Genomic DNA, 57,671 nt, shown 5'->3' with positions numbered 1-57,671 from the left:
CAACGACCATGCTGCCCGTCGGCTCCCATACCGGAAGATTCGCGCCGATTGCTGCCGCAAACGGTTCTTCAATCGGATAAGCGTCACGTGCGCCCGCTTGTCTTGTCGCGTCGATGACCGCCCGTTCTTCAACGGCCGTAATACCTGACGGCACACACACCATAACGTAAGGCTTTCTCGCAAACAATCCTTTATTTTTCACAGCCTGATTAATGTAGTATTTCATCATTGTCGCAGTTGTTTCATAGTCAGCGATAACGCCGTCTTTCATCGGACGGAGCGCAACCACGTTGCCCGGAGTTCTTCCGATCATGTTTTTCGCATCGTTACCGACCGCAACGATGGACTTCGTATCCGTTTGCAGAGCAACGACAGACGGCTCTCTCACTACGATTCCTTTACCTTTAACAAACACAAGCGTATTCGCGGTTCCCAAATCTATACCAAGGTCTCTTGTACCAATTCCGAACATATGTATGTATCTTCCTTTCTTAAAGCAAAAATACCCTAAAGGGAAAAACTCATAAAATCTATTATATCTTAAATCAACGAAAAAAAAAGTGTTACAAATATCCTTTTTCCTTTAAACTCACAAATTTTTTGTCACCAATGACCAAATGATCCAGCAGCTCGATGCCGATTAAATTTCCGCACTCAAAAAGCCGCCTGGTTACCTCTATATCTTCCCTGCTCGGTGTAGGATCTCCTGAAGGATGATTGTGAACGCAAATGAAGGACGCGGCGGATCGTTTGAAAGCTTCTTTAAACACCTCCCGCGGGTGGACAATAGATGAATTCAGACTTCCGATAAAAACGGTGCGTTTATGAATGACTTGATTTTTGGTATTTAAATATAAACAGACAAAATGCTCCTGGGATAAAAAGCGCATATCCTCCATCACATACTTCGCCCCGTCTTCCGGAGAGCGGATGACGCAATGCTCCCCGGCGGATGTCTTATGAATGCGGCTCCCCAGCTCAATTGCGGCAAGAATCTGAACGGCTTTCACCGTGCCGATTCCCGGAATGCTGGAAAGCTCCTGGGCAGAGGCGCCTTTTAACAGTCGCAGCCCGTCAAACGTCCGCAGCAGCCGGTGAGCGAGGTTCATGACGGACTCATGTTTCGTTCCCGTCCGCAGCAGGATGGCGAGCAATTCATTGTTAGAGAGATGTTCGGCTCCGAAGTGCAGAAGCCGCTCTCTCGGTTTTTCTTTTTCGGGGAAATCTCTTAATTTTAACGGCAGATCACGGATGATCAACCCCTCCTTGTTCCCCTTCCCGGTTTGAACATCAAGCTTTTATATTAAATTCTTTCAAGGCTCTCATTGTTTTAGCGACAGGAAGCCCGACGACAGAATAAAAATCACCGTCTATTTTTTTCACTAAAAGCGCGCCTTTTCCTTGGATGCCGTATGCACCTGCTTTATCCATCGGTTCTTTTGTTTCAATGTAGAGCTGTATGTCGTCTTCACTGAGCGGCCAAAACGTCACTTCCGTCGTGTCACAGAACGTTTCTTTCCGGTCATGCGTCTGAATGCTGACCGCCGTAATGACTTGATGGCTTCGGCCGGAAAGCCTCCGCAGCATGTGTGCCGCTTCTTCTCTGTCATGCGGTTTGCCGAGGCATTCGCCGTCTATGCACACCATCGTGTCAGCCCCGATAACGACTGCATCGGGATTTTCGGCCAATACAGCACCGGCTTTTTGCTCGGCCAAACATTGGACGTTTTCTTCCGGCGAAAGGTTTCGATTTAATTTTTCTTCTGTGCGGCTTGCAATAATGCTGTAAGGAATCTGAAGAAGATTAAGGAGTTCTTTTCTTCGCGGAGATTGTGATGCGAGTATTAAGCGTTTTGTCATGATTGTCATCCTTTCAGGGTTTGCTTAAGAAAAAAAGATACTTGTCTATCCTACCAAATCAAACGGGCAACCACAATTTCAGAAAAATAACTTTTTGATGACAAAATAAAAAATCCCGCCGGATGACGGGAAATGAGATACTATTTTACAACACTTAAAAGCTCTTTTTGGGCTTTCCAGCCGGATTCCGAACCCGACGTTTCCAGTTCTTTCAGCGCTTGAAGCACGGCCTCTTTCTGCTTTTTGTCAGCGGCGTCTGCACCGTCTGCCGCTTTTGCCGCTTCAGCCACTTCCGTTTTTGAAAGATCTTTGCCGGTAATCGCTTTGGCGGAGAGCTCAGATGCTTGTTTAAAAGAGTCTTCCAGTCCTGAATCGACCGCAAAGCTGAGCTCTTTACCGCCCCAAGCCTCAAAATCATGGTCTATCAGTGTCTGACCCAATTGCTGTGATAAGCTTTTTTCCGCTGCAAGCCCGGCGATCACGTATGTGTATCCGTCTTCTTTAGCCAATGAGACGGCCGAGTATCCTTTTTCAGTCAGCTGGTCAACAAGCGTTTGCGCTCCTTTTTCTGATGAAAATTTTCCGGCCTGCACCGCATATGTTTTATAGTTTCCCTCTGAAGATTCCGCATCTCCTGTGCCGGCTGTTTCAGATTTGTCTTTAGAAACATCTCCCGCTTTCGCCGTCTGCCCTTGTGAACCTTTGTCAGCTGATGCCGGAGCGGAGGCTTCTTTACTTCCCGACATATTTAAGGCGACAAGGCCGAGCCCGGTGCCTAAAACAGCCGCAACGGCAATTGTCGTGACCGCTTTTTTAACTGGAGAAGACGGCTGCTTTTTTTTCGGAAAATGAGGGCCTGTTTTTTTCTTCTGGTATGGCGGAACGACTTTCGGGTCATCTTCAAATACCTCAGAATTCTTCTCATGATCCCAATTGAAATCTTCTTCTTTCGGATCTTCATGGGATGCGGCGGTCTCCTGCTCCGCCTTTTTTGTTTCCTCCCAATTTGAAAATGTGACGGTTTTCTCCCCGCCTTCTTTCACATCTTCTTGTCCATACATCGTTTCTTCTTGTCCGTTAATGGTTACTTTAAGGGCATTGTTTTTTGCTTTGCTGTGCTTTTTGCTCTTCCTTTTTTTCAACGTCTCTTCCCCCTTGCATTCATCTTGGCCGTACCTTGAACTGATCATGGTTCACACTTTAGCATAGGCGAAAAAAAAAAGAACAAGACTTTTGTCGTCTTGTCCAAAAAACGTTCGCCAAATTTTTTAAGCTCCGCCTGAAGCGAGCTTGATGTAAAACGAAAACAGCTCTTCTCCGTATAAATAACTCAAAGCGCTCCCGGCTGAGATGGCCGGCGCAAACGGAAATGGCTGCTTTTTACCAAGCCTGCCCCGGGCTGCGGCGCACATACCGTATACGGTTCCGATCATAACGGAAAGAAAGAATGCAATGAGCACGAGCTTCACGCCGAGCGGCAGGCCGATCACCCCAAACAGTTTCACATCACCTGCGCCGATGCCTCCTTTACTGACAAACATGATAAAAACAAGCAGAAAAAATCCGCAAACGGCTCCGGCAAACCCTGCATACCATGTATCCAGCGGAGAAAACATACGGCCGGCAATGAAAAGCGGAAGAAAAAACAGCAGAACCTTGTCAGGAATCAGCATATATTGCAGATCCGTCACGGTAACAATCATGAGCAGAGACAGAAATAACAGCGCGACTAACAGTTCTTTTGAGAAACCGAAATGAATGCCTGCAGCCGTGAATAAACACGCCGTCCAGCATTCCGCCGCCGGATACATAACCGACAGCTTCGCACGGCAGTTTCTGCATCTGCCTCTTTGCAGAATATAGGAAACGACGGGCACAAGTTCCCCCCAGGAGAGCGGCAAGCGGCAAAACGAACAGGCTGAACGCGGCGAAATAACCGAGATTCGAAGCGGGATACGGCACGCTGCTGTATAAAAAAAAGAACCGAAAATCAAGCCGAGAAAAAACAGAATCAAAAGCACTCAGACCACACCTTTACTATCAATCTGGCTCAGATTATAGCAAAGAAAAACACCATGACTGAAATGGCTGAAAATATATTTTCAGCATAAAAACACCCGGCAAAACCGGAAAAGGGTCTGCCGGGCATCCGAGGGGCTGTCAGATAAGCCGCTTTCTCATTTCTGAAATAAAATATAAGGAGCCGGTAATGATGATGACATCATCCGCCCCGTCTTTTTGTTCTATCCATTCTTTCACACTGTCTGGGTTCTCATCGAAGCTCTTAGCCGCAAGACTGCTTGCATTGTAAAGGGCTTCGGCGCTTGAAGCACGCGGAAAGTCAAATGATACAAAGTGAATGGAGTCCGCTTCGGTTTCAAGCTTTTTAATCATTTCCTGATACGGTTTGTCTTTTAATGCGCTGAATACGACATGAACGTTTTTATCGGCAAAGCGCTGCCTGATCGTTTCTGTCAGTGTGTCAACGCCTTCTTCGTTATGTGCGCCGTCCGCAAACACTAAAGGGCGGCTTTGAAGACGTTCAAACCGGCCCGGCCATGAAGCTTTTTCCAGACCGTTTCGCATTGCTTCTTCAGAAATGACTGCGGCTCCCAGACGATTCATCCATTCAGCGGCCAATATCGCCAATGCCGCATTCTGCCTTTGGTGAATGCCGATCAGCGACGTTTGAATGTTTTCATAGCATTTCGTTTCCGTTTCCAGCGAAAAGCTTTCACCGGACGGAAGCGCCGCTTCATTAAACAGTCTGCACGTTTTATATAGTGACTGATACGGAGCCTGCTTTTTTTCGGCTTCCGCTTCAATAACGCCGAGTGCTTCCGGCTGATTGACGCCCGTAATGACCGGAATGGAATTTTTAATGATACCGGCTTTCTGCCCGGCGATCTCCTCGATGGTATTGCCTAAAATGGCCATATGGTCATGTCCGATACTTGTAATGACCGACAGGAGCGGTTTCACAATATTGGTTGAATCAAATGTGCCGCCGAGCCCCGCTTCAAAAATGACAAAATCGATATCAGCCCGCTTCGCAAAATATAAAAATGCACACGCTGTAATGATTTCAAATTCTGTCACCGTTCCGGCATCGGTCTTATCAAGCTCATCGACTATCGGTTTTATGTCATTAACGAGCGTTCTCCATTCCTCATCAGAAATCGGCGTGCCGTTGACGCTGATACGCTCATTAAACGTAATAATGTAAGGCGATGTGAACGTGCCGACCGTATAACCGGCTTCTTGAAGCACGGAACGGATAAAAGCGACGGTCGATCCTTTGCCGTTTGTGCCCGCCACATGAATGGCGCGAATGTTCTTTTCCGGGTGTTCCAGTTTTTCCATCAGCTTTTCCATACGGAGCAGGCCCGGCTTAACGCCGAACTTGAGTCTGCCGTGAATCCAGCTGATCGCTTCTTTGTACGTATTAAACAATGAAATCCCCTCTTTTATACGACAAGGCGGTTTCTTAGGAAACCGCCCCGCTGTTTTATCAGCCTTTCAGCTCTGCAATCCGCTGCCGGACAGCTTCGCGTTTTGCCGTGTAGTCTTTCTCTTTTCCGCGTTCTTCTTCAATGACATGTTCAGGAGCTTTTTTAATGAATCCTTCGTTGCCGAGTTTTTTCTGAACGCGTTCGACCTCTTTTGTCAGCTTGTCGAATTCTTTTTGCAGACGGGCGATCTCCTCATCAATGTTAATCAGCCCTTCAAGCGGCAGAATGACTTCCGCTCCGGTGACGACCGCTGTCATCGCTTTGTCTGCCGCAGTGATATCCGTCCCGATTTTCAGCGTGCTCGGATTCGTAAAGCGTTCAACGTAAGAACGGTTCTTCTCAAGGCGGCCGGCAATGTCTTCGGTAGATGTTTTAATGTAAAGCTCAACCTGCTTGCTCATCGGCGTGTTGACTTCGCTCCGGATATTGCGGACAGAACGGATTAATTCGACGAGCAGTTTCATATCCGCCGCTGCCTCTTTATCCGTATGTTCCGGCACCGGAACCGGCCAAGAGCTGATCGTGATTGACTCGCCTTCATGAGGAAGGTGCTGCCAGATTTCTTCCGTTAAGAATGGCATAAACGGGTGAAGAAGACGCATCGTCTGGTCAAGCACGTATGCCAGAACAGAACGGGTTGTTTTCTTCGCCGCTTCATCTTCCCCGTACAGCGGAAGCTTCGCCATTTCGATATACCAGTCGCACACATCGTCCCAGATAAAGTTGTACAGGTGGCGTCCGACTTCACCGAATTCATAACGATCCGCAAGCTGGGTTACATCTTCAATCGTTTCATTCAGTCTTGTGAGAATCCACTTATCAGCAACTGATTTTTCACCGGACAGATCAAGCTCGTCATACGTCATGCCGTCCATGTTCATTAATGCAAAACGGGAGGCGTTCCAAATTTTATTTGCGAAATTCCATGTGGATTCCACTTTTTCATAGCTGAAACGGAGATCCTGTCCCGGTGAACTTCCGGTTGCCAGGAAATAGCGCAGGGAATCCGCTCCGTACTTGTCGATGACATCCATCGGGTCCACGCCGTTCCCAAGGGATTTACTCATTTTTCTGCCTTGCTCGTCACGGATTAAGCCGTGAATCAGCACGTCTTTGAACGGACGCTCGCCGGTAAACTCAAGGCCTTGGAAAATCATCCGGGATACCCAGAAGAAAATGATGTCATATCCCGTTACAAGAACATCGGTTGAGTAATACCGCTTAAAGTCTTCAGCGTTTTCATCAGGCCAGCCCATTGTAGAAAACGGCCAAAGCGCGGAGCTGAACCATGTATCAAGCACGTCTGAATCCTGTTCCCAATTTTCACTGTCCTCAGGCGCCTCAAGGCCGACGTACACTTCTTTTGTTTCTTTATGATACCAAGCCGGGATGCGGTGGCCCCACCACAGCTGACGGGAAATACACCAATCACGGATATTTTCCATCCAGTGCAGGTACGTTTTCTCGAACCGGTCAGGAACGAAGTGAACTTTCTCTTCTTTTGACTGAAGGTCAACCGCAGCATCGGCCAGCGGCTGCATTTTGACAAACCATTGTGTGGACAGGTACGGCTCAACAACGGCGCCGCTTCTTTCACTGTGGCCGACAGAATGCATATGGTCTTCGATTTTAAAGAGAACACCGGATTCCTGAAGATCTTTGACGAGTTTTTTGCGGCATTCAAACCGGTCCATGCCGTTATATTGCAGCGCTTTTTCATTCATTGTTCCGTCTTCATTCATGACGAGAATCCGCTCTAAATTGTGGCGGTTTCCGAGTTCAAAGTCATTCGGGTCATGGGCAGGCGTGATTTTAACAGCGCCTGATCCGAATTCCATATCAACATAATCATCGCCGACGATCGGAATTTCGCGGTTTGTAATCGGCAGAATCACTGTTTTGCCGATTAAGTGCTTGTAGCGCTCATCTTCAGGATGAACCGCGACAGCCGTGTCGCCAAGCATCGTTTCCGGACGGGTGGTCGCGATTTCAATTGAGCCTGAACCGTCTGCTAACGGGTAGCGCAAATGATAAAACGCGCCCTGTACGTCTTTGTAAATCACTTCAATATCGGATAAAGCCGTTTTTGTGGCAGGGTCCCAGTTGATGATATATTCGCCTCTGTAAATCAAGCCTTTCTCGTACAACTTGACGAATACTTCACGCACGGCTTTGTTCAGCCCTTCATCAAGAGTAAAACGTTCGCGTGAATAATCGAGTCCGAGTCCCATCTTGGCCCATTGGCTGCGGATGAAATCAGCATACTCTTCTTTCCACTTCCACGTTTCTTCTAAAAACTTTTCACGGCCGAGGTCATAACGGCTTGTGCCCTGTTCGCGGAGTTTCGCTTCGACTTTTGCCTGAGTGGCGATGCCGGCGTGATCCATGCCCGGAAGCCAGAGCACGTCATAGCCCTGCATGCGTTTCATACGCGTAACGATATCTTGCAGCGTCGTATCCCACGCATGTCCGAGGTGCAGCCTGCCCGTCACGTTCGGCGGCGGAATGACGACAGAATACGGCTGTTTCGTTTGATCGCCGCCCGCTTCAAAATATTTTCCTTTCAGCCAAAAATCATAGCGGCCTTTTTCAATCGCAGACGGATCATATTTTGTCGGCATTGTTTGTTCATTTGTATCCATGATAACCCTCCAGCATGTTTAGAAATGGCTGAGCAACTAAAAAAGAGCCTTCATCCTGATAAAGGACGAAAAGCTCTTTCGCGGTACCACCTTTTTTCATGAACAGATTTGTTCATGCACTTAAACGGATAACGGGTGCGGCCCGAATTTCTCTACTGTATGTTCAAGAAATTATGCTCCCGGGCGACCTTCCAATGAGACGGCATAAGAAGCCTTTCAGCACAGTAGCTTCTCTCTCTTCATGCGTCTTTCTTGTACTCTTCCCGTTCAAAGCAGGTGTATTTATATCAGCTCATGATCTTATTTATTATGTTCTTTATTATAGTAAAAGTGTTTTTGATTCGTCAATCATCTTTTCCAAAAACCGCTGCCGTCATACATAAATGGGCATGCACCCCGCCCTTTCCCTTACATACGATACATAGAAAGGCGAATGTGAGGAGGAATTGCCCGTGAGAAAAAAATTCAATTCTTATTCGCTCCCCCAGTGGGCCAGACAGGTCCGCCTTGTATCCGTGCAAGTCATTATCCCGATTACGATCTTTCAGGGGATCAGGACGATTTTCTTTCCGACGACTTTTGATGTCCTGCTGCTTGCCATCCTGCTGTTTTTAGCGTGCGCCCTGCATTTGGAATGGATATAAAAAAACGAGTCCCGTTATGAAGAGGACTCGTTTTCCGCTTTTATTTTTTTCTCCCGCTCAATCTGATGAACCTTCATGAGAAAAGGCTCAACATTTTTCATCTGCCAAAACGCTCTTAATAATTGCGTGCACTCTTCTTTTTCAGAGCCCCTTTGGCCGGTCTGATACCGTTTCAGCACTTTGTACATGGCGGACGGATAAGCCATATAGCTGAGAAACAGGCTGATTTCCGCTTCACGGAGCGGGAATGATTTGTGATACGTATAAAACCAGTCCAGACACTCCGGGCATGCTTTCGGATAGCTTCTGAACATTCTGGAGTAAAAGCCGAGCAGGTCGTTTTGCGGAGGGGCCAGCGCAGCTTTCTCGAAATTCGTGAAAAAGCCCGATCCCGCATCATTATACAGAAAGTGGCGGCTCGATAAGCTGCCGTGGTTGATCACCGCTCTCGTCTTGTCATGGTCCTTTGCCGCCTCAAACCATTCTTCCAGACGTTCCAGAGCAAAATTGACGGCGGAAACCGTTTCTGTAAGATACGTAACTGCCTGCAGTTCAAAAGGTGAAAGGTACCACTCTTTTTCCGCCCGGTCGGCGAATTGTTCATAGACAAGCTTATCATTTTCCCAATCTCTTTTCGTTGCTTCATAAAAGCCGCTGATATCCTCAGTCCGGATTTGGATGTCCCGCACAGTCGCGGAGTGGAGCTTCGCGACCTCTTTAAAAAGGTAAACATGTTTTTGATCCCGTTCTTCTTCCTGATCGTACTGAAGCCAAGGCATTAAATAATAAGAATTCTCCGTCTGTCTTCCCGCAAAAAAATCGCCGGCATACGTGCGGCAGATCGGCACAAACGAACGGTAGCCTTTCTCCTCAATCTCAATCATAAGATCCGTAAATTCACTGCTGCGGGCCGGCTTGAGCTGTTTCAAAGCAAAAATGCCGTAGTTTGAGTAGACCTTCCAAACATGCGGGCTGACAGGCTCAATATACTCTGCCGCCAGCCCGTATTCCTGAAGCACTGATTGGACTGCTTCCATTCCATTCACCACATTTTTACGGCCTCTTTGTGCTTACGCATGGCTGTTATTATATTCAGGTATATACAGAAGCTGACCTTCTTCAAGCTCGTCATCAAACGATAAAGCATTCGTTCTGATGAGCTGCTGGGATGTTATGTCATATCGTTCACACACCCGGTCGATAGTATCTTGCTGCTGTACGATACAAATTTTCATTCTTGAAAACTTTTCTTCTTCCCTTGTAAATAATTTTGTCAAGTAATGAGAGTTGTCATTTTCCTTCTGCTCGGTTCCCGGTGCCGCTTCTTCATTCTTTCTTTCAGACTTAAGCGGCTCAGGCGGTTCAGCTTGCGCCGGCTCCTCAGGCTGCAGTTTGGAAAACTGAAATGACAAATCGAGAGGCTTCCCGGTTTCCTCCTCCGGCTGCGCCATCTTCCTTACCTCAATTTCAAACCCTTCTTCATCATGAGCCTCTTCTTCAAGCAGCTTAGGAGCGCTGTAAAACTCCTCTTCCTGCCGTTCCGGAACGAACTCGCGATAAACGGGCGCCTGCTCTTCTTGAAAAACCGCAGGCTCATCTTCGTCTTCTGCCGCCTCATGATCACTCTGACGGAGAAGCGGCTCGGCTTCTGGCTGTTCTTCTTTTTGAAGGAAGGGCTGTTCCGCAATTTTTGGTTTTTCCGCATGCGGAGTCAGAGTGAACGCAGGGAAAACCGGCTCGTTATCATCTTTTGGCTCTTCCTGCACTTCTGCTGAATCATCCTCAAATACAGGTTCATTCCTCACAGCCGACATGATTGCAGGCTCCTCAGCTTCTTCCGGCTCTTCTTCGTGTTGAAAGGAAACGGGAGGAGGAGGCTCAGTAAAGGAAACAGGTTTCGGCACCTCTTCCTGCTCCCTCAGAATCGGGGCAGTCTCATGCTCTTCTTCTTCCTGCTCCCTCAAAATCGGGGCAGTCTCCGGCTCTTCTTCTTCCCGCTCCCTCAAAATCGGGGCTGCTTCCTGCTCTTCTTCCCGCTCCCTCAGAATCGGGGCAGTCTCCGGCTCTTCTTCTTCCCGCTCCCTCAAAATCGGGGCTGCTTCCTGCTCTTCTTCCCGCTCCCTCAGAATCGGGGCAGTCTCCGGCTCTTCTTCTTCCCGCTCCCTCAGAATCGGGGCTGCTTCCTGCGCTTCTTCTTCCCGCTCCCTCAGAATCGGGGCAGTTTCTTGCTCTTCTTCTTCCTGCTCCCTCAGAATCGGGGCAGTCTCCGGCTCTTCTTCTTCCTGCTCCCTCAGAATAGGGGCAGTCTCCGGCTCTTCTTCCTCCTGCCTGAGTAAAGGCGGAGTTTCTTCCTCGTTCTTCTCGGTTTCTTGTGCTGCTTCTTCTGATACAGTCAAAGGTATTTCAGGCTCATGGCGTATCATTAATTCTGGTTCGTTTTCGTCCTCAGAATAATGTCCGGCAAGATTGATCATTTCTTCTCTGGCAAATTCAGGCGCCACGTACAAAGGGATCTCCGGCTCTTTTGGCTCGGATTCCTCAAGCAGCCCTTCAATTGCCAAATCAGCTTGAATGGTTAAGATCCTTGAATCCGTCAGCTGATAATCAAAGGCATCAATAAATACGAAAACATCATTGAGGTGGCTCACTTTATTTTTCGGAATCGTGATGTCCACCGGGAAACAATGAATGAGCTCGGCCGTGCCATCCTCCCTCGCCCTCACTTCCTCTACATGCCTCAGCTCCCTATCAAGCTCTTCAAAATGACTGCTGTGATCTATGTTGTACTCGCCAGTAAGTTCTAATGATCCTTTAATTGAGACATAATCATTTACTTCCTGCACCCTGATGTCAGGGTCTAATGAAATCGAAAGTAATTCAGAAACTTCCTGTCCTTTTTGGAAACAGATTGATTCTTCAACAGAAAATTGCAATCGGTGATTATGCGGCAAGTTCATATCCTCCTTTCATCTAATCCATACAATTAGATGTCACTAAAGGTGTATGCCGCAATCCGGGAAAATATGATAATGGAGGCATTGAAAAAAGCCGATACAAGTCTTGCTTGCATCGGCTTTTCGTTATCAGCGGCTGATCGCCTGGAACACTTTCTCAGCGGCTTGAATGGTTTTTTCAATATCCTCCATTGTATGCGCAGTGGAGAGAAACAATCCTTCAAATTGAGACGGCGGCAGAAATACGCCTGCGTCGGCCATCCCTTTATAATATTTGGCGAACAGCTTTAAATCAGAAGATTTGGCTGCTTCATAGTTAATGACAGGCTCATTTGTGAAAAAGAAGCCGATCATGGAACCCGCCCGGTTAAACGTGTGCGGAATGCCATGTGCTGCAGCTGCTTTTGAAATGCCTTCTTCAAGCATATCGCCTTTTTTCACAAATTCTTGGTAAGATTCAGGTGTGAGCTGCTGTAGCGTCTCAAGTCCCGCTGTCATGGCAAGCGGATTTCCTGACAATGTTCCCGCCTGGTAGATCGGACCGCTCGGCGCGATTCGTTCCATAATGTCAGCTTTTCCGCCATACGCACCGACAGGAAGACCGCCGCCGATGACTTTGCCGAGACACGTTAAGTCAGGCGTCACGCCGAAATACCCTTGCGCACAGTTATAATCCACGCGAAAACCGGTCATGACCTCATCAAAAATGAGCAGCGCGCCATACTGTTCCGTAATGTCGCGAAGTCCTTGTAAAAAGCCTTCCTGCGGCGGAACAACGCCCATATTGCCTGCTACCGGTTCAACAATGACCCCGGCAATATCTTCACCGTACTCCCGGAATGCGAGTGCAACGCTTTCCAAGTCGTTGTATGGAACGGTAATCGTATTCATTGCTATTCCTTCCGGCACGCCCGGGCTGTCCGGAAGGCCGAGTGTCGCCACTCCGGATCCCGCTTTGATCAGCAGCGAATCGCCATGGCCGTGGTAACAGCCTTCGAATTTCAAAATTTTGTTGCGGCCGGTATATCCTCTTGCCAGACGCAGGGCGCTCATTGTCGCCTCTGTGCCGGAGCTGACCATCCGCACGATTTCAACAGACGGCACACGGTCAATGACCAATTTGGCCAGTTCGTTTTCCACCTCAGTAGATGCCCCGAAACTTGTCCCGTTCTCGGCTACTTTTTTCAGGCTTTCAACGACCCGGTCATTTGTGTGGCCCAAAATGAGCGGCCCCCAGCTCAGGACGTAGTCGATATATTCATTGCCGTCAATATCAAAAATTTTCGATCCTTTTCCGCGCTGCATAAAGATCGGGTCCATATCAACTGATTTAAACGCGCGCACCGGGCTGTTCACTCCGCCCGGCATCAGTTTCTGCGCTTCTTTAAAAGCGGCTTTTGATTTTTCATAGCTTCTCATCTGCCTCAGCTCCCGTCAAATGAAATCGTTACTCAGCAAGCCATTTTGCTGCGTCTTTTGCATGATACGTCATAATCAGATCGGCTCCTGCACGTTTCATGCTCGTTAAAATTTCCAGCACCATTTCTTTTTCTTTAATCCAGCCGTTTTGGGCTGCCGCTTTCACCATGGAATACTCCCCGCTCACATTATATGCGACCAGCGGCAGGTGATGGCGGTTTTTCACATCACGCATAATATCTAAGTATGACATAGACGGTTTGACGATTAAAAAGTCAGCGCCTTCTGCCGCGTCTGATTCAGCCTCACGGAGCGCTTCCAAGCGGTTGGCCGGATCCATCTGATATGTTTTTCGGTCTCCGAACTGCGGCGTGCTGTCAGCCGCGTCGCGGAACGGACCGTAAAATTCACTTGAATATTTCACGGCATAAGACATGATCGGAATATTCGTGAATCCTTCTTTGTCGAGCGCTTCTCTGATCACTGTGACAAAACCGTCCATCATATTTGAAGGAGCGATGATGTCAGCGCCTGCTTTGGCCTGGCTGACGGCTGTCTGCGCCAGCAGCTCAAGCGACTCGTCATTTAAGATTTCTCCGTCTTTCACGACGCCGCAATGGCCGTGATCCGTGTATTCACAGAGACACGTATCAGCGATTACGATCATTTCAGGATAATGCTTTTTAATTTCAGCAATCCCTTTCTGCACAATGCCGTGATCGTGAAAAGCCTGGGTTCCGCAGGCGTCTTTTTCTTCCGGCACGCCGAAAACGATGACCGACTTAATGCCGAGCGATATCAGCTCAGCCATTTCATCCTTTAACAAATCGAGTGATACATGATAAACCCCCGGCATGGAAGGAACTTCTTTTTTTCCTTCAAGTCCTTCAACGACAAATAACGGGTAAATAAAATCTGAAGGGTGAAGACGTGTTTCTTTTACTAAATCTCTCATCTCAGCGTTCGCGCGCAAACGGCGGTGTCTGTTAAATGTTTGATTCATCATTATCAATCCTTTCCCGACATGCTGCACATGACGTCCAGCATGCCTTCAATCGTATAGATGTCAGGCACATGGGATGAGATCCCGTATTCCAAGAGCGCTTTCTCTGTCAAAGGGCCGATGCTGATATAGCTCGCACCGCTGTTTTCCCACGCTTTTTCTCCGTCTCCGACCGCGTGCATAAACGTATGCACCGCCGATGAGCTGGTAAACGTAATAAAATCAAAATGAGAGCGGGATGCAGCCCGTCTCAGCTCGTCCATGCCTTTTTCATCCTGAATGGTATTGTATAACACCCATTCCCTTATTTGATAGCCAAGCGGCTCAAGCTCCGCTTTTATGACATCGCGTGATAAATTGCCCTTTATCACTGAAATGGGTTCGGCAGCTGATGCGTGCCGTTTTAAAGTATCAGCCAGACATTCCGCCACATACTCGTCAGGCATCGCATCCGTCCGGGCTCCCCGCTCTTTCAGGGCGCGCGCAGTCTTTTCACCGACGGCTGCGATTTTTTTCCGTCCCGAAAGCGCAAGACCGTGCCGATCAAGATAGGAAAAAAAGAACCGGACACCGTTTACGCTTGTAAACACAAGCCATCCCGGCTCAGAAAGGTCTTCCCGGAGACTGTCCGCACATTCATCCGGGAGCGCTTCCTGAAAAGCGATCAGCGAAGCGGAAACAGCCGTTCCGCCGAGCGCCTCCACTTTTTTTCGGAACGGTGCGGCCTGTCTTTTGTTCCGGGTGACAAGCACGGTCTTTCCTTGTAAAGGAAGGTCATTTGCCATCCTGATCGAGCTCCTGTTTCACGCTGTCGATTAATGCTTTGGCTCCTTTTTCAGACATCATCGCCGCACAGCGTTTCCCGATTTCTTCCGGATCATGTCCCGCCGCTGTTTCTTTATAAATCGTCTTTCCGTCCGGAGACGCGACAAGACCGACCAATTCAACCTCATCCCGGTCATTGACGGACGCATACCCGGCTATCGGCACTTGGCAGCCGCCTTCCATCGCGTGTAAGAAAGCCCGTTCGGCTGCCACCGTGCGCTGCGTATACTCATCGGTAAATTGCGCAAACAGCTTCAAAAGCTCCTCATCCGACTCTCTGCATTCAATGGCAAGAGCGCCTTGGCCGACCGCAGGCAGACAGCGGTCCGGTTCGAGAAATTCAGATACGACATCATCTTTCCAGCCCATTCTCGAAAGTCCCGCAGCCGCTAAAATAATAGCATCGTAATCTTCCGTTTCAAGCTTTTGAAGTCTCGTATCGATATTGCCTCTGATCCACTTAATTGTAAGATCAGGGCGTTCAGCAAGAATCTGGGCGCTTCTTCTTAAACTGCTGGTGCCGATGATGCCCCCTTCTTTTATGCCGTCCAGCTTTTGATGCCCCTTTGAAATCAGCGCATCACGCGGATCCTCACGTTTCGGTATGCAGCCTATGACAAGACCCTCAGGCAAAACGGCGGGCATGTCTTTCATGCTGTGAACCGCCATATCAATCTCCTGATGCAGCAGCGCCTGTTCAATCTCTTTGACAAACAAACCTTTGCCGCCCACTTTTGACAGTGTAACATCAAGGATGCGGTCGCCTTTTGTGACAATCTCCCGGATTTCAAAGTTATAGGAAGGGTTCAATTCCTTCAGTTTGTTAATCACCCATTTTGTCTGGGTCATAGCCAGTTTGCTCCGTCTGGAACCTACCTTAATCGTTCTCATTTTCTTTCCTCCCGAATCTGTTTGGGCGCGTGCGTTAACTGAACCAATGGAATTGCGACAGGCTTCCGAGCAGGAAGTAATTAATCATCAGCACGAGAAAACATGCTGAATTCCATAACGCCGCCACTTTTCCCTGCAGTTCCTTAATCATTCTGATATATAAATAGTAGCTGTATAAAAGCAGCACAATAAACGAACCGAGCACTTTTGAATCAAACCAGTACAGCGTTTCCAGCGACACATACGCCCAGATCACGCCTAATATCAGGCTCAACAGCAGCATCGGAACCCCGATGACATTTAAAACGTAAGCCATATAATCAAGTTTTGACAAATCTTCAATTCTCAACAGCCATTTTCCCCACTTTTTCTTCTTTAATAAAGAATATTGAAACTGATAAAGAAGCGAAAAGACAAAAGAAAGGGAAAAAGCGCCGTAAGACAGAATCGCCATTGTAATATGAATGACCAAAAGCTCTGAGACCAGCTGGCCGGAAAAAGCGGCCGAATGCTGATCCGTCGGTGAAAACGTATGGATCGCAATCATCGAGAAACCGATGACATTCGTGAAAAATACGATAAAATCAACGCGCAGAATCTGCGTGACCACAAGTGAGAGCGTGACAAGCACCCACGCATAAAAGTAAAGGGCCTCTGTAATATTCAAGACCGGAAATCTGCCCGTCTGCCACATGAAATAAGAAAGATAGACGGTTTGCAGAGTCCAGACAATAGAAAGCAACCAGAAGGCCATTTTCCCAGCCTTCCGGTTGTGTTGAAGAAAATCTATAAAGTAAAAAAGGACGCTTACTGCATAAATAACAATTGTCGCTTCATTAAGTCTTGCCATTGCTGTATCAATCATACAGCCCTCACTCACTTACAAGCGGACGTAAGCCCGTTTTTGCTTCTGCCTTTTGAAACGAATGAACCGTCTGGCGGTTATCCAGGCTTTTGTCCAGCTGGCGGCCGGCCTCTTCCTCAATATCGAATATCTGCATAAACAGCTTCAGCTTTTCATCTGAATCCGCTTCAGCCGCAAGCTCTTTCGCTTTCAGAATCGGGTCGCGCAGCATTTGGTTAATGATGCTTTTCGTATGTTTGCTGAGAAGTTTTTTCTCTCTTACCGTCAGATGAGGCAGCTTGCGCTCAATGCTCTGCATCGTATCGGACTGGATGGACAGCGCCTTTTCACGCAGCGCCGAAATGACCGGCACGACGCCGAGCGTATTAAGCCACTGCTTAAACTCAACAATTGCCGCTTCAATAAACAGCTCGACTTTTTCAGCGGTTTCACGGCGTTCTTGTAAGTTAGCTTCAACGATTCCTTCAAGGTCATCAATATCGTACAGAAAAACACCTTCAAGATCGTTAAGCGCCGGATCGAGGTCTCGCGGCACAGCGATATCCACCATAAATAACGGACGGCCTTTCCGCTGTCTGCCCGCTCTCTCCATCATTTCTTTGGACACGACGAAATCACTTGCGCCTGTCGAACTGATTAAAATATCAGCTTCAGCAAGTGCATGTTCAAGCTGGTTTAAGCTGCGCGCTTCTCCGGAGAAACGGTCAGCAAGCGCTTTTGCCTTCAAAAACGTTCTGTTGATGACCGTTACTTTGCCGATGCCCTGACCGTGCAGGTTTTCTGCGGCGAGCTCGCCCATTTTTCCCGCACCGAGAATCAAAATGTGCTTATTTGACAATGAGCCGAAGATTTTTTTCGCGAGTTCAACGGCGGCGTAACTGACGGAAACGGCATTGGCGCCGATATCGGTTTCGGCATGCGTGCGTTTGCCGACGGTCACCGCCTGTTTAAACAGCTCATTGAAAATGGTGCCGATCGTCTTTTCTGCCTGCGCCGTTTTAAAGCTCGAGCGGACCTGGCCGAGTATTTGCGTTTCTCCGATGACCATGGAATCCAAGCCGCACGCCACACGGAATAAATGCTCGATCGCCGCGTCGCTCTCATAAAATTTCAGAAACGGAGACAGCTCTTCTTTCGGCAGCGAGAACCATTCGGATAAAAATGTTTTTATATAATAACGGCCGGTATGGAGCTGGTCGACCACCGCATATATTTCGGTGCGGTTGCAGGTTGACACGATAATGTTTTCAAGAACGCTTTTTTCTTCTTTTAAACGGAGCATCGCTTCTGCAAGCTCATCCGGCTGAAAACTTATTTTTTCGCGTATTTCAATAGGGGCGGATTTATAATCTACTCCCACAACAAGAATATGCATCGCTTTCATGCACCCCCGTACATCGCAATTTATTTATAATCATTCTAACATAGAATTTATTATTTATAATAATTATAACATAGTTTCTTCGGGAAAATGTGAACAGATTTCAAAAATGTTATGCTATAGTATAAAAAGCTCGTTTCCACTTAATCATCATACTAAAAATCCTTTACTGCGGGTAGGTGACAGGATGAAAAAAACATCAATTTTATTACCGGGACTTCTGCTTGCCGCTTCATTATTCGCATGGCTTCAGAGCGGACAGGTTCACCTGTTTGCGAATCAGGGGGAATGGCCGGTGCTCCTTATGCTCTTGGGCGTCGTGCTCTTGTATCAGGGCAAAAAGGAAGCGGCCGGGCCTCACGTCCTGATCGGCTTGCTTCTTTTCGGCATAGGTTTACACTTTTTCGCCAAACCTGAGCTCTCATGGTGGCCGGGAGATTTTGAAATGATTCTCTTCGTCTTCGGATTCTCCTTATTTACGGCAGCCAGAAAAGAATATGTATACGAAGCGGCTGCCATGATTGGTTTTTCCCTCTTTTTATACTTCTTTAAACAAATTACGGCGTGGCTGGAGTCCGTCCATATTCCGACGGAACACTTCAAAACATACTGGCCGTATGTTTTCATCGGAATCAGCCTTTTATTATTGTTTATCAAGCGGAACAAAACTATACGATAAAACCCAAAACGCACTGCGTTTTGGGTTTTTCATTATCGGCTGATCATTTTTTTAATGGCTCCCCATGCTTCATCTTTGCCTTTTTTCGTTTCAGAGGAAAATAAAATCAGCTCATCTTCAGGATCCATATCAAGCGTCTGTTTGACAACCTTTAAGTGCTTGTCCCATTTTCCTTTTGGAATCTTATCCGCTTTTGTCGCGATAACGATGACGGGAATGCCGTAATACTTCAGGAATTCATACATGTTCACGTCTTCAGCAGACGGCGCGTGCCTGAGGTCGACAATCTGCACGCAGGCTTTCAGCTCTTCGCGGGTCGTCATATAGGTTTCAATCATTCTCCCCCATGCTTCCCGCTCGCTTTTGGAAACTTTCGCAAATCCGTACCCGGGAACGTCGACAAAATGCAATTCATCATTGATGATGTAAAAGTTTAAGGTCTGTGTTTTCCCCGGTTTTGATGACGTTCTGGCCAAGTTTTTCCGATTGATTAATGAATTGATAAAAGATGACTTTCCTACATTTGATCTTCCCGCCAGCGCGATTTCCGGAAGCCCCCCATCAGGGTACTGTTCGGGTTTGACCGCGCTGATCACGATTTCTGACTTTGTGACTTTCATTTCTTCTCTCCTACTAAGGCATGTTCCAAAACGTCATCCAGGTGAGAAACGAATATAAACTTCAGTCCTTCTCTGACGCTTTCTGGAATATCCTCTATATCTTTTTCGTTATCTTTAGGCGCAATAATAGTAGTCAGGCCCGCTCTGTGCGCGCCGAGCGCCTTTTCTTTCAGTCCGCCGATCGGAAGCACGCGGCCCCGCAGCGTGATTTCTCCCGTCATACCGACTTCGCGTTTTACCGCACGGTCCGTTAATGCTGAAACGAGCGCCGTGGCCATCGTAATTCCGGCAGAAGGGCCGTCTTTCGGCACCGCTCCTTCAGGGACATGGATATGAATGTCATACTTCTCATGGAATTTCGGGTCGATTCCGAACTGTTCCGCTTTCGAGCGGACATAACTGAAAGCGGCCTGCGCTGATTCCCGCATGACATCTCCAAGCTTCCCGGTCAGAATCAGCTTTCCTTTTCCCGGTGACAATGACACTTCGATTGACAGCGTATCTCCGCCGACCGTCGTATACGCGAGCCCCGTGACAACCCCGATTTGATCTTCGGTTTCCGCCTGTCCGTATCTGAATATCCGTTTTCCGAGATAGTCGGCCAGATTTTTCTCTGTAACGGTAATGCGTTTTCTCTCCTCAGACACAATGGCTTTCGCAGCCTTTCGGCAAATGGCGGCAATCTGGCGTTCAAGCGTTCTCACGCCGGCTTCCCTCGTGTAGTAGCGGATGATGTCCGTAATCGCCTGATCCCGAATCTGCAGGTTGCTCTTTGTGAGCCCGTGCTCTTTGATTTGTTTCGGAAGCAGGTGGTCCTTCACGATTTCCAGCTTTTCGTTTTCAGTGTAGCCTGACAGGCTGATAATCTCCATTCTGTCTCTGAGAGGTCCCGGTATGGAAGCAAGGTTATTCGCAGTCGCGATAAACAGCACTTTCGATAAATCGAACGTCTCTTCAATATAGTGGTCGCTGAATGTGCTGTTTTGTTCCGGATCCAGCACCTCAAGCATCGCCGAAGACGGATCGCCTCTGAAATCAGACGACATTTTGTCGATCTCATCCAGGAGAAAGACGGGATTTTGTTTACCGGCTTTTTTCATCCCCTGTATAATACGGCCCGGCATCGCTCCGACGTATGTACGCCGGTGCCCGCGGATTTCAGACTCATCGCGCACTCCGCCCAGTGAAATTCTCACAAAACGGCGCCCCATGCTCGTACTGATTGATTTTGCAAGAGATGTTTTACCGACTCCCGGAGGGCCGGCCAGACAAAGAATCGGCCCTTTCAGCGTTTTCGTCAGCTGTTTCACGGCCAAATACTCCAAAATCCGCTCTTTCACTTTCTCTAAGCCGTGGTGCTCTTTATCTAAGATTTCCCCGGCTTTTTTAATGTCAAGTTTATCTTCTGTTTCATCCGACCACGGAAGGGCGATGAGCCAGTCAATATAGTTGCGGATAACAGAGCTTTCCGCTGAGCTTGACGGCACTTTTTCGTAACGGCTTAATTCCTTAAGCGCCGTTTCTTTGACACGCTCAGGCATGCCTGCTTCTTCTATCTTTTCCGTGAGCGACTGAACTTCGCCGGTTTTTCCTTCTTTGTCGCCAAGCTCCTTCTGAATGGCTTTCATCTGTTCACGCAAGTAGTATTCCTTTTGAGTGCGTTCCATCGAACGTTTGACGCGCTGACCGATTTTTTTCTCAATCTCCAGCACTTCTTTTTCATTATGAATGGAACGGATGACCTTATTCAGACGTTCTTTAATATCCGCCGTTTCTAAAATGTCCTGCTTGTCCTTTAATTTCAGCGGGAGATGAGAAGCGACGATATCCGCCATTCTGCCGGGCTCTTCAATATCAGTCACAGCCGCATACGTTTCTGCGGAGATTTTTTTAGAAATTTTTATGTACTGGTCAAAATGGTCCAGCAGCGTCCGCATAAGCGCTTCGTCTTCCACGTCTTTTGAATCATCCTCATGCATCAGCTGTATATCGACCGAAGTATAATCTTCGAGCTCGGTGTATTCAAGAATCTGCGCCCGCTGAATTCCTTCTACAAGCACTCTGATCGTACCGTTGGGCAGCTTCAGCATCTGTTTAATTTTTGTATAAGTGCCGACGGCGAAAATATCCTCTTCACCCGGTTCGTCTATCGAAATATCCTGCTGAGTGGCTAAAAAAATCATATGATCATGCATCATTGCCTGTTCAAGAGCCTGAACCGACTTGTCACGGCCTACATCTAAATGTAAAACCATTGTCGGGTATACCAATAAGCCTCTTAAAGGGAGGAGCGGGATGCTGCGTTTTGTATCTTCTGCCATGTGACTGACACCTCCGTGACTTTAGTATGAACCATTATAATACAACTTTTTCATCGTTGTACAATTCCGGGATCGGGCAAAATCGGCTTATCCGCCTGCCCTGTATATAAAACAGTCTCTTCGTAGTATACCCTTTCTTTCTGTTCTGAAAAAGGAAAAGATGTCCTCCATAAAAAAACCCCATTATAAAAATGGGGTTTATACGGATTCTTTATTCATTTGGATATCAAACGGTTTTTGTTCTGAAGGAGGGTCAACCAATATGACGTCAAGCACTTCCTGGAACGTTTTTACCGCTTTAATGGTGATTCCGTCTATTCGTTTCAGAATGGACTGCTGATTTTCATATGGGATAATGACCGTTTTTGCTCCGGCCTGTTTTGCGGCTTTAATTTTCGGAATGACGCCGCCGATCGGTTTGACAAGCCCCGTCAGGCTGATTTCTCCCGTCATCGCCACCGTATGGTCGATCGGGATGCGGTGAATCGCGGAAAAAATCCCCGCGGCCATCGCGATACCTGCTGAAGGTCCGTCAATCGGGCCTCCGCCCGGAAAATTGACGTGAATGTCATAGTCTGAAGGTTTGATGCCCATTGTGCGCAGAACCGTCAGAACATTTTCCACAGATCCCTTCGCCATGCTTTTGCGGCGGATCGACTTCGATTGGCTGCCGATGCTTTCTTCCTCTGCAATTCCCGTGATATTCAGGCTTCCTTTGTCCTGCGCAGGTGTGACATTCACTTCAATTTCCAGCAATGCGCCGCTGTTCGGCCCGTAGACAGCAAGTCCGTTCACGATGCCGACTTGCGGTTCATCGGCGATTTTCTGCTCATTTTTAGGTGTAAGCTGACTGGAATGAACAACCCATTCTATATCTTCTGTCGTAATTTCTTGTCTGTCCTCAGTCACCGCCATGCCGGCGGCGATCTGGATCATATTGACGGCTTCACGTCCGTTTCTCGTATATGCGGTCAGCACACTGAGAGCTTCGTCAGAAATCTCTTTCTGAATTTTGTCGGCTGCTTTTTTCGCAACGATTTTAAGTTCATCCTTTTCCAGCTCGCGGAAAAATACTTCAAGACAGCGCGAACGGATGGCCGGCGGAATTTCATTCGGCATTCTCGTTGTCGCTCCGATCAAACGGAAATCTGCCGGAAGCCCATTTTGAAAAATATCATGAATGTGATTCGGTATTTGCGTATTTTCTTCACTGTAATACGCACTGTCTAAAAATACTTTTCGATCTTCAAGCACCTTCAGCATTTTATTCATCTGAATCGGATGAAGCTCGCCGATTTCATCAATAAACAATACCCCGCCGTGAGCATGGGTCACAGCCCCCTGTTTCGGCTGCGGAATGCCTGCTTGGCCCATCGCTCCCGCTCCCTGATAAATCGGATCATGCACTGAACCGATAAGCGGATCGGCAATCCCCCGTTCATCAAACCGCGCGGTCGTCGCATCAAGTTCAACAAATACAGCCTGCTTTTGAAACGGTGACTGTTTATGTTTTTTCGCTTCTTCCAATACCAGCCGCGCCGCAGCCGTTTTACCGACTCCCGGAGGACCGTAAATAATGACATGCTGCGGGTTCGGTCCGCAAAGCGCTGCTTTTAACGCTTTAATTCCGTCTTCCTGGCCGACAATGTCCTGAAAGCTTTTCGGCCGTACCTTTTCTGATAAAGGTTCTGATAAACTGATGGCGCGCATTTTGCGCAGCTGTTCCATTTCTTTTTTTGATTCTTTATCTATCGTCACTTTTTGTGTACGCTGGTTTTTGAGCAGATTCCAAAAATATAATCCGATGACTATCCCGAAAAACAGCTGTACAAATAATGCGATCCCTGTCCAACTCATGCTGGTCCCTCCTGAAAAAACGATTTATGTATCCAATTCATTCCTCTGTCCGCTAGTATCTCCCAGCAAAGCCCGGAATAAACATTTTCAGAAGGGTCAGGACAAGAAAAAAACCTCCTGATCAATTCGAGTCAGGAGGTTTTGTCATGTTATGCTGATGTTTTATCTTGGCCGACAACTGTGCCGTCTTTTAATACAAGACGCGGTGCTTCACCGTCTGCGACTGTCGCTCCGGTAATGACACATTTTTCAATATCATCGCGGGACGGCAGATCAAACATGACGTCAAGCATGATGCCTTCAATGATAGAACGCAGGCCGCGTGCGCCTGTTTTACGCTCGATCGCTTTTTTCGCAATTTCAGATAATGCCTCGTCTTCAAATTCAAGCTCGACATCATCAAGTTCTAACATTTTCTTGTATTGTTTGACGAGTGCGTTTTTCGGTTTAGTCAGAATTTCAACCAGTGCCGTTTCGTCAAGCTGCTCAAGGCTTGCAATGACAGGAAGACGGCCGATGAATTCAGGAATCAGCCCGAAACGGAGCAAGTCTTCCGGAAGAACTTTAGAAAGCAGTTCTTCTTTTTCAAGGTCTGCCGCTTTATTATCAGAGCCGAAGCCGATGACTTTTTGTCCGAGACGGCGTTTGATGATTTGTTCAATGCCGTCAAATGCACCGCCGCAAATGAACAAGATGTTCGTCGTATCGATCTGGATGAATTCCTGATGAGGATGTTTGCGTCCTCCTTGAGGCGGCACGCTTGCAACCGTTCCTTCAAGAATTTTCAGCAGCGCCTGCTGAACGCCTTCGCCTGATACGTCGCGTGTAATGGACGGATTTTCAGATTTTCGCGCTACTTTATCGATTTCATCGATATAAATAATGCCTTTTTCTGCTTTTTCCACATCATAGTCTGCTGCCTGAATCAGCTTGAGGAGGATGTTTTCTACGTCCTCACCGACATATCCGGCTTCAGTCAGAGATGTAGCGTCCGCGATCGCAAACGGCACGTTCAGAATACGCGCAAGCGTCTGGGCAAGAAGTGTTTTCCCGCTTCCAGTCGGTCCGATTAAAGAAATATTACTTTTAGAAAGCTCAACATCATCCACTTTACTGTTGGAATTGATGCGTTTGTAATGGTTGTATACCGCAACCGCAAGTGATTTCTTCGCCTGATCCTGTCCGATGACATATTCATTCAGAATCTCACGGATTTCCTGCGGCTTCGGAACGTCTTTAAATTCGACTTCTTCTTCCGTACCAAGCTCTTCCTCTACGATTTCTGTACAGAGCTCAATACATTCGTCGCATATATATACACCCGGTCCTGCAACCAGCTTACGAACCTGATCTTGCGTTTTTCCGCAGAACGAGCATTTCAATTGTCCTTTTTCCTCGTTGAATTTAAACATTCTTTCACCCCTTAATCTTGTCTCACTTTTTCTTTTACCTGAAGGGCAAAAGAAAACGGTTCTTGCTACGATCGAGTATGTATTGCATTTTACCATACTTTCCAGTAAGACGGTAACAATGTGTTTCGCACTTGCACATTCTATATGTATGACGAAAAACAGCCCGGCAATGACTATCTTGCCCCAAGAAAAAGAGTTATATCATAATTGTACAAAACAAGGCACGAATTAATCGCGCCCTGTTTTATTATGTCTATTATTATGAACCATATTAACGGTTTTCTACAAGAAAATCAATTGCTTTTCGAACTTTTAAATCTTCTTTCATCGCGTCAGTTGAACCGATTGCCTGCTTGATGTTTTCAACCGGCATGTTGTAAGCTTCAGCCATTTTAGTCAGCTCAGCTTCAACTTCTTCGTCCGTTACTTCAAGGTTTTCTGCTTGAGCGATCGCTTCAAGAGTCAGGTTTGATTTTACGCGTTTTGCGGCATCTTCTTTCATTTGCTCTTTTAACGCGTTTTCGTCTTGGCCTGAGAATTGAGTGTAAAGCTCAAGGTTCATGCCTTGCATTTGCAGACGCTGTTCGAATTCTTTCAGCATGCGGTCAAGCTCAGTGTCGATCATCGCTTGAGGAACATCAGCTTCAGCGTTTTCAGATGCTTTCAGAACAAGCTCTTCACGCAATTTAGCGTCAGCTTCGTTTTCTTTTGCTTCTTCAAGGCGTTTTTTTGTTTTCTCAGTTAATTCAGCAAGCGTTTCAACTTCTTCGTCAATGTCTTTTGCGAATTCGTCGTTAAGCTCAGGAAGCTCTTTCGCTTTGATTTCATGAATTTTCACTTTGAAAACAGCTGGTTTTCCGGCAAGCTCTTCAGCGTGGTACTCTTCAGGGAATGTTACTTCAACATCCTTTTCAGCGCCTGCTTCAAGGCCTGTTAACTGCTCTTCGAAGCCCGGGATGAATGAACCTGATCCTACTTCAAGTGAGTAGTTCTCAGCTTTTCCGCCTTCAAACGCTTCGCCGTCAACGAAACCTTCGAAGTCAAGAACGACTGTATCGCCGTTTTCAACAGCGCCTTCTTCTTTCACGACAAGCTCAGCCTGACGCTCTTGAAGCGCTTTAAGTTCGTTTTGTACATCTTCGTCAGTAACGGCAGTGTCATCTTTTTCGATTCCTAAGCCTTTGTAGTCGCCAAGTTTCACTTCAGGTTTTACGGTCACTTTTGCAGTGAAAATCAAGCTTTCGCCTTTTTCGATTTTTTCAACATCGATTTCAGGGCGGTCTACAGGCTCAATGCCGGCTTCTTCAACCGCTTTAGGGTATTCTACAGGAAGTAAAATATCTAAAGCATCCTGGTAAAGAGCTTCAACGCCGAAACGCTGTTCGAATAAACCGCGGGGAACTTTCCCTTTGCGGAATCCAGGAATAGAAACCTGTTTTACTACTTTTTTAAATGCATCATCAAGAGCTGTTTTGAACGTATCCGCATCAACTTCAACCGTTAATACGCCTTCATTGCCTTCTTGTTTTTCCCATTTTACAGACATGTGTTTCCCTCCAAAAATCTATTCAGGTTGTGTCGGTCTTCCATTCTAAAGCAATCCGCGGCTTTGTCAAAGAAAAAACCGCTTTGAATCAGAATCATTATGTAATGAACTGGCAGCCTGTCCAACCGTAATTCTCATTTCAGTTAAACCGCTATACATAAATACAACCACTATATTATAACATAACGCCTACCGCTTTCAACTATATGGCGTGATTTACAAATAAGAAATTTCTTCAATATCCTTAATCATCGTGCAGGCTTCTTCGAGTTCGCGGCTGTCAAACTCGTACATCATATGAAGTTCCTCCGGCTCAATGTCAATGCCGTGCATCTCGTAACCGACCTTATGAAGCGCCGCCGCCCATAAATCTGCGTTCAAAAACTTCGGCATAAAAGGGTGCAGGACATACAGATGCCTTCTCCACAGCTCCTCGACGGCAGCGTATAATGTAGGGTTTTCATTGCCGAGCGTTTCATCAAGCACCCGGAGAACGCGATGCAAAATCGGAGCCGCATCAGGCTGAACCGTTTCACTCGGAACCGCGGTCATTGAATCGCCGAATTTTGTAATATGGACCGGCTTGCTGTAGTCATGCTCCGCCATCAGCGTCAAAATCATCGTCTTGATAAGCGGATGCGCGGCCGGATCTTGAAGAATTGTTTTTAAGAGACCCGTGTATTTTGCAATATTGCGGTCTTTAAGAGAATGAATCAGATTCATTTGTTCAGCGGGGCTGTTCAGCACTTTTTCCGCATCAAGAATGTCCTCGTATTCCTCCTCCCATGCTTCATCCTGCTGGTCGGGATCGGTCATTTTGCGGCTGAATTCGAGCAGCCGGTAGAATTGCTCCGCACTTTCTGCGGGCAGCTGATTTTCTTCCAGCACAGCTTCAATTGTGCTTTTGACTTCTTCATATTGTTTCAGCTGAATTAAAATGGTCATGTACACCTGCAGTACGGTAAAATAATGGCCGTACCCTTCATTCAGCATTTTCTCGCAAACTTGTTTTGCTTCTTCCAATTCCCCGAGTTCCAGAAAACAAATCGCCATGCCTAAATGTACGTCGGACTCGGTATCACCGTGGCTTACCGCCTCTGAGAACAGTTCGAGGGCCTCCTGATACTGTTTATCCTTCATGGCGGCCATCCCTTTATCAACCAAGCGTTCTTTCAGACGGGGGAAAGGAATGATATCAGCTTTTTTCTTGTCATGCGTCATACTTTATTTCCTTTCAGGCGCTATTTTGTTCAAGTGTATCAACACGCGTCATGAAACACAAGAAAGGATGGTGCGCACGGTAAAAAAAGCCGCCGGACAGATGCCGGGCGGCTTTTTTCAGGCTTGAAGCCATGAACTTCTTTTCGATTCAAACTGCTGAATGTCGTCCTCCAGCAGAAGCGTTAATGAAATTTCATCATAACCGTTTATCAGCATTTCCTTCCAGTGCGGATCGACTTCAAATGAAATCTCTTTTCCTTCACTGTCGTGAATGAGCTGGTTTTCCAAATCAACCGTCATGTTAAGAGACTGATTTTCATATTGACCGGCGAGTTTTTTCCACTGATCATACGGCATACGGATGGGAAGCATACCGTTTTTAAAACAGTTTTGATGAAAAATATCGGCAAATGACGGAGCAATGATGATTTTGAAGCCGTAATCATCCAGCGCCCAAGGAGCGTGCTCACGGGATGATCCGCAGCCGAAATTCTCTCCGGCAATTAATATGGACGCGCCTTCATAGACTTTGCGGTTTAATTCAAATTCAGGATCAGGCTCACCGTTCTCGAGGTATCTCCAATCAAAAAACGCGAATCTGCCGTATCCGGTTCTTTCAATTCTTTTCAAAAACTGTTTCGGAATAATCTGGTCCGTATCGACGTTGATCCGGTTTAAGACGGCCGCTTTTCCCGTATGCGTTTTTAAAGGTTCCATCTTTTCGCGCACTCCTTACACAACTGTTTTTTCTTGATAAAACTTTCTTACATCGACGAAATGCCCGTGAATGGCCGCCATTGCCGCCATCGCCGGACTGACAAGGTGTGTTCTCGCGCCTTTTCCCTGTCTGCCTTCGAAGTTGCGGTTGGAAGTGGAAGCGCATCGTTCCCCTTCAGGCACGACATCATTGTTCATACTGAGGCACATGCTGCATCCTGATTCTCTCCATTCAAAGCCGGCCTCGAGAAACACGCGGTGCAGCCCTTCTTCCTCGGCCTGCTGTTTCACGCTTTGAGAACCCGGCACCACAATGGCTCTGACGCTGTCAGCGACTTTTCGGCCTTTGATCATATCCGCAGCCTGGCGAAGATCGGTCATCCGCGAATTTGTACAGGAGCCGATAAACACATGCTCGACTTTAATATCTTCAATTTTTTGATTCGGTGCGATTCCCATGTATTCGTACGCGCGGATGGCTTCTTTTTTACCGTCTTCAGAATCAATGGTTTCCGGCGCCGGTATTTGGGCATCGACCGGAAGAACCATGCCGGGATTGACGCCCCATGTTACCATTGGAGAAATCTCGCTGCCGTCTAACACGATGGAATGATCGTATACGGCGCCCGGATCGGTTTGTAACGCTTTCCATTCTGCGGCGGCTTTTTCAAATTCCTCGCCTTTTGGCGCGTATTTACGGTTTTTACAATATTCAATCGTCGTGTCATCTGGAGCGATCAGTCCCGCCCGTGCTCCCGCTTCTATTGACATATTGCAGACCGTCATGCGTTCGTCCATAGACATGTTTCTGAATACTTCCCCGGTGTATTCAATGACATATCCGGTACCGAATTTCACCCCGTATTTTCCGATGACCGACAAGATGACATCCTTCGCGGTCACTCCTTTTTGGAGCGTTCCGTCAACGCGGATTTCAAGCGTTTTCGGCCGCTGCTGCCATAATGTCTGTGTGGAAAGAACATGTTCCACCTCACTTGTGCCGATACCGAAGGCAAGCGCTCCGAACGCGCCGTGAGTCGATGTATGGCTGTCTCCGCAAACGATCGTTTTTCCCGGAAGTGTCAGACCAAGCTCAGGCCCGACCACGTGAACGATTCCCTGGTCTGCGCTGTGAAGATCCGCAAGACGGACGCCGAACTCCTCACAATTCCGTTCAAGCGCGGTTACTTGGCGCTTTGCGACTTCATCTTTAATGTCAAAACGGTTGACGGTCGGAATATTGTGGTCCATCGTCGCGAATGTGTTCTGCGGCCGTCTGACCTTTCTCCCCTTCTGCCTTAACCCTTCAAACGCCTGAGGAGACGTCACCTCATGAATTAGGTGCAGATCAATATAGAGAAGGTCGGGTTTTCCTTCACCGCTTTTTACAACATGCCGATCCCAAATCTTTTCGATGATTGTTCGAGGCATCATCTTTGTTTCCTCCCTCTACCTATGAACTAAGACCGCTTTCTTTAAAGCGTCACACTATAGATTTTGTATTCGAGCCGGCTAATGCGGCTTTTACTTTTTCAGTAATGTCATGCGTTCCGGCATATTGGCCGTCCCGGGCGATATCACGTGTACGGCTGCCGTCTGCAAGCACCTTTGCGACCGCCTTTTCCACCGCCTGAGCTTCGTTTTCAAGCCCGAAAGATGTTCTCAAAAGCATCGCCGCTGATAAAATCGCCGCAAACGGATTGGCCATCCCTTTACCGGCGATGTCAGGCGCAGATCCATGCACGGGTTCAAACAAGTGAAGACCTGAACTTGATAAACTGGCTGACGGCAGCATGCCGAGCGAACCTGTCAGCATGGAAGCTTCATCGCTTAAAATATCGCCGAACATATTCTCAGTTACAATGACGTCAAACTGGCTCGGAGCGTAGATGAGCTGCATCGCGGCATTATCGACAAGCATATGTTCAAGCGTCACATCAGGAAATTCTTTTGCGATTTCATCCGCTGTTTCACGCCATAGCCTGCTTGAAGAAAGCACATTCGCCTTATCGACGGACGTCACTTTTCCTTTTCTGCCGGCAGCCATCTTAAAAGCTTCTCTGACAACGCGTGCGATTTCTTCTTTCTTATAAAAAAGAGTATCGACCGCTTCCTTTTCTCCCGCTTCATTGACATACTGTCTGCTCGGTTCTCCGAAATAGAGGCCGCCCGTCAGTTCCCTGACGATTACAAAGTCGACGCCGCTGATATATTCTTTTTTCAGCGGAGACGCCTCAGACAGGCTTTCAAATACGGTCACGGGACGCAGATTGGCAAACAGGCCGAGTTTTTTTCTGATGCCGAGCAGGCCTTTTTCCGGTCTGAGCTCTGGAGGATTTTGGTCCCATTTCGGTCCGCCGACTGCCCCGAGCAGGATGGCGTCGGATCTTTCACAAAGAGCCACCGTCTCCTCAGGAAGGGGGTTTTGATGGGCGTCAATAGCTGCTCCCCCGATCAGTCCGTTTTCAAATTCAAATTCATGTCCGAATTGTTCGGCAACGCTTTTCAATACATCTGCCGCTGATTCCGCCACTTCCGGTCCGATTCCGTCACCGGGCAGCAAAGCAATGCGTTTTTTCAAATCAAACGTTCTCCTTTCTATTACGAGCCGACCGCAGTCTGTCTCTTTAATCCGTCTAAATTGCAATCCAGCACCAACTGCCGGTTCACGGCGTTCAGATAAGCTTTAGCAGAAGCTTCCAGAACATCCTGCGCGATTCCCCGCCCTGATGTTTCTTTTCCGTTCACGGTCACTCTGACAAAAACTTGAGCCAGCGCGTCTTCGCCTTTCCGGTTGGATTGGATGCGGTAGTCTGTCAGTTCAATATTTTTATCGATGCAGCGCCCGAGCGTATTATAAACGGCTTCTACGCTGCCCGCCCCCGTTGCCGCCTCTTGAATCAGCTGTTCGTTTTCCTGATTTTTTAAAGAGACTGTTGCAGTCGGCACCTGAGACGTCCCGTAATGCACTTGCAGAGACAAAAATTCATAGCCGATTTTTTTGTCCGTCACTTTTTCTTCTAAAATAAGAGAAATCAAGTCATCATCGGTGATTTCTTTTTTCTTTTCGGTCAGTTCTTTAAACATCGTAAAAAATTTATTGATTTCCTCACTATCAAACTGGAATCCAAGCGCATTCAGGCGGTCTTTGAACGCATGGCGTCCGGAATGCTTTCCGAGTACGAGCGCATCAGCAGTCACGCCGACAAGTTCCGGTGAAATGATTTCATATGTTGATTTTTCTTTCAGGAAACCGTCTTGGTGAATGCCGGACTCATGTGCGAAAGCGTTATCTCCGACGATTGCTTTATTGCGGGGAACGGCCATGCCCGTCAGTTTGCTGACAAGATCACTCGTCCGCTTCAATTCATGAAGATTGAGGGATGAATCGGCTTGATGCGCGTCATTTCTGACATGAAGCGCAACGGCGATTTCCTCTAGCGCGGCGTTCCCGGCTCTTTCTCCTATGCCGTTAATGGCGCATTCAATTTGATCTGCGCCGTTCTCAATTGCCGAAAGTGAGTTGGCAACCGCCATTCCGAGATCATCGTGGCAATGGGCTGAAAGCTTTACCCGGCCGATATTCGGAACGTGTTCCTTCATATATTTAAAGATGTTTCCGTATTCAGCCGGCGTCAGGTAACCTACAGTGTCCGGCAGGTTGATGACGCTCGCGCCGGCATCAATCACTTTTTCTACGATTTCAGCCAGAAACGGAAGTTCGGTGCGGCATGCGTCTTCTGCTGACCATTGAACGATCGGAAAGCGTTCTTTTGCATACTTCACCATTTCAACCGCTTTTTCCTTAACCTCTTCCCGCGTCATTTTCAGCTTATGCTTCAGATGAATGTCAGAGGTGGCGATAAAGATGTGAATCCGCGGGCTGGCCCCGTCTTTCAGCGCTTCCCAGGCTGCGTCGATGTCACCTTTGACAGATCGGGCAAGCCCTGTTACCGAACAATTTTTAATCGTTCTTGCGATTTCCTGCACGGCTAAAAAATCACCTCGGGATGAAGCGGGAAATCCCGCTTCAATAATGTCCACCCCGAGTCTTTCAAGCTGCTTGGCTATCGCCAGTTTCTCCCGGGAATTGAGGTTGACCCCGGGGGATTGTTCACCGTCACGAAGGGTCGTGTCGAAAACATTAATTTTGCGCAACGGAGACCACCGCTTCCTTCTTTTTGCCTTGTTTGACAAACGGCATCATTTCACGAAGCTGTCTGCCGACCTTTTCAATCTGATGCTCGTTTTCACTTGCATTGATCGCATTGAAACGAGGACGGTTCACTTGGTTTTCCACGATCCATTCTTTTGCGAATGTACCGTTTTGAATATCCGTTAATACTTGTTTCATCGATTCTTTTACCTTCGCATCGACTACGCGCGGTCCTGATACAAAGTCTCCCCATTGAGCCGTATCGGAGATAGAGTATCTCATGCCCGCCAATCCTTCTTCATACATCAAGTCTACGATCAACTTCAGTTCGTGCAGACACTCGAAGTATGCGAGTTCAGGCTGGTAGCCGGCTTCTGTCAGCGTTTCAAAACCCGCTTTGACAAGCGCTGTTAAACCTCCGCACAGAACAGCCTGCTCACCGAACAAATCCGTTTCCGTTTCTTCCTTAAATGTTGTTTCAAGAACGCCCGCACGCGCTCCGCCGATTCCTTTTGCATAAGCAAGAGCCGTATCTTTCGCTTCGCCTGATACATCCTGGTAGATGGCAAACAATGCCGGTACGCCCGCGCCTTGTTCATATGTTCTTCTGACAAGGTGTCCAGGTCCTTTAGGGGCGACAAGGAATACATCCACATCAGCAGGAGGCACGATCTGATGGAAATGGACGTTAAATCCGTGTGCGAATACCAATGACTTGCCCGCCGTCAATTCATCTTTGATTTCAGATTCATATACTTTTTGCTGCTGTTCATCCGGAAGAAGAACCATAATGATATCAGCCTGGGCAGCCGCTTCTCTTACCGAAAAGACTTTATGACCGTCTTCTTGGGCCTGTGTAAATGATTTGCCTTGTCTGACGCCGACAATGACATCAATTCCGCTTTCTTTTAAGTTCAGCGCGTGTGCATGACCTTGTGAACCGTAACCGATAATCGCTACTTTTTTACCTGCCAATACGTTCTCTTTGATATCACCGTTATAATATACTTTTACCATTTTAATCTCTCCCTTTTTTGTGTTATACAATTGAAATTGTTTTATTGGATGACGCCTTCTGCTGGGTTCCCCTCGCAAAAGCCGTTGTGCCCGTTCTCGCGATTTCTTTAATTCCGTAAGGTTTGAGAAGCTCTATGAGCGCTTCGATTTTATTAGATTCGCCGGTAACCTGAACGACGATGCTGTCTCTTGAGACATCAACGACGGAAGCTCTGAACGGCTCAATGATTCCATTGATTTCCGTTCTGGCCGACGGTGCGGAAACAACTTTGATTAATGCCAGCTCACGCTGTACAATTGATTGGTTTGTAATATCCGTCACTTTCAGGACGTCAATTTGTTTGTTAAGCTGCTTTGTCAGCTGCTCTACGTCATTTTCGCCTTCCACATGGACGACAAATGTAATCCTTGAAACACCGCTTGTTTCCGTGTGGCCTACAGTGATGCTTTCGATATTATAGTGTCTTTTTGTAAACAGGCCGGTGATCCGGTTTAATACTCCCGAGCGGTTGACCACCGTTAATGTGATAATGCGTTTCAAGGTTTCACCCCCACCATTTCATGAAGTCCTTTACCCGGCGCAATCATCGGGAATACTTTCTCGCTTTTGGCGACCCGGACGTCAATAACGGCCGGTTCTTTTGATGAAAGCGCCTTTTTAAGCTCTTCTTCCGCCTCTTCTTCCGATGAAATCCGGACGCCTTTAATGCCGTAGGCTTCTGACAATTTGACAAAGTCAGGCTGCGCCGAGAATTTGGATTCAGAGTAGCGTTCTTCATAGAAGATTTCCTGCCACTGTCTGACCATGCCCAGACATTCGTTGTTCAAGATAACCACTTTGACAGGAAGATTCAGCTGCCGGATGACATCTAATTCCTGAAGGGTCATCTGAAAACCGCCGTCTCCGAGGATGGCAACGACCGTGGCGTTACGATCGGCCAGCTGCGCTCCGATAGCCGCCGGAAGGCCGAAGCCCATTGTGCCGAGCCCCCCCGAGGTCACCCACTTATCAGCCTTTCGGAAAGGATAAAACTGAGCCGCCCACATCTGGTGCTGGCCGACATCCGTCGCCACAATCGCCTCTCCGTTTGTGAATTGGTGAATATACTCAATCAGCTTTTGGGGTTTCAAGCCCTCTTCTCTGTTGTCTGTATACCAAAGCGGATATTCTTCTTGCCATTCTGAAAGCTGCTGTTTCCATTCCTCTGTTTGTCCCTGTTTTCCGTTTTGCTTCAATAATTCCTGAAGGACGATTTTACTGTCGCCGACCACCGGAATCTGCGTTTCGATAATTTTTCCGATTTCAGCAGGATCAATATCGATATGCGCTACTTTGGCCGATTTTGCAAAATGCTTCAGATTTCCGGTCACGCGATCATCGAACCGCGCTCCGATGCTGATCAACAAGTCACAGTGGTAAAGCGCCATATTCGCTGTGTATGTGCCGTGCATCCCCGCCATTCCCAGAAAAAGAGGATGGTCTGCCGGGAAACCGCCCAGACCGAGAAGCGTGTGGGCTACCGGTATTTGCTGCTGTTCGGCATAATTTTTTAAATCTTCTGAAGCTTTACCGTGCAAAACACCCGCTCCGGCTAAAATAACCGGCTTTTTCGCACTGCTGACAGCTTCCACGAGCTTTCGGATCTGCAGATAGTTAGGCTCTTTTACCGGCTGATAACCCGGAAGGCTGATCTCGTGATCATATCTGAACTCTCCTTCAAATGCTGCGACATCCTTCGGTATATCAATTAATACCGGGCCCGGTCTTCCCGTCGTGGCGATATGGAACGCCTCTTTAATCACACGGGGGAGATCTTCCGGACGGCGGACTTGGTAGCTGTGTTTCGTAATCGGCATCGTAATTCCTAAAATGTCGGCTTCCTGGAAAGCGTCGCTGCCGATGACCGAAGTGGCCACCTGACCGGTAAACACTACGAGCGGCAATGAATCTATCATCGCATCCGCAAGACCGGTAACTAAATTTGTCGCTCCGGGTCCGGAGGTAGCAATCACAACCCCCGGCTTTCCGGAGACTCTCGCATACCCTTCAGCCGCATGAATCGCGCCTTGCTCGTGGCGGGGCAGGATGTGAACCAGCCCTGATTGATACAGTTTATCGTAAATCGGAAGGACGGCTCCCCCCGGATAGCCGAAGATCATCTCGACATTTTCTTTCTTTAATGATTCAATCAGCATCAGAGCCCCGTTCATTGTTTTTGTACAATCGGCAGACAAAGAATCCGCCTGTACATTTGTGCCCATTTTCAGTTCCTCCTTTTCAATGTTCCCTTCTAAAATCCAATTCATAAAACGCAGCGCCGGCTGACGCAAATAAAAAAGCCTTCCCACCCACATTCAGCCAAGCATTTCATGCGATAGCCAAAAGGGGCGAAAAGGCTTTGCTCTCCGCGGTACCACCCTTGTTTACGGTCATATGCAGACCGTCTCATGGATAATGATTATCCGTTTTGATAACGAGTAAACATTGCGTTCACTCGGCCGAGTCCTACTCTTTACATTTCAGACCGGCACTCTGAGGGGAGTTCACTTTGATTTGTTTTACCGGCTCTCAGCGTTACCGGCTCTCTGTGAAAAACTTCAGCAAAGCTACTTATCCTCTTCTGCGCTTTTTATTATGGCAGCTCTTTTATTAAAAAAGAACCTTCATTTGTTTGTTTTTTTAGTGTTTTATGATTTTTCTTTTTAGCGTGAATCATTTATTTATTTTTGTTTGAACTCATATTACGCCCGTTTGCAGACAGTGTCAACAGCATTTTTATAATTATTAGACAATTTAGATTAATCAATCTACTTTGTATACGCTTTCATTACTGGTACAAAGGGATCTGTAAATATTAAAAGTTTTTATCATTTTTTTATTAATCTCTCAAGATTACATGAAATTTTTCCGTTCATATACGAATATGTCACATTTTATTACACAATTTTTCTCTGTCCTTCCGGCATGCTTGTCAGATATTCTGTTCGATTGAACAGGCTCTTTCTACAGACATACGCATACACTGTTCTTATCTCGTAAGAAATGAGTGATGTCATGAATAAGATGTTATCAGGCATGCAGGGCCTGCCTCCTGGATTTCCGCCTTTACCGGTCTTACCGCCGCAGTCTTATTATCCTCCGGCCCCGATGCATACAGCACCATATCAAGGCGGCCCTTCTTTTCAGCAGGGATTCCCGTCATCCGGATACGGACAGCAGACCCCGCAAAGCACGCTGTCATTCGCCGGGCAGCAATTCGTTCCGTACCCTTATACATCCGGGTACTACGGCCAATCCTTCAGTGACGTCGGCGGAAGCCTCGGCGCCGGGTCCCATCCCGGCGCGCTCGGGGGCGGTTTCAGCGGCCATGCCGGGGGCTTCAGCGCTCCGAGCGGATTCAGATGATACAAAAACCGGTCTCACACGGCCGGTTTCTTTTCTTATTCACAGAGTATAACGGTCATTCCATTGATTCATTTCCTGCTCCGTATAGTAATCAGCCCTTGAAACCTCAACAATGATTAAACCGCATTGAGTGATTAAAAATTGCTTCAGTTCCTCAAACAGCTCGTCTTTTCCGCAAAAGATCGTTTCTATATTGTGATTTTTATATGCAAATGCGTACTTCAAAAGCTAATTCCTCCTGCTGTCTTTCTATCAATTATTGACAAAACGCATGATAGAAATTAGATAATTTATCACTCAAGGGCGCCTTAAGTATCTTTATACATATATTTATTACGGTAAATATTACATTAAGTTTCATTTATATTAAAATTACTTTACAATTTTCATCAAATACGGAACTTTTGTTTCGTAAAATTAAAAATAAAATACAAAAAAACCTCAAACCCATTGTCAGGGCTTGAGGTTTTTTATACGTCCCAGGAGAGATTCGAACTCCCGACCGACGGCTTAGAAGGCCGTTGCTCTATCCGGCCTTCATCCTTTACATATCGCTATCGTTACGTTCATGTATAACGGTCACTTTCCGAACTTTGACCGATTGACTTACTTTCTATTATATTTGCTTACACTTTATAATTCAAGCATTCATATAGTAGAAAACAACCCTATTTAAAAGGTAAAACAGTTGTACTTAAATCTGCTATAAAACGTAAAGGTATTTATTTAAAGGAGTGGTTTCATGAGAGATAACAAAGAATGCTGTCCCTATTGCGATGCTGATGCAACCCACGATAATACCTGTAACACCAAGTAAGCTATGAAAGAATCGATGAGTCATTGTGTATACAACAATGGCATATCCATTTCAACAATATGTACTTTAATGCTCTGTGTGATATCTTTCCACTCGTTTAAAATCCTCTCTTTGTTACGACCTAGCCTATCTAATGAATGTATGTATAACGTATCTCCTTTTCGCAAACGCAATTTCAAAGCTTGGTATTGAGGTCTATTGAAGTCTTTCCCGATTTGCTTATCGATATGTATATCACGCTCATCAATTCCAAGAGCATACATACTATCCAGTTGTCATGCTTCATTTTGGTCTCTGCTGCTTACTCTAACGTGTCCAAATTCTTTGTTGTCCATAATTGATTCCACCTTGAGGCATCGGTATCTTTTCTTTGATATCACTTATAAGTCTACACCCTCTGCTATCGATATTATTATCGAACTCGAATAGGGTTTCACTGCAACTCTTATTACTTTACCATGTTAAATCACATTGAGAATCTGAGTCGTATCGAAAATTTACCGATTGTAGTTTGTGAATGAGAGTGGTTCTGTATCAAACCAATACCACAACTTGGCATGTATACAACCATAAAAGACACCCAATTAATTTGGATGCCTTCTTTTGTAACTATTTTACTTGTTCTCGTAGCACTTCTTTTAACAATTCAATCGCATTTTCTTCACTTGGGTCATTTGTTCCAAGTTCACCTCGGAAGGCTTTTGAGAGGATGGATTGTTTTAAGAGTTCTATACTGTTTTCAAGGAATAGATATTGACTTGCTTCATATTCTTTATCTAGTAAATTCTTTATTTTATCCATTATAACTTCATGTTCTCTTAGCGATGGAACTGGAACTAAAACTTCATTTAGAATTTTTAAATTTATGTTTTTTTGTGCGGTTGCAGGAGCGTAATGTTCTAAATCATTTTTAATCGTGCTTATATAGTAATGGACAAATTCTGAAGACACAATCTCTTCAAACGGAACAAAACCGACAACACTATCTGGAAAGCAACAAGGGAACTTCAAAATAGCTGTATCTGCGATATTAGCTGCAATTGTAATACATACAGTACCTATAGGAAATAATTTACTCTGGTTATAACCAAACTCACTTAATGTTTGAGAGAAATCCTCTACATAGTCACTCGATCTAGCTACATCACCAGTTTGAATAAACGGATATTCCCCTCCAAATAACTTAGGGTCATTTCTAGGTCTATGTTTAGATTTTCCTCTTTGTAATTCTCCTATTTCACCAAGTTTCTTCCATTCCCAACCATGAGGTAGTTTAAAAGGACCTAAATTACCAGATTGTTCTATAGGCTCTAACTTATCACACTGATTTTCTTCTCTCCACTTTCTTGTTAACTCCCCATGAAACGCCTTATCCAAAATTGCCGCTCGACGAAGTTCAAACGTTTCCTTCGCTTCTTCAATCAACTGCTTTGCTTCTTCAATTTTACTTAAAAGCCGCTCCACTTTCTCAGCAATCCGTTTTTGTTCAGATAGAGGAGGTAAAGGGAAATGCATGTTATCCATAGCCTTTGGAGAAACCCTTGGCAGATTTATACCATTACTGTTTTCATTAGCATACTGTAATACTTGAGGTAATCCTAAGTACATGTTTAATAATTTATTAGTACTTATATTTTTATTACGATACACAAGTATGTCGGTTGATGCTACCCCGTCAAATTCTACATGAGCATGCTTATTAAGATATGGTCGTAACTTTCCATATAATACATCATTCTTTTTGAAAACTACTTTTTTACTTTTTACGCCTTCCGTATTACCAACTTCTAATATACCTCCCCCTTTATTCATGTGTTCTAAACCAATATACTTTTCGTTCCCTGTGGGTTGAATTTGTTCTTTCACTTGTTCAAATACGCATTCAAGTTTAGTCCACACCCAATTTTCTGGCACTTCATACGGTTGTTCTTCATCTGGTACTACTGCTTCTTCTAACAATTCCTCGATGTTCTTCTTTTTCTTACTCACTGTTTGACCCCCCCATCTTCTTCAACAGCACGCAATTCTTCAACTACTTCATTTAATAAATCCATTGCTTGTTGAAGCTTAGCAATTGCTTCTTCTGCTGATTCAATCGGGCCTGGTAGGTTTACATAAGATGATAAAGACTCGTCAGCAATTAATCCAATATCTAAACTATCATCTTTTTTTGCGATATCTTCTCGTGTAAACACATTCCAACGCTCATCTTCTATCTTAGAACGGTCTTCTGCCACATATGCCTTCATGAAGTTTTCAAAATGAGCCATTGTTAGCTGATTACGTTTTCCAAATGAAGTCATATTTGTACGAAGGTCATAGACCCAAACATCTTTCGTGTTATCTTGGTCTGTTGTTCCCCTTGTAAAGAATAAGACATTCGTTTTTACACCTTGCGCATAAAAAATTCCTGTTGGTAAGCGTAAAATCGTGTGTAGATTACACTTGTTCATCAAGTCACGACGAATTTGTGCGCCAATACCACTTTCGAACAACACGTTGTCGGGCAAGACAACCGCTGCTCTTGCATTTCCATCATCTTTTAAAGCGTTATAAATCAACTGTAAGAAATTCAACTGTTTATTCGATGTTTCAAACGTTAAATCGTCACGGGATACCCGTTCCCCGCCTTTTTTTGTACCGAACGGCGGATTTGTTAAAATAACATCAAAGTTCTTCATCCATTTCCCGTTGCCCGATAACGTGTCTCCTTGTTCCAAACGACCTTCGATATTATGAAGCAACGCATTCATGAGTGCCAGACGATGCGTATCTTTAACAAGTTCCATCCCTACAAAGGCTTCTTTCTTTTGGAACTCGGCTTCTTGTGGTTCTATATCAAAGTAATCATCTGTTTGATTCTTTAAATATTGGTCTGCAGCAATCATGAAACCGAATGTTCCAGCTGCAGGGTCAGCACACCGCTCACCAATTTTCGGGTCAATTAATTGAACCATCACATCAATTAATACACGAGGTGTGAAGTATTGCCCCGCTCCCGATTTCTTTTCACTGGCATTCTTCTCTAACAATCCTTCATAAAGATTGCCCAGTCCTTCTTCTTTTGCATTGTACCAATCAAGGGCATCAATCGATTTAATAATCTTCTCTAAGTTTTTCGGCTCAGCAATACTTGTAGAAGCATCACTGTATATTAGACGCAGCCGCTCATTTTCACTGCTTCCTAATTCAAGTAATAATCGCTGATAAAATGTCTTTAATTCCAAACCTTCTTTTTCTAACAAATCATCCCATCGATATCCTTCTGGAATCACACCTTCTGTTTCCTGCTCCTTCATCATTTTGAGGAATAATAAGTAGGTTAACTCTGTTACATATTGCTGATAGGTAATCCCATCATCACGTAACACATTACATAAATTCCATAGTTTTTGAACGATTTCTTGGTTGTTCATTTTTCAGCCTCCTGCTAACTCCGAGTATATTTTAATGTTGGATTCTCATTCAAACCTCATTAAAGTGAAAATCAAAGATAAAGTAACTTATCTATTATAACTGAAAAAGTGCCCCTATGAAGAGGCACATTGTTAACTAATATAAAGGTTCTCATTTATAGTGGTAACAACCGTATCAATATAGTCACCGAACTCCCGCTTCAGCAATTTATAGCCGCCCGGAGTTTTAAATGGTTCTTCCGAGAATGCCTCTTCTGCAGTCGGTGCTAATACAGGCACTTTAAGTAATTGCTTTTCTATTCTCTCTAACCATTTCTTCTGTCTTGGAGTCCAATCATGCAGTGAATACACTTTTTGCATCGCTTGTTTAATACGTGCTTCATGGGCAACTAGTGCTTCACCTAATGCAGCTTGGCGAATAAAGCTAATAATGTCTGCTGCAATGTCTTCATTTTTTGTCTGCTTCCAAGCTGTCTGCAAATGCGATTGCTTAAAGCCTTTCGTTTCTAGAATGGTAATAAGTTCTCGTAAATCCTGCCTTGTTAAATCTTTCGGTCGTGTGCAAATAAGATGAAGAGCGGGAATTTCATTAATATTTTCTTGGATAAAACGAACGAAACCTTCTAAATAATCTTCTGGTCTCTTGTTTCCTTCACCATATCCCCGAACCACATCTGTTACTTCATCCTCTTTGTTGGAGATATATCGTTTCTCGCCTTTTACCCGATAGGCTTCCATATATTCAAATAACATGTTGTGCTGTTTTGCTTCTTGCGGAGTATATAACTGAATTTCTTTCGCCCACTCATCCACATTTTTTCCATTCGACAATTCTTCAAACTTTTGTTTTCCTTCTTCATTCAGCCTTTGCTTGCGACGCTGAATTTTCGCTGCCAATTGGTTACGATAAAACGAAGCTTCATCTTCTGCAGTAGCATTGGCAAGTGATTCATATAGTTCAACGATACTGTAATTTTGTTTCTTTACAACAGGTTTCATCTCCGTATAGCTTTGCAATTTATCGTAGATGCCCACTGCATCGTAAATGTTAAAGTGTGTTTTTCCAATGTCGGGACAAAGACGGGTTGCACGTCCAAGCATTTGGTCATAAAGAATACGAGACTGTATACGCCGTAAGAATACTAGATTTGTTATTGGAGGAACGTCAATGCCTGTGGTGAGTAAATCAACCGTTACAACGACATTTGGCAGCCGCTCGTTCTTAAACCTTTTAATGGCATCTAATGGCTTATAGATATAGCCAGTAATTTTCATAATAGCATCATCTTCAATTTCATCGCCACGTTCTTTAAAGGCTTCCTTTAATAACCGAACAACCAAATCTGCGTGTTGGTCAGTGGCTGCAAAGATAAGAGTTTTCTCTTTTCCTGTCGGATCAATGTATTCAACCAGTTTGTTTAGAACCGCCCGATTAAAAGGTTCAGTAATTACCCGTTTATTAAACTGCTCAACCTCAAAATGAATGGTATCTTCCATTTTTTCTAGTTGAATCTCGCCTTTATCAACATCATACACTTCAACTTCTTCGTCTTTTTCAAGAGTAATGCCGACTTGTGAAAGTTCTGTCTTAAACAGATATGGTGGTTCATGGTCAACTAAGTAGCCATCCAGAACCGCTTCACTATAAGAATACTTAAAAATAGGCATACCAAAAATCTCTGTTGTATGAAGAGCTGGTGTTGCAGTAAGTCCTAAACATGCCGCATCAAAATAATCAATTACACGTCGATATTGGCTAATATAATCATTTTGGTCACGGAATTTCAATTCTTCCTCTGACATTTCTTTGTCACTTGTATAGCCACGATGTGCTTCATCTACAATGATGAAATCATACTGCCCGACACTTGGAAGCTTTTCGTTATCGCTATAGAAAAGTCTTCTAACCATTCCCTGCACCGTCGCAATTTGCACCTTCGTTTCAACTTCTGGAGACATGTCTTCTAAAGACTTCACATCGTATATATCAGCAAATGAGTAGCCTTCAATTTTTGTATCCTTAAGTGCATCCTCTGTCTGTTTTCCTAACGAATTACGGTCTACAAGGAAAAGAATACGACGACATTTTTTGGACTTAATTAAGCGATACATGAGGGCGATAGCTGTACGAGTTTTCCCAGTTCCAGTTGCCATCGCAATAAGCATTCTTCGTTGCCCTTCTTTTAATCCCTCTTCAGCGGAAAGTACCGCTCTTTGCTGATAATGACGCAAACCAAACTTCGTAATATCCTCTTCTTCTAATCGTTTATTCGCATCCTTATCATCTTGACTAAGAAGAAGCTGCAAGTCGTCAGGTGAATGCCAGCCTTCTAATGGGCGAGCATGTTCTAACGGTTTACGTGAATCCCAAAACCAGATGCCCGACTCTTCTTGAAGTTGTTTCAAGTATGGTCGGCCGTTCGTTGCGTATAAGAACGGCACCTTATATTCACCTGTTGTAGGTGTGATGACTTCATCTTCGACTTGTGCCGCATTTTTTGCATACACTTTTGTTTGACTTTCTAATGCGCCAGGAATCGTTTTCTTTTTTGCCTTAGCTTCAATAAAGCCAACAAGCTTTAAGCCAATAAACAACGCATAGTCAATCCTGCCGCCATTGACCTTCCATTCAGCAATTGCCATGTTTCGATTTTTCTCTGGCAGCGTTCCGTTCTTTTGATGATTGAGTACAGTTGTGTCTACTTCCCATCCAACAGCACGTAGTTTTCCATCAATAATCGTACGCGTTTCGGCTTCAGTTAATTGCTGTCGACGCATAAAGTTTTTGGATATTTTTTTACGCTCGATTTTTACCTCTTCTTGTTCCACTTCCGCCTGTCGACGAATTGCCTCTAATTCTTCTTCAAGTTTTTTGACTTTCTCCTCATATTCTCGCTGAAGTGTTTCTGTACTCTGTTCTGTTTGTTCTTGAAGTTCTGTATACTCTGGTGCTTGAAAATCCCAATCACCATATACCTCCATGAACCAAATGGACAAGCGGAACGTTAATTGCAACAAAGCCTTTGCTTCTTCTACTTTTCCATAATCCGCTTCATGCATCGCTACATTCCCTTTGCGACGAAGAGCCTCTAATATATCAATTAATTCAGGCTCAAGTAACCTTTCCCGACGCAAAGTGTTAATGCGATCCACTTGCGTTGTACCATATGCCTCTTTAATATTTTCAGCGGCAAGAATAAATTTAGTTAGTGTTTCAGCGAACAATCGCAGTTTCATTACTGTTGTATGGGGGTCATGATATACATTTCTCTCAGCTGTCTCTCCCAAGTTAGCAAGTACATCCCATTTCCCTTGAAAAAATGAAAAGTTGCCACTCATTGTTATCACCGTTTTCCTAAAAGGTTGTTTGTGTCTATTATACTATAATCATGCAAAAATTAGGAATAATATGTATCGCTCTTTTTTCTACTCTGCTCCTTAGTTTAGGTTCATTCTTTAACCAAGTGAATAAAAGACGGGTTTTATTAGTTATTGTTTAAATATCGGAGCTGCGACATCAGATTTGATCGATAAAAAGAAGAGCCTCAATTAAGAGACTCCTACAAAGTTTGTGCCTTTTAGGTTATATAAATCGAATAATTGCCGCATCCGCTCCATATATAGATTCTGCAAGTGTAACCTCTTAACTCCCAAGTCATAGCCAGCAAAGATATCTTCAAGTTCTTGCTGCGTGTAGAAAAGTCTAATAAATATTTCCTCTTCCTCAGTGGCAAATCCAATCTTCTGTTCCTTGTATTCCTGAAGCCTTTGCTTGTGACGTTTCTCAGCCTTTTTCATGATATTTACCCTGCGTTTTAGCACATAGTCAGCTTCATTTTCATTTTCTTTTGATCACAACAAAAAACCTCCTATACCGAAAGTGATATAAGCCAATAACAGGTGTAATTTCTTACGTGACCGTTATACTGACCGTTTCACTAAACGATATAAGAGGTTGATTTGACGGGCTTTACACCCGATTTCTTAGCGTCCCAGGAGAGATTCGAACTCCCGACCGACGGCTTAGAAGGCCGTTGCTCTATCCGGCTGAGCTACTGGGACATGAAAATCAAATTGTTCTGCTGATCATTTTACCATGATATCAGCGAATTGACAATATAGTCATCCGATAAAAAAGGCCAGCGGCATCAGTTTTCAATCTGATGTCACCAGCTCTTTTTTTGTACGTCCCAGGAGAGATTCGAACTCCCGACCGACGGCTTAGAAGGCCGTTGCTCTATCCAGCTGAGCTACTGGGACAGCTTTTGCTTTATGTATCAGCGACAAGATTTATTATATACAGGTTCAAATCATAAGTCAATATTTTTTTAAAAACTTTTGATGGGGAAGAATGAAATCTCCCCCATCACTTGTTAAAAACTGATTGTAGTCTCCAAGTCCTTCAATTCCCGACCCGTTTCGTCGTAAAATGTCACGGCGCCTTCTCTTTCTGTAAGAGTAAGAATGGCATAGCTTTTCACATTGCGGACTCTCGGAAGACGGATGCTGCCCGGATTAATCAAAAGCTTGCCCCGAAGCTCTTCACTCCCGGCAATATGTGAATGGCCGAAGCAGACGATATCCGCCCCAAGCTCTTCCGCCCGGTAAAAAACAGTTAAAAGTGACTGTTTAATGCCGTGAAGATGCCCGTGAACGGCCAGAATTTTCTTTGAACCGGCGTCCAGAAGGAGTTCATCCTGAAACCCGCCGCCAAAGTCGCAATTGCCTTTTACCGTGTGATACGGCGTAAGCGCCGGATGTGCGGCGTCAAGCTCTGAATCACCGCAATGAATCATCAGATCCGCTTCGTCTTCGTGCCGCTTTGCAATCGTCTCCAGCTCATCTTCAAGGCCGTGACTGTCACTTATTATCAGCACTTTCATTGCATACGCTCCCCCTTATGAATCAAGCAGCTTTGACAGTTTCTTGAGCGCCTCAGCCCTGTGGCTGATTTTGTTTTTCTCAGCGCTTGTCAGCTGGGCCATGGTTTTATCTTTATCTTTTACAATAAAAATGGGATCATAGCCGAACCCGTTATCCCCCTCGGGTCCTTCCGCAATATACCCTTCAACATGACCTTCGACCGTTTTTGTTTCCTGCCCCGGCATGCTGACGGCAAGGGCGCAGCGGAAACGGGCCGTGCGCTGCTCTTTTTCGATGCCTTTTAATTCTGACAGCACCTTGTCCATATTCGCCTTATCATCTTTTGCTTCTCCGGCATAACGGGCTGAATAAACGCCCGGTCTGCCTCCAAGGTTGTCCACCGATAAACCGGAGTCATCTGCAATGACCATTTTGTTTACGGCTTTTGCCACGGCTTCCGCTTTTAAGATGGCGTTTTCTTCAAAGGTATGTCCGGTTTCTTCAATTTCTTCCGTAAATCCGATTTCCGCCAAAGAAGAGACGCTGTAGCCTTTCGGTTCGAGTATTTCCTTGAATTCTTTCACTTTTCCCTGATTGTGTGTCGCAATAATGGCTTCTTTCACGGTGATCAGGCCTCTCTTTCTTATTTCAGTTCAGGCAATGTTTCTCCCAGCATCTCTTTTTGCTTTTGAATAAGCGTCTGGATTCCTTTTTCGGCAAGACTTAACAGTCCGTTTAAATCTTCACGGGAGAATGTGGCTTCTTCGCCCGTCCCTTGAAGCTCTACAAAACGTCCGCTTCCCGTCATGATAATATTCATGTCGACTTCAGCCGCCGAATCCTCTTCATAATTCAGATCCAAAAGAAAGCCTTCTTCTTTATCCATCCCGACAGAAATGGCCGCGAGATAATCTGTCACAGGAGAGGTTTTGATAACGCCGCTTTTTACGAGTTTGCCGATCGCAATGGCCATCGCCAAGAAGGCGCCCGTAATGGAAGCCGTTCTTGTTCCGCCGTCGGCTTGAATGACGTCACAGTCGATCCAGATCGTGCGTTCGCCGAGCTTCTCCAAATCAACGACGGCCCGGAGCGCGCGCCCGATCAGCCGCTGAATTTCCATCGTTCTGCCGGAGACCTTTCCTTTTGAAGATTCTCTTATCGTTCTTTGATTCGTCGCGCGGGGAAGCATACTGTATTCCGCTGTGATCCAGCCTTTTCCTCCGCCGCGTAAAAATGGCGGCACCCGGTCTTCCACAGATGCATTACAGATGACCTTCGTATTTCCCGCTGTAATTAAAACCGAGCCTTCCGGGTGAGTGATAAAATCCAAATCAAATGTGATAGGGCGCAGCTCATCGTGCTGTCTTCCGTCGTGTCTCATATTTTACCTCCGATTATATGTACATAAACCTTTTGTTCCGGATTGTGAATAAAGAAAGAGGCAGCCGGAACGCTAACCTCTTTTTTACTAGTATATCAAAAATCGCAAATTAAAAACTACCCGTATTCACTTGTGACGGCCTCGAAACAGGTTTTGAAAGGGATTCTCCTTTTTCATTCACCAGTTCTGATTTTCCATTTACTTTTATAGAAACACTTTTGATCGACGGCTGTTCGGTTAACGTGAGAACGATGCTGTCCAGTACGCCCGATGATACCATTTTTGTTTTTTCGTCGGCGCTTCCGTAAATAGAGCTGTTAAAGTCCAGTGTAACCTGGCCGTCTTTCACTTTCGGCTTGCTGAGAAGCTTAACATCGTTATTAAAGTCCGTCAAAAGCCCGCTTGCTTTGCCCGGTCCGTCAGCGAGCTGTTCAACGGCAGCGGTGATGTCATTTGTTTCCGAATTGTCAATCCGCTTTGTGACAGGCACGTAGTATTCGCTTGTCTCTGTTTCCGCCAGATAATATACAGTCAGCGGATGGGTGTCTGTCAGATCATTCACTCCGGCCGTTTCAATATTAATCCCGTCTTTTCTGCTTAAGTCGCCCGTAATAGGCGTGCCGCCCACAGGCATTTCTTTCAGCTCGTGCCCGTTGATTCTGATTTTGACTTTATCTATTGAGCTGAATTGGGTAAGCGTCCATGTAATCGATTGCAGGATTTTTTGTTCGTCTTCTTTTTTATAGTTTTTAAATTCCTTCGAAAAATCAGCGACGGCAGTGCCGTCTTTTTTAATATCGACATTTACCGTCGTATCCGCAGGGAGCACCGCTCTGAAGCCGTTCGGCAGGATTTCTGACACAGGCCCTCCCTGAACCAAATACTCAAGGGCCTGCTTTGCGGTTCCCTCACTGTTCGGAAGAGGCAGTGTCTGTGCTGCGACATAGCCGTTTTTATCAATCAGATACAGCTCTCGCATGACTGTATTGGCCGGCTGGTCGGCTTTAGAAGTGCCGTTTTTCTCTGACTGCTTTGGTTTTGCCTGAATTCCCGCTTCATCCTTTACATATGAAATGTCTTGAGGCGGGTCAATTTCCCCGGCTGTTTTATCGGATTGAAACAAACCGCATCCAGATAACACAAAAGCCGAAGTAAGACATGTTGCAGCAATGACTGCAGGTCCTTTTTTCAGCATACTTTTCCCTCCTAAGGCTGTTTGTACTATGATGTATACGAGCCCTGTCCGGGAAATAGACCGGGAAGCGCAAAAAAACCCGCCGTAAACAGCGGGTTTTTTGATTTATTTTCTGACCGGCTCTTGAAGGGAGATGCACTCGACATGGCCGATTTCGTGGCCGAACCAGTCTTCGGCAATTTTTGCGAAACCGTTCCGCTCCCCCGTTGTAAGAAATTGATGCTCCGGTGCATGTTTCGATTGGTTTAACAAACCTTTATAAGACAAGATGGTGCTCACTTCTCTCGCCGTCTCGTCTCCGGAGGAAATGATTTTCACATGCTCCCCCATATAGTTCTGAATCGGATCTTTTAAAATCGGATAATGCGTACATCCTAAAATCAAGGTGTCAATTGATGTACCTTTTAAAGGTTCAAGCGATGCTTCAACCGCTTCCTCCGCCGATTCCTGAAGAAACCGTCCGCTTTCTACAAACGGCACGAGCAGCGGACAAGCCGTGTTCTCAACTTGAAGTTCTGCGTTTAACCCGAGCAGCGCCTGCTCATACGCTCTGCTTTTAATGGTATTGACCGTGCCGATGACGCCGATATGCTGGTTTTTCGTGACCTTTATCGCCGTTCTCGCACCCGGCTGAATGACGCCGACAACCGGAATATCCGTTTTGCGCTGAATATCCTCCAAGGCAATGGCCGTGGCCGTATTGCAGGCGATCACGAGCATTTTGATATGGTGGTTTTCCAGCAGGTAATCGGTCATTTCCCACGTGTATTGAAGAACTTCTTCTTCAGGACGCGGGCCGTACGGGCAGCGTTTTGTATCTCCCACATAGATGATATTTTCCTTCGGTAGCTGTCTCATGATTTCCTTAGCAACGGTTAACCCGCCAACCCCGGAATCAATGACTCCTATCGGCTGTTCCAACAAAATCGCCTCATTTTCTTTTCATTTCATGCTGCAGTTTCAATAATGATTTTTCGAAAGCGGCTGTTTCTTCTTCGGAAAATGTCGCAAACATATCCCGCAAATAAGCCTGTCTTTTCAAAATCACTTCTTGGATAATGCGCTCTCCTTCAGCGAGAAGATGAATTCTGACGACCCGTCTGTCAGCCGGGTCTTTGACCCGCTCGACAAGCTTATTTTTTTCCATGCGGTCTATCAGATCCGTCGTCGTGCTGCAAGCCAAATACATTTTGGCTGATAATTCGCCTATTGTCATATCCCCCAATTCATAAAGCCATTGAAGCCCCACGAATTGCGGCGGTGTAATTGCATATTGGTTAAGGATTTCTCTTCCTTTTTGTTTAATGATCGCAGCGATATGGCGGAGTGATTTTTCGATATCCGCAACATGCTCTACAGATTTTGATGTCATTTGTCCATCCCTCACTCAAGGATCTTTCTGGGCTATGCGCTCCGTGTCTATTTTCCTTCTTTTTTTAAGAAAATGCAAGACTGACGGAGAAAAAGGAAAAACCGGGATTTTCACCGCATGCCCATCAGCCCGGGCGCCAACGCAAATAACCGGCTCCTTCTCGAAAAGAAGGAAAACCGGCAAGAATCAGAGCTCTAGCTCACCCATTCTAAGAAGCTCGACAACAGCTTGCGAACGCCCTTTCACACCTAACTTCTGCATGGCATTTGAAATGTGATTCCGTACAGTTTTTTCACTGATAAATAGCTCGCTTGCAATTTCCTTTGTTGTCTTGTCTTGAACGAGCAATTCGAATACTTCTCTTTCTCTTTTGGTCAGCAGCGGCTTTGATTGAAAATCTTTCTCCTTCAAGTATTGTAACCCTCCTTGCTAAGGTGAGAGCGAATCTGAAACGAATGGGTTTATATAGTCAAGATATCATATGTAAAGGACGCTTCGGAGGTGACGTCTCTTAGAGAAATAGTTATCCGTTCAGGCGAGCAGAATGCCTTTCTCCCGCTCCGTCCAGCTGACCGCTTTGCCGCTTTTCTTCGACACTTGAACCATAACGACGGAACCTGTAAAGCACGGCAGGCCCGACTCATTTTCTCCAAGGTAATGAAGGGTGACGGACGCATTTCCGGCAGCGCTTGCTTTCACATAAATCCGCAGATTTTCATACGGCATCACCTGACGCATATAGTCGCACTGCTGGCTTGCGACGACCGTCATCGTTTCCGAGTTTTGCGCCGTTATGCCTCGCTGTTTAAAATAAGCGATCCGTGCTTCTTCAAAATAGATGAAAGGGGTTACATTATTCATATGGCCGAACATATCCGTTTCTGAAAAACGAACCGATACTTCAGTAAAGAAAGAAAACGACTGTCTCCATTCTTCAAACGGGATATCAATATATTGCGGTTGTTTCATCATCTTCAGCTCCTTATAAAAAAACCTCTCCCGTGCGGAAGAGGCTCTTTTTCTCTTTCTTATACTCTGTCGCTTCCGAAGAAATTACGGAATGCTTGTAAATTGGTATCTCTGTTCAAAGCGGCGATTGAAGTCGTAAGCGGAATGCCTTTCGGGCAGGATTGCACACAGTTTTGTGAATTCCCGCAATCTCCAAGGCCGCCGTCTGTCATTAACGCTTCTAAACGTTCTGCTTTGTTCATCGCGCCCGTCGGATGGGCGTTAAACAGACGCACTTGCGACATCGGGGCAGGCCCCATGAATTTCGACTTGCTGTTGACGTTCGGGCAGGCTTCGAGGCAGACGCCGCATGTCATGCATTTAGACAATTCATATGCCCACTGGCGGCGTTTTTCCGGCATTCTCGGCCCCGGCCCCAAATCGTAAGTTCCGTCAATCGGCACCCATGCTTTCACTTTTTTCAGTGAATCAAACATTCTGCTGCGGTCAACCTGAAGGTCACGGACAACCGGGAATGTTTTCATCGGCTTCAGACGGATCGGCTGTTCCAGCTTATCAATCAGCGCCGTACATGACTGGCGCGGTCTCCCGTTGATGACCATGGAGCAGGCGCCGCATACTTCTTCAAGACAGTTCATGTCCCATGCGACCGGAGTGGTTTTCTCTCCTTTTGCATTCACGGGATTTCTGCGGATTTCCATCAGGGCAGAAATCACGTTCAGATTCGGGCGGTAATTGATTTCGAATTCTTCATCGTATGGCGCGCTTTCGGGCGTATCCTGACGTGTAATGATAAACCGTATCTTTTTCTCACTCATGATTATTTCGCCACCTTCTTCTTCGAGTAGTCGCGTTTACGGGGCGCAATCAGTGATACATCGACATCCTGATATTCAAATTCCGGAGCTTCAAACGGACCGGCATGTTTAGCCATCGTCGTTTTGAGCCACTCATCGTCATTTCTTTCAGGGAAATCCGGTTTATAGTGCGCTCCCCGGCTTTCATTTCGGTTATATGCGCCGAGCGTGATGACTCTGGCAAGCTGAAGCATATTGGAGAACTGGCGGGTGAACATCGCCCCTTGGTTGCTCCATTTTGTCGTATCGTTGATATTGATTTTCTTAAAGCGTTCCATCAGCTCTTGGATCTTGTCATCCGTTTTCAAAAGCTTGTCGTTGTGGCGGACCACCGTGACGTTGGCCGTCATCCACTCTCCGAGCTCACGGTGAAGCACGTAGGCATTTTCGTCGCCGTCCATCTTCATAATATCGGCCCATTTTTCTTCTTCTTTTTTCACATAGGAATCAAATAATGAAGAAGACAGGTCTTCCGCTGATGTTTCAAGTCCGGAAACATATTTCACCGCATTCGGTCCGGCCACCATTCCTCCGTAGATGGCGGAAAGCAGAGAGTTCGCCCCTAAACGGTTTCCTCCGTGCATTGAATAATCACATTCACCCGCTGCGAACAGTCCGCGGATGCTTGTCATCTGATCATAATCAACCCACAGTCCGCCCATTGAATAGTGAACGGCAGGGAAAATTTTCATCGGAAGCTTGCGCGGGTCATCGCCCATGAATTTTTCATAGATTTCGATAATGCCGCCAAGCTTAACGTCAAGCTCTTTCGGATCTTTGTGCGACAGATCGAGATACACCATGTTTTCTCCGTTGATGCCGAGTTTCTGATTCACACACACGTCAAAGATTTCACGTGTCGCAATATCCCGCGGTACGAGGTTTCCGTAAGCCGGATATTTTTCCTCAAGGAAGTACCAAGGTTTTCCGTCTTTGTACGTCCAGACTCTTCCGCCCTCGCCGCGCGCCGATTCACTCATCAGACGCAGTTTATCGTCCCCCGGGATTGCTGTCGGGTGAATTTGGATAAATTCGCCGTTTGCATAATAAGCGCCCTGCTGATAAACGATTGATGCGGCAGATCCCGTGTTGATCATGCTGTTTGTTGATTTTCCGAATACGATTCCGGGTCCTCCCGTCGCCATAATAACGGCGTCAGAACGGAATGACTCGATTTGCATATTGGTCAGATTTTGGGCTACGATACCGCGGCACGTGCGCTCATCGTCAAGAACGGCGCCGAGGAATTCCCAGCCTTCGTATTTTGTGACGAGACCCGCCACTTCATATCTGCGCACCTGCTCGTCCAGTGCGTAAAGAAGCTGCTGACCCGTCGTCGCTCCCGCGTATGCGGTTCTGTGATGCTGTGTACCCCCGAAACGGCGGAAGTCCAAGAGCCCTTCCGGCGTTCTGTTAAACATAACCCCCATGCGGTCCAATAAGTGGATAATGGACGGCGCCGCTTCACACATCGCTTTTACAGGAGGCTGGTTTGCCAAAAAGTCGCCTCCGTATACCGTGTCATCAAAATGCTCAAACGGAGAGTCTCCTTCCCCTTTTGTGTTGACAGCTCCGTTTATCCCGCCCTGCGCGCAGACCGAGTGAGAGCGTTTGACCGGAACGATGGAAAACAATTTAACGGCCGTGCCTGATTCCGCTGCTTTAATTGTCGCCATGAGGCCGGCAAGACCCCCGCCGACTACGATAATGCTTGATTGACTCATGATAGCCCCTCTCCCTCTAGTAATCTAGTTCTCTTACACAAACGCAAAAATCGCTTTTAAACCTACGTATGAAAGCGCTAAAAATATAATCAGCGTCACGTAAGTCGAAATTCTTTGAGAACGCGGCGTGACCGTGATCCCCCATGTGACCGCAAAAGACCATAAGCCGTTTGAAAAGTGAAAAATGACCGATAAAACGCCTACAATGTAAAAACCGAGCATAAACGGCGAGCTCAGAATATTCGCCATCATATCGAAGTTGACTTCAGCGCCCATCTGCGCGGCAATCCGCGTCTGCCACACATGCCAGCTGACGAAAATAAGGGTGAGAATACCAGTGACACGCTGAAGCACAAACATCCAGTTTCTGAAATAACTGTAGTGGCCAGCGTTGTTTTTCGCAGTAAATGCTATGTACACACCGTAAACCGCATGATAAATTAAAGGTAAGAAAATAATAAAAATTTCTAACGCATACCTGAACGGCAGACTGTCCATAAAGCCGGCCGCCTTGTTAAACGCATCCGCTCCCCTTGCGGCAAATTGGTTGACGACTAAATGCTGGATCAAAAAGATGCCGACCGGAATAACACCGAGCAAGGAATGCAATCTTCGAAAATAAAACTCTCTGTTCCCAGACATTACTTTACCCCCTGTTTGATTTAAGTGCGAAATGTACTAAAATCTCTGCCCCCACTTCGTTTCAATTGTAAGCACTTTATTAAAATTTATTGACAATTTCATTTTACTCCTCCCTCAAAAGGGCGTCAAGAAAACGTGTACATAAATTATAATTTTCGGAATTGATTATCTGGAGGGAAAATTTTATTTTCCTGCGATATCTTTCTCACATTTTTTCGCTTGTTTTATAGGATCATCCTGTAATCCTCCCCCCTGTTTAAGCTATAATAAACGAAGGAGAGAGGGGAATACATAATATGAAGAATAATTATGAAGCAGCTTTAGAACCTTTAACTGAACTCGACGTCAGCGCATACGGCTACGAATTAATCCGGGAAATCGTGCTTCCGGATATCCTTGGCCCGGAACATTCATCGATGATGTATTGGGCGGGAAAACGCCTCGCCCGCAAATTTCCTCTTCAATCGTGGGAAGAAATCCCCGCCTTTTTTGAAAAAGCCGGCTGGGGAACTTTGACAAACGCAGGATCAAAAAAACAAGAACTGGAATTTGAACTGGAAGGACCGCTCGTATCCAGCAGGCTCAAACATCAGAAAGAGCCTTGTTTCCAGCTTGAAGCCGGTTTTATAGCCGAACAGATTCAATTGATGAACGATCAGATTGCAGAATCTTATGAACAGGTAAAAAAGAGAGCGGATAAAGTCGTCCTGACCGTAAAATGGGATATGAAGGACCCTGTATAATTGAAAAAAGGCGGTGACTCCAAGTCCCGCCTTTTTGCCTGCCTGTTTATACGGCAGACGGCTGTTTAGAAAGCTCAAACGCATCATGAAGCGCTTCGACCGCTTTCACCATATCATTTTCACTGACAACCGCTGATACTTTTATTTCAGATGTGCTCACCATTTTGACTTGTACATTTTTTTCCGCCAGTACGGCAAACATGTCCGCGGCGACGCCGGGATTTGAAACCATGCCCGACCCGACAATAGAGACTTTCGCCAGTTTTCTTTCGGTTTCAATTTTTTCATAGTCAAGCGCGTTTTTATATTCTTCAAGCACGGCGACCGTTTGCGCGGCATCTTCCGTTTTCACTGAGAAAGAAATATCCGCTTCCCCATCGTCCGACTGAGTCTGAATAATAATGTCAACGTTGATGTTTCGTTTTGCCAGCGCAGTGAAGATTGTTGAAAGTGTTGTCAATCCGCTTGCAAGGCCTGTAACGGACACCCTTGTGATCTGGTCTTCAAATGCAATTCCTCTGACGATTAAATTCTGCTCCATTGATGATTCCTCCTCAATTAATGTTCCAGCTTCATGTTCCGTGCTTGACCGCACTTCCAAAGGCACTTGGTAGTTTTTCGCGAACTCAACCGCCCGCGGGTGAAGAACACCCGCTCCTAGATTTGCAAGCTCCAGCATTTCATCATAAGAAATTCCCGCCAGTTTTCTCGCTGACCGGACATACCGCGGATCTGTCGTAAATACGCCCGGAACATCTGTATAAATGTCGCATTTATCCGCTTCCAGCGCTGCTGCAAGAGCGACCGCCGTCGTATCGGAACCGCCCCGTCCGAGCGTCGTGATGCCGCCGTCTTCCGTTACGCCCTGAAAACCGGCAACGACTGTGATTTTGCCTTCTGCAAGCTGCGAACGAATCGCCGTGATATCAATATCCGTAATTCTCGCATTGCCGTGAACGGCTTCCGTGCGGACACCCGCCTGCCAGCCCGTATAAGAGACGGCGTCATATCCTTTTTCCTGAAGCGCCATGGCCAAAAGCGAAATCGTGACCTGCTCTCCCGTAGACAAAAGCATATCCATCTCGCGTCTTCTTGGTTCAGATGTGATTTCAGCCGCGAGGTTAACGAGCGCGTCGGTTGATTTTCCCATTGCCGAAACGACGACTACGACATCATGGCCTTTTTGCTTTTCAGCAATGGCGCGATTTGCGGCATTTTGAATTTTTTCGGCAGAGCCGACGGAAGTGCCTCCGAATTTTTGTACGATAAGACCCATACTAGACCACCCTTTACATTTTGGTTCGTGCGGGTGAGGAGAAAAGAGCGTTTTGTCCACAATAAAAAAAGCAATGAGAGGAATAGCTCTCATTGCTTTTTCATATCATTACGATTGATTATGAACAACGAGATAGCCCTCCAAGAAAATGAATTCTTGACAGCCTTACATTTATTTAATGCAAGGCCAGCAAATCACACCGATGGGATGTGATACACTTCGGCGACGCTCCCCTTTCAGCCTTTTTCGCAGAATCCATCATTCTCCAAAGGCTTACTATTGAAGTTCGCACCTCTATCTTCACCATATAACACGATCTTATGAAATTAGTTCACATTCTAGCAGATTTTTCAGAAAAGCACAATACTATTTTTTTAATTTTTCAAACAGCAGCTGGGCCGCCGCGGCCGGCACACCCGCTTTTTTGATATCGTCAAGGCTTGCTTCCTTCATCTTTTTGACAGATCCGAAATGTTTTAAGAGCATTTTTTTGCGTTTTTCGCCGATTCCGGGGATATCATCCAGAACGGATTGAAAGGCGCTTTTTCCCCGGATCTGTCTGTGAAAGCTGATCGCAAAACGGTGAACTTCGTCCTGAATGCGCTGAAGCAGGTAAAACTCTTGGCTGTTCCGCTCCAGAAACACCGGTTCAAGCGGGTCGCCGATCAAAAGGTTCGATGTTCGGTGTTTATCATCTTTCGCCAATCCCGCTACCGGGACATCAAGGCCGAGCTCATTCTCGAGCACGTCGCGCGCCGCGTTAATCTGCCCTTTTCCGCCGTCAATGATGATTAAATCCGGCAGCGGAAGGTTTTCGCGGAGCACCCTCGTGTATCTTCTTCTGACGACTTCCCTCATTGAGCCGTAATCATCCGGCCCTGTTACGGTTTTAATTTTATATTTGCGGTATTCCTTTTTATTCGGTTTTCCGTCAATAAAGACAATCATGGCCGATACGGGGTTTGTGCCTTGAATATTGGAGTTGTCAAACGCTTCAATCCGATGCGGCGTGTAAATATTCAGCGCTTCGCCGAGCCGTTCGGCTGCACCGATTGACCGTTCCTCATCCCGCTCGATTAACGAGAATTTTTCCCGCAGGGCGATTTTCGCATTTTTGTGCGCAAGCAAAAGCAGCTCTTTTTTCGGGCCTTTTTTCGGCTGATGCACGGCGGTTTCCAACAGCTCGCTGATCATGTCCCTGTCAACGCTGTCAGGCACCAGAATTTCCTTAGGCAGAAAGTGATTGTTTTTGGAATAGAACTGGCCGATGAAGGTCAGGAATTCTTCATCCGCTTCCTGATACATCGGAAACATGCTGACGTCGCGTTCGATCAGTTTTCCTTGGCGAATGAAAAAGACTTGGACGCACATCCAGCCTTTATCGTAGGCATATGCAAACACATCGCGGTCCAGAAGGTCATTCATGGTCATTTTTTGCTTCTCCATCGTCGATTCGATGTGAACAAGC

General features: G+C 46.1%; 50 protein-coding genes, 2 tRNA genes, 1 pseudogene, 1 riboswitch and 2 other annotated features (2 of these 56 cut by a window edge). Of the genes and pseudogenes, 4 read left to right on the top strand and 49 right to left on the bottom strand.

The window, feature by feature from the left end; genetic code table 11:
- From mreB to K3G25_RS04840, 7 genes are all read right to left on the bottom strand, one after another.
- Positions 1 to 472, bottom strand: the 5' end (the start) of a protein-coding gene (gene mreB / locus K3G25_RS04870) for a cell shape-determining protein MreB (protein WP_003152647.1). Its footprint begins 542 nt before the window's first position; the window shows 472 of its 1,014 coding nt (coding positions 1–472); it begins with the start codon at positions 470 to 472; its stop codon lies beyond the left edge, outside the window.
- A 91-nt stretch (positions 473 to 563) separates the two neighbouring features.
- Complete coding sequence (gene radC, locus K3G25_RS04865) at positions 564 to 1,259, bottom strand: RadC family protein (RefSeq protein WP_007408165.1); 696 nt, start codon at positions 1,257 to 1,259, stop codon at positions 564 to 566.
- 31 nt (positions 1,260 to 1,290) lie between these two features.
- Complete coding sequence (locus tag K3G25_RS04860; protein ID WP_012118105.1) at positions 1,291 to 1,860, bottom strand: Maf family protein; 570 nt, start codon at positions 1,858 to 1,860, stop codon at positions 1,291 to 1,293.
- Between the two features lie 140 nt (positions 1,861 to 2,000).
- Entirely contained in the window at positions 2,001 to 3,002 is a 1,002-nt protein-coding gene (locus K3G25_RS04855) for an SPOR domain-containing protein (protein WP_031378909.1), read from the bottom strand.
- A gap of 126 nt (positions 3,003 to 3,128) precedes the next feature.
- Positions 3,129 to 3,881: a prepilin peptidase gene (locus K3G25_RS04850; RefSeq protein WP_129090980.1), complete on the bottom strand. Its 753-nt coding sequence runs from the start codon at positions 3,879 to 3,881 to the stop codon at positions 3,129 to 3,131.
- 139 nt (positions 3,882 to 4,020) lie between these two features.
- Positions 4,021 to 5,313, bottom strand: coding sequence for a bifunctional folylpolyglutamate synthase/dihydrofolate synthase (locus K3G25_RS04845; RefSeq protein ID WP_154817585.1), 1,293 nt, complete (start codon positions 5,311 to 5,313; stop codon positions 4,021 to 4,023).
- Between the two features lie 58 nt (positions 5,314 to 5,371).
- The gene (locus K3G25_RS04840; protein ID WP_014418550.1) at positions 5,372 to 8,014 is read right to left on the bottom strand and encodes a valine--tRNA ligase; all 2,643 of its coding nucleotides are present in this window, start codon (positions 8,012 to 8,014) and stop codon (positions 5,372 to 5,374) included.
- A 58-nt stretch (positions 8,015 to 8,072) separates the two neighbouring features.
- Positions 8,073 to 8,294 (bottom strand) — a binding site (T-box leader).
- Between the two features lie 172 nt (positions 8,295 to 8,466).
- Between K3G25_RS04840 and K3G25_RS04835 the strand changes: the two genes are divergently transcribed.
- Positions 8,467 to 8,658: a hypothetical protein gene (locus tag K3G25_RS04835; protein WP_003152639.1), complete on the top strand. Its 192-nt coding sequence runs from the start codon at positions 8,467 to 8,469 to the stop codon at positions 8,656 to 8,658.
- Positions 8,659 to 8,672: 14 nt separating this feature from the next.
- Here K3G25_RS04835 and ysxE read toward each other — a convergent pair whose 3' ends face one another.
- The 8 genes from ysxE to hemA all read right to left on the bottom strand — a co-directional run bounded on the left by ysxE (position 8,673) and on the right by hemA (position 17,990).
- The gene (ysxE, locus tag K3G25_RS04830; RefSeq protein WP_109567375.1) at positions 8,673 to 9,695 is read right to left on the bottom strand and encodes a spore coat protein YsxE; all 1,023 of its coding nucleotides are present in this window, start codon (positions 9,693 to 9,695) and stop codon (positions 8,673 to 8,675) included.
- 33 nt (positions 9,696 to 9,728) lie between these two features.
- Positions 9,729 to 11,609, bottom strand: a complete 1,881-nt coding sequence (locus K3G25_RS04825) for a LysM peptidoglycan-binding domain-containing protein (RefSeq protein WP_232489610.1) — start codon at positions 11,607 to 11,609, stop codon at positions 9,729 to 9,731.
- 132 nt (positions 11,610 to 11,741) lie between these two features.
- Positions 11,742 to 13,031 (bottom strand): glutamate-1-semialdehyde 2,1-aminomutase, encoded by a 1,290-nt coding sequence (hemL, locus tag K3G25_RS04820; RefSeq protein WP_014418553.1) that lies wholly within the window; start codon positions 13,029 to 13,031, stop codon positions 11,742 to 11,744.
- 28 nt (positions 13,032 to 13,059) lie between these two features.
- Positions 13,060 to 14,034, bottom strand: coding sequence for a porphobilinogen synthase (gene hemB, locus K3G25_RS04815; RefSeq protein WP_029973366.1), 975 nt, complete (start codon positions 14,032 to 14,034; stop codon positions 13,060 to 13,062).
- A gap of 5 nt (positions 14,035 to 14,039) precedes the next feature.
- Positions 14,040 to 14,819 carry a uroporphyrinogen-III synthase gene (locus K3G25_RS04810; protein WP_014418554.1) on the bottom strand — a complete coding sequence of 260 codons (780 nt, stop codon included), beginning with the start codon at positions 14,817 to 14,819 and terminating at the stop codon, positions 14,040 to 14,042.
- On the bottom strand, positions 14,809 to 15,750 hold the full coding sequence (gene hemC, locus K3G25_RS04805) for a hydroxymethylbilane synthase (protein WP_012118114.1): 942 nt from the start codon (positions 15,748 to 15,750) through the stop codon (positions 14,809 to 14,811). The genes K3G25_RS04810 and hemC overlap by 11 nt, the downstream gene beginning before the upstream one ends.
- 34 nt (positions 15,751 to 15,784) lie before the next feature.
- Positions 15,785 to 16,615 carry a cytochrome c biogenesis protein gene (locus K3G25_RS04800; RefSeq protein WP_007408154.1) on the bottom strand — a complete coding sequence of 277 codons (831 nt, stop codon included), beginning with the start codon at positions 16,613 to 16,615 and terminating at the stop codon, positions 15,785 to 15,787.
- 7 nt (positions 16,616 to 16,622) lie between these two features.
- Positions 16,623 to 17,990: a glutamyl-tRNA reductase gene (gene hemA, locus K3G25_RS04795; protein WP_003152628.1), complete on the bottom strand. Its 1,368-nt coding sequence runs from the start codon at positions 17,988 to 17,990 to the stop codon at positions 16,623 to 16,625.
- A gap of 193 nt (positions 17,991 to 18,183) precedes the next feature.
- On the opposite strand from hemA, the gene K3G25_RS04790 reads away from it, so the two are divergent.
- A complete protein-coding gene (locus K3G25_RS04790) occupies positions 18,184 to 18,675 on the top strand; it encodes a hypothetical protein (RefSeq protein WP_232489609.1) in 492 nt (163 codons plus the stop codon).
- A 32-nt stretch (positions 18,676 to 18,707) separates the two neighbouring features.
- Here K3G25_RS04790 and yihA read toward each other — a convergent pair whose 3' ends face one another.
- From yihA to ilvB, 13 genes are all read right to left on the bottom strand, one after another.
- Positions 18,708 to 19,295 carry a ribosome biogenesis GTP-binding protein YihA/YsxC gene (yihA, locus tag K3G25_RS04785; RefSeq protein ID WP_003152626.1) on the bottom strand — a complete coding sequence of 196 codons (588 nt, stop codon included), beginning with the start codon at positions 19,293 to 19,295 and terminating at the stop codon, positions 18,708 to 18,710.
- A complete protein-coding gene (lon, locus tag K3G25_RS04780; protein WP_007612896.1) occupies positions 19,292 to 21,616 on the bottom strand; it encodes an endopeptidase La in 2,325 nt (774 codons plus the stop codon). Before lon ends, yihA begins: the two co-directional genes overlap by 4 nt.
- A gap of 198 nt (positions 21,617 to 21,814) precedes the next feature.
- Positions 21,815 to 23,473 (bottom strand): ATP-dependent protease LonB, encoded by a 1,659-nt coding sequence (lonB, locus tag K3G25_RS04775; protein ID WP_014418557.1) that lies wholly within the window; start codon positions 23,471 to 23,473, stop codon positions 21,815 to 21,817.
- Positions 23,474 to 23,622: 149 nt separating this feature from the next.
- Positions 23,623 to 24,885 (bottom strand): ATP-dependent protease ATP-binding subunit ClpX, encoded by a 1,263-nt coding sequence (gene clpX / locus K3G25_RS04770; protein WP_007408149.1) that lies wholly within the window; start codon positions 24,883 to 24,885, stop codon positions 23,623 to 23,625.
- A 271-nt stretch (positions 24,886 to 25,156) separates the two neighbouring features.
- Positions 25,157 to 26,431 carry a trigger factor gene (gene tig, locus K3G25_RS04765; RefSeq protein WP_003152618.1) on the bottom strand — a complete coding sequence of 425 codons (1,275 nt, stop codon included), beginning with the start codon at positions 26,429 to 26,431 and terminating at the stop codon, positions 25,157 to 25,159.
- 216 nt (positions 26,432 to 26,647) lie between these two features.
- On the bottom strand, positions 26,648 to 27,652 hold the full coding sequence (gene ddcA / locus K3G25_RS04760; RefSeq protein WP_021494396.1) for a DNA damage checkpoint antagonist DdcA: 1,005 nt from the start codon (positions 27,650 to 27,652) through the stop codon (positions 26,648 to 26,650).
- 117 nt (positions 27,653 to 27,769) lie between these two features.
- On the bottom strand, positions 27,770 to 28,369 hold the full coding sequence (gene leuD / locus K3G25_RS04755; RefSeq protein ID WP_007408146.1) for a 3-isopropylmalate dehydratase small subunit: 600 nt from the start codon (positions 28,367 to 28,369) through the stop codon (positions 27,770 to 27,772).
- A gap of 15 nt (positions 28,370 to 28,384) precedes the next feature.
- Complete coding sequence (gene leuC / locus K3G25_RS04750) at positions 28,385 to 29,803, bottom strand: 3-isopropylmalate dehydratase large subunit (protein ID WP_014418559.1); 1,419 nt, start codon at positions 29,801 to 29,803, stop codon at positions 28,385 to 28,387.
- Positions 29,804 to 29,852: 49 nt separating this feature from the next.
- Positions 29,853 to 30,950: a 3-isopropylmalate dehydrogenase gene (gene leuB / locus K3G25_RS04745; RefSeq protein ID WP_003152604.1), complete on the bottom strand. Its 1,098-nt coding sequence runs from the start codon at positions 30,948 to 30,950 to the stop codon at positions 29,853 to 29,855.
- A gap of 20 nt (positions 30,951 to 30,970) precedes the next feature.
- Positions 30,971 to 32,527, bottom strand: a complete 1,557-nt coding sequence (locus K3G25_RS04740) for a 2-isopropylmalate synthase (protein ID WP_021494398.1) — start codon at positions 32,525 to 32,527, stop codon at positions 30,971 to 30,973.
- Positions 32,514 to 33,542 carry a ketol-acid reductoisomerase gene (gene ilvC / locus K3G25_RS04735; RefSeq protein ID WP_014418562.1) on the bottom strand — a complete coding sequence of 343 codons (1,029 nt, stop codon included), beginning with the start codon at positions 33,540 to 33,542 and terminating at the stop codon, positions 32,514 to 32,516. Before ilvC ends, K3G25_RS04740 begins: the two co-directional genes overlap by 14 nt.
- Before the next feature lie 22 nt (positions 33,543 to 33,564).
- Entirely contained in the window at positions 33,565 to 34,083 is a 519-nt protein-coding gene (gene ilvN, locus K3G25_RS04730) for an acetolactate synthase small subunit (protein ID WP_003152598.1), read from the bottom strand.
- Positions 34,080 to 35,804, bottom strand: coding sequence for an acetolactate synthase large subunit (ilvB, locus tag K3G25_RS04725; protein WP_095272632.1), 1,725 nt, complete (start codon positions 35,802 to 35,804; stop codon positions 34,080 to 34,082). The genes ilvN and ilvB overlap by 4 nt, the downstream gene beginning before the upstream one ends.
- A 119-nt stretch (positions 35,805 to 35,923) precedes the next feature.
- Positions 35,924 to 36,175, bottom strand: a binding site (T-box leader).
- Between the two features lie 422 nt (positions 36,176 to 36,597).
- Between ilvB and K3G25_RS04720 the strand changes: the two genes are divergently transcribed.
- A complete protein-coding gene (locus K3G25_RS04720; protein WP_176464754.1) occupies positions 36,598 to 36,948 on the top strand; it encodes a DNA helicase in 351 nt (116 codons plus the stop codon).
- Between the two features lie 39 nt (positions 36,949 to 36,987).
- On the opposite strand, the gene K3G25_RS04715 is transcribed toward K3G25_RS04720, so the two are convergent.
- The 19 genes and pseudogenes from K3G25_RS04715 to sdhC form a co-directional block, all read right to left on the bottom strand.
- Positions 36,988 to 37,173, bottom strand: a complete 186-nt coding sequence (locus tag K3G25_RS04715; protein ID WP_007408136.1) for a hypothetical protein — start codon at positions 37,171 to 37,173, stop codon at positions 36,988 to 36,990.
- A gap of 615 nt (positions 37,174 to 37,788) precedes the next feature.
- A pseudogene (locus K3G25_RS04710) lies at positions 37,789 to 38,028 on the bottom strand (recombinase family protein); the annotation flags it as partial.
- Between the two features lie 346 nt (positions 38,029 to 38,374).
- A complete protein-coding gene (locus K3G25_RS04705) occupies positions 38,375 to 39,754 on the bottom strand; it encodes a restriction endonuclease subunit S (RefSeq protein ID WP_232489608.1) in 1,380 nt (459 codons plus the stop codon).
- Positions 39,751 to 41,181 carry a class I SAM-dependent DNA methyltransferase gene (locus tag K3G25_RS04700; RefSeq protein WP_025649697.1) on the bottom strand — a complete coding sequence of 477 codons (1,431 nt, stop codon included), beginning with the start codon at positions 41,179 to 41,181 and terminating at the stop codon, positions 39,751 to 39,753. The genes K3G25_RS04705 and K3G25_RS04700 overlap by 4 nt, the downstream gene beginning before the upstream one ends.
- Before the next feature lie 132 nt (positions 41,182 to 41,313).
- Positions 41,314 to 44,520 (bottom strand): type I restriction-modification system endonuclease, encoded by a 3,207-nt coding sequence (gene hsdR / locus K3G25_RS04695; RefSeq protein ID WP_017418302.1) that lies wholly within the window; start codon positions 44,518 to 44,520, stop codon positions 41,314 to 41,316.
- 210 nt (positions 44,521 to 44,730) lie between these two features.
- Entirely contained in the window at positions 44,731 to 44,979 is a 249-nt protein-coding gene (locus K3G25_RS04690; protein ID WP_176428381.1) for a hypothetical protein, read from the bottom strand.
- Between the two features lie 190 nt (positions 44,980 to 45,169).
- Positions 45,170 to 45,243: transfer RNA gene (locus K3G25_RS04685), tRNA-Arg, on the bottom strand.
- Positions 45,244 to 45,367: 124 nt separating this feature from the next.
- Positions 45,368 to 45,441, bottom strand: a tRNA-Arg gene (locus K3G25_RS04680).
- A 113-nt stretch (positions 45,442 to 45,554) separates the two neighbouring features.
- Positions 45,555 to 46,064, bottom strand: coding sequence for a YfcE family phosphodiesterase (locus tag K3G25_RS04675; protein WP_021494403.1), 510 nt, complete (start codon positions 46,062 to 46,064; stop codon positions 45,555 to 45,557).
- A gap of 15 nt (positions 46,065 to 46,079) precedes the next feature.
- On the bottom strand, positions 46,080 to 46,676 hold the full coding sequence (locus K3G25_RS04670; protein ID WP_087920775.1) for an XTP/dITP diphosphatase: 597 nt from the start codon (positions 46,674 to 46,676) through the stop codon (positions 46,080 to 46,082).
- 11 nt (positions 46,677 to 46,687) lie between these two features.
- Entirely contained in the window at positions 46,688 to 47,425 is a 738-nt protein-coding gene (gene rph / locus K3G25_RS04665) for a ribonuclease PH (protein ID WP_232489607.1), read from the bottom strand.
- Positions 47,426 to 47,534: 109 nt separating this feature from the next.
- Positions 47,535 to 48,620, bottom strand: coding sequence for a GerMN domain-containing protein (locus K3G25_RS04660; protein WP_014418573.1), 1,086 nt, complete (start codon positions 48,618 to 48,620; stop codon positions 47,535 to 47,537).
- Between the two features lie 105 nt (positions 48,621 to 48,725).
- Entirely contained in the window at positions 48,726 to 49,544 is an 819-nt protein-coding gene (gene racE / locus K3G25_RS04655) for a glutamate racemase (RefSeq protein ID WP_012118125.1), read from the bottom strand.
- A gap of 7 nt (positions 49,545 to 49,551) precedes the next feature.
- The gene (locus K3G25_RS04650; RefSeq protein ID WP_014418574.1) at positions 49,552 to 49,992 is read right to left on the bottom strand and encodes a MarR family winged helix-turn-helix transcriptional regulator; all 441 of its coding nucleotides are present in this window, start codon (positions 49,990 to 49,992) and stop codon (positions 49,552 to 49,554) included.
- Positions 49,993 to 50,178: 186 nt separating this feature from the next.
- Complete coding sequence (gerE, locus tag K3G25_RS04645) at positions 50,179 to 50,403, bottom strand: spore germination transcription factor GerE (RefSeq protein ID WP_003152579.1); 225 nt, start codon at positions 50,401 to 50,403, stop codon at positions 50,179 to 50,181.
- 120 nt (positions 50,404 to 50,523) lie between these two features.
- Positions 50,524 to 50,961 carry an acyl-CoA thioesterase gene (locus K3G25_RS04640; RefSeq protein ID WP_012118126.1) on the bottom strand — a complete coding sequence of 146 codons (438 nt, stop codon included), beginning with the start codon at positions 50,959 to 50,961 and terminating at the stop codon, positions 50,524 to 50,526.
- A 59-nt stretch (positions 50,962 to 51,020) separates the two neighbouring features.
- Positions 51,021 to 51,779, bottom strand: coding sequence for a succinate dehydrogenase iron-sulfur subunit (sdhB, locus tag K3G25_RS04635; RefSeq protein ID WP_003152575.1), 759 nt, complete (start codon positions 51,777 to 51,779; stop codon positions 51,021 to 51,023).
- Positions 51,780 to 51,781: 2 nt separating this feature from the next.
- A complete protein-coding gene (sdhA, locus tag K3G25_RS04630) occupies positions 51,782 to 53,542 on the bottom strand; it encodes a succinate dehydrogenase flavoprotein subunit (RefSeq protein WP_003152573.1) in 1,761 nt (586 codons plus the stop codon).
- 33 nt (positions 53,543 to 53,575) lie between these two features.
- Positions 53,576 to 54,184, bottom strand: a complete 609-nt coding sequence (gene sdhC, locus K3G25_RS04625; protein ID WP_003152571.1) for a succinate dehydrogenase cytochrome B558 — start codon at positions 54,182 to 54,184, stop codon at positions 53,576 to 53,578.
- A gap of 296 nt (positions 54,185 to 54,480) precedes the next feature.
- On the opposite strand from sdhC, the gene K3G25_RS04620 reads away from it, so the two are divergent.
- The gene (locus K3G25_RS04620; protein ID WP_007612940.1) at positions 54,481 to 54,927 is read left to right on the top strand and encodes a YslB family protein; all 447 of its coding nucleotides are present in this window, start codon (positions 54,481 to 54,483) and stop codon (positions 54,925 to 54,927) included.
- Between the two features lie 46 nt (positions 54,928 to 54,973).
- Here the strand turns inward: K3G25_RS04620 and K3G25_RS04615 are convergent, their stop codons facing one another.
- A complete protein-coding gene (locus tag K3G25_RS04615; RefSeq protein WP_094296068.1) occupies positions 54,974 to 56,203 on the bottom strand; it encodes an aspartate kinase in 1,230 nt (409 codons plus the stop codon).
- Positions 56,204 to 56,328: 125 nt separating this feature from the next.
- Positions 56,329 to 56,508: riboswitch (Lysine riboswitch) on the bottom strand.
- A gap of 61 nt (positions 56,509 to 56,569) precedes the next feature.
- On the bottom strand, positions 56,570 to 57,671 hold the 3' portion of the coding sequence (gene uvrC / locus K3G25_RS04610) for an excinuclease ABC subunit UvrC (RefSeq protein ID WP_095272560.1). The gene runs 671 nt beyond the window's last position; the window shows 1,102 of its 1,773 coding nt (coding positions 672–1,773); its start codon lies beyond the right edge, outside the window — the gene reads right to left on this strand; its stop codon occupies positions 56,570 to 56,572.

Source organism: Bacillus sp. FCW2, from assembly GCF_021228595.1.
Classification (GTDB): domain Bacteria; phylum Bacillota; class Bacilli; order Bacillales; family Bacillaceae; genus Bacillus; species Bacillus velezensis.
This window is presented reverse-complemented; position numbering and strand designations above follow the sequence as displayed.

Excerpts from the sequence above, each read along its gene's own strand:
- K3G25_RS04860 (WP_012118105.1), bottom strand. The coding sequence starts at position 1,860 with ATGACAAAACGCTTAATACTCGCATCACAATCTCCGCGAAGAAAAGAA.
- K3G25_RS04840 (WP_014418550.1), bottom strand. The coding sequence starts at position 8,014 with ATGGATACAAATGAACAAACAATGCCGACAAAATATGATCCGTCTGCG.
- ysxE (WP_109567375.1), bottom strand. The coding sequence starts at position 9,695 with ATGGAAGCAGTCCAATCAGTGCTTCAGGAATACGGGCTGGCGGCAGAG.
- hemL (WP_014418553.1), bottom strand. The coding sequence starts at position 13,031 with ATGAGAAGCTATGAAAAATCAAAAGCCGCTTTTAAAGAAGCGCAGAAA.
- hemB (WP_029973366.1), bottom strand. The coding sequence starts at position 14,034 with ATGAATCAAACATTTAACAGACACCGCCGTTTGCGCGCGAACGCTGAG.
- K3G25_RS04810 (WP_014418554.1), bottom strand. The coding sequence starts at position 14,819 with ATGGCAAATGACCTTCCTTTACAAGGAAAGACCGTGCTTGTCACCCGG.
- hemC (WP_012118114.1), bottom strand. The coding sequence starts at position 15,750 with ATGAGAACGATTAAGGTAGGTTCCAGACGGAGCAAACTGGCTATGACC.
- K3G25_RS04800 (WP_007408154.1), bottom strand. The coding sequence starts at position 16,615 with ATGATTGATACAGCAATGGCAAGACTTAATGAAGCGACAATTGTTATT.
- hemA (WP_003152628.1), bottom strand. The coding sequence starts at position 17,990 with ATGCATATTCTTGTTGTGGGAGTAGATTATAAATCCGCCCCTATTGAA.
- K3G25_RS04790 (WP_232489609.1), top strand. The coding sequence starts at position 18,184 with ATGAAAAAAACATCAATTTTATTACCGGGACTTCTGCTTGCCGCTTCA.
- yihA (WP_003152626.1), bottom strand. The coding sequence starts at position 19,295 with ATGAAAGTCACAAAGTCAGAAATCGTGATCAGCGCGGTCAAACCCGAA.
- lon (WP_007612896.1), bottom strand. The coding sequence starts at position 21,616 with ATGGCAGAAGATACAAAACGCAGCATCCCGCTCCTCCCTTTAAGAGGC.
- lonB (WP_014418557.1), bottom strand. The coding sequence starts at position 23,473 with ATGAGTTGGACAGGGATCGCATTATTTGTACAGCTGTTTTTCGGGATA.
- clpX (WP_007408149.1), bottom strand. The coding sequence starts at position 24,885 with ATGTTTAAATTCAACGAGGAAAAAGGACAATTGAAATGCTCGTTCTGC.
- tig (WP_003152618.1), bottom strand. The coding sequence starts at position 26,431 with ATGTCTGTAAAATGGGAAAAACAAGAAGGCAATGAAGGCGTATTAACG.
- ddcA (WP_021494396.1), bottom strand. The coding sequence starts at position 27,652 with ATGACGCATGACAAGAAAAAAGCTGATATCATTCCTTTCCCCCGTCTG.
- leuD (WP_007408146.1), bottom strand. The coding sequence starts at position 28,369 with ATGGAACCTTTAAAAACGCATACGGGAAAAGCGGCCGTCTTAAACCGG.
- leuC (WP_014418559.1), bottom strand. The coding sequence starts at position 29,803 with ATGATGCCTCGAACAATCATCGAAAAGATTTGGGATCGGCATGTTGTA.
- ilvC (WP_014418562.1), bottom strand. The coding sequence starts at position 33,542 with ATGGTAAAAGTATATTATAACGGTGATATCAAAGAGAACGTATTGGCA.
- ilvB (WP_095272632.1), bottom strand. The coding sequence starts at position 35,804 with ATGGGCACAAATGTACAGGCGGATTCTTTGTCTGCCGATTGTACAAAA.
- K3G25_RS04720 (WP_176464754.1), top strand. The coding sequence starts at position 36,598 with ATGAATAAGATGTTATCAGGCATGCAGGGCCTGCCTCCTGGATTTCCG.
- K3G25_RS04700 (WP_025649697.1), bottom strand. The coding sequence starts at position 41,181 with ATGAACAACCAAGAAATCGTTCAAAAACTATGGAATTTATGTAATGTG.
- hsdR (WP_017418302.1), bottom strand. The coding sequence starts at position 44,520 with ATGAGTGGCAACTTTTCATTTTTTCAAGGGAAATGGGATGTACTTGCT.
- K3G25_RS04690 (WP_176428381.1), bottom strand. The coding sequence starts at position 44,979 with ATGAAAAAGGCTGAGAAACGTCACAAGCAAAGGCTTCAGGAATACAAG.
- K3G25_RS04675 (WP_021494403.1), bottom strand. The coding sequence starts at position 46,064 with ATGAAAGTGCTGATAATAAGTGACAGTCACGGCCTTGAAGATGAGCTG.
- rph (WP_232489607.1), bottom strand. The coding sequence starts at position 47,425 with ATGAGACACGACGGAAGACAGCACGATGAGCTGCGCCCTATCACATTT.
- K3G25_RS04660 (WP_014418573.1), bottom strand. The coding sequence starts at position 48,620 with ATGCTGAAAAAAGGACCTGCAGTCATTGCTGCAACATGTCTTACTTCG.
- K3G25_RS04650 (WP_014418574.1), bottom strand. The coding sequence starts at position 49,992 with ATGACATCAAAATCTGTAGAGCATGTTGCGGATATCGAAAAATCACTC.
- K3G25_RS04640 (WP_012118126.1), bottom strand. The coding sequence starts at position 50,961 with ATGAAACAACCGCAATATATTGATATCCCGTTTGAAGAATGGAGACAG.
- sdhB (WP_003152575.1), bottom strand. The coding sequence starts at position 51,779 with ATGAGTGAGAAAAAGATACGGTTTATCATTACACGTCAGGATACGCCC.
- sdhA (WP_003152573.1), bottom strand. The coding sequence starts at position 53,542 with ATGAGTCAATCAAGCATTATCGTAGTCGGCGGGGGTCTTGCCGGCCTC.
- sdhC (WP_003152571.1), bottom strand. The coding sequence starts at position 54,184 with ATGTCTGGGAACAGAGAGTTTTATTTTCGAAGATTGCATTCCTTGCTC.
- K3G25_RS04620 (WP_007612940.1), top strand. The coding sequence starts at position 54,481 with ATGAAGAATAATTATGAAGCAGCTTTAGAACCTTTAACTGAACTCGAC.
- K3G25_RS04615 (WP_094296068.1), bottom strand. The coding sequence starts at position 56,203 with ATGGGTCTTATCGTACAAAAATTCGGAGGCACTTCCGTCGGCTCTGCC.